This window comes from Corynebacterium sp. Marseille-P3884 (assembly GCF_017942225.1).
Taxonomy (GTDB): Bacteria; Actinomycetota; Actinomycetes; order Mycobacteriales; family Mycobacteriaceae; genus Corynebacterium.
In genome coordinates, this window is sequence record NZ_JAGKSD010000006.1 from 1 (window position 1) to 56,350 (window position 56,350).

Here is a 56,350-nt window from a genome sequence, read left to right on the forward strand (position 1 = left end):
GGCCCGGCATGGTCATGACGTCGCCGGTGAGCACGACGACGAACCCCGCGCCGGTGCGCGGCAGCAGCCGCTGGACGTGCAGGGTGTGGCCCTCCGGAGCGCCGAGCGCGGTGGGGTCGTCGGAGAAGGAGTACTGCGTCTTCGAGATGCACACCGGCAGGGTGTCCCAGCCGTTGTCCTTGAGCATCTGCAGGTCGCGCAGGGCTGCGGCGGAGTACTGGACGTCGTCGGCGCGGTAGATTTCGCGGGCGATCGTCTCGATGGAGGATTCCATGCCCGCAGCCGGGTCGTACAGCGGCTTCGAGGTCCCGGAGCCGAGGGTGCCCACGAGAGTCTCGGCGAGAGCGGTGGCGCCGTCGCCGCCCTTCGCCCAGACCTCAGCCTCTTCGAGAGCGACGCCGAAATCGGCGGCCCAGTCGCGCATGAATTGGCGTTCGGCCTCAGTGTCGGAGACGAACAGGTTCAAGGCCACGACCGGCTCGACGCCGAATTTGCGGATATTCTCCACGTGGCGCTCGAGGTTGACGATGCCGGACTTCAGGGCAGCGAGGTTTTCGTCGGTAAGCTCCTGCTTCGGCACGCCGCCGTTGTACTTGAGCGAGCGGATCGTCGCGACGACGACAGCGCCCGCCACGTCGAGGTCGCCGTAGCGCGCCTTGATGTCGAAGAATTTCTCCGCACCCAGGTCCGAGCCGAAGCCAGCCTCAGTCAACACGATGTCGGCGCACTTGCGGGCAGTTTGCGTGGCGACGAGTGTGTTGCAGCCGTGCGCGATATTCGCGAACGGACCGCCGTGGATGAAGGCGGGAGTGCCGCCGAGCGTCTGCACGAGGTTCGGGTTGACCGCATCCTTGAGCAGCGCGGCCATCGCGCCTTCGGCCTTCAGGTCGCCCGCGGTGACGGGCTTCTTGTCGAAGGTGAGGCCCACGGTGATGCGCGCGAGGCGCGTCTTCAGGTCGTCCAGGTCGGTGGCGAGACCGAGAATCGCCATGATCTCGCTGGCGGCGGTGATGGTGAAGCCGGTCTCGGCCGGCGATCCGCTGCCGGGGCCGCCCAGGCCGGTCACTACGTTACGGAGCGAGCGGTCGTTGACGTCGAGGCAGCGCTGCCAGGTGACGCGGCGGGCGTCGATACGCAATTCGTTGCCGTGCTGAATGTGGTTGTCGACGATCGCCGCGAGCGTATTGTTCGCGCTCGTGATCGCGTGGAAGTCGCCGGTGAAGTGGAGGTTGATGCTCTCCATGGGCACGACCTGCGAGTATCCGCCGCCCGCGGCGCCGCCCTTGATGCCCATGACCGGGCCGAGCGACGGCTCGCGCAGCGCGACAGCCGCGTTGTGTCCCAGCTTCGCCAGCGCGTCCGTAAGGCCGATGAGGACCGTCGACTTGCCCTCCCCCGCCGGCGTCGGCGACACGCCGGTGACGAGGACGAGCTTGCCCTCCGGCGCGCCGTCGAGCTTGCTCACGTCGACCTTGGCCATGGAGCGGCCGTACGGGATCAGAGCGTCGTCGGGAACCCCCGCCTTCGCGGCGATGTCGGCGATCGGTTCGAGAGTGTGGGCCTGGGCGATTTCGACGTCGGATTTCACGTCAGTGTTCGGTTGCGTCATACCCTCAAGCCTAGGCCAGACGGCGAGGGGAATTCCGCTAGATCAGCACCGCACCGAAGCCGTAGCTGAGGAGCACCGACAAGGCGATGCAGATCACGCCCGGGACGATGAACGGGTGGTCGAAAACGTACTTGCCGATGCGCGTCGAGCCCGTGTCGTCCATCTCGACCGCGGCGAGAAGCGTCGGGTACGTCGGCAGGACGAACAGCGCGGACACCGCCGGGAACGCGGCGACAGCGGTGAGCGGGCTGACGCCGATCGCGAGAGCCGCCGGCATGAGAGCTTTCGCCGTCGCGGCCTGCGAGTACAGCAGCGATGCGGCGAAGAACAGCACGACGGCGAGCAGCCACGGCTGCGACTGCAGCACATTGCCCGAAATATTCTGGATGTCTTCGATGTAGTGGTTGATGAACGTCGTGCCCAGCCACGCGACACCCAGCACGCACACGCACGCGGACATACCTGAACGGAAGACCTGCGTGCCCAGGATCTCCGCGGACGGAATCTTGGTCACGATGACGATGATGGTGGCGGCCGCCAGCATGATCGCCATGATCGCCTCGTTGCGCGGAATCGTCGGGTCAGCGATCAGGCCGACCTGCTCGGAGATCAGGGTGGCGTAGACCATCACGATGACGATCGCGAGCAAAAAGACGCTTACCGACGTCTTCGCCGCCCTCGTCGGCTCATACCCCTGCTCGGATGCCGGCGGCCGCACGAGGCCGTCCGCCATGCGCTTCTGGTACACGGGATCGTCGGCGAGGTCCTTGCCCATGCGGTTGGCGATCCAGGCGGTCGGGAAGATCGCGAGGAATGTCGCCGGGATCATGACCCCGAGCAGCTGGAGGTAGCCGACTCCGAGGGGCTCGAGAATGCCGGCCAAGAACACCACCGCCGCGGAGATCGGCGACGCCACGATCGCCATCTGGGAGGAGATCACCGCCACCGACAACGGGCGCGACGGGCGCACCTTGCCTTCCTTAGCCACCTCGACGATGACCGGCAGCGTCGAGAACGCGGTGTGGCCGGTACCCGCCAGAACGGTCATCAGCCACGTGACGATCGGCGCGTACAGCGTGATCCGCTTCGGGTCCCTGCGCAAGAATTTTTCCGCCAAGTAGACGAGGTAATCCATGCCGCCGGCGAGCTGCATCGCCGAGATCGCGGCGATCACGCACATGATGATGCCGATGACGTCGAACGGAATGTCCTCCGCCGTCACCGTCATGCCGGTCATGCCGAGCAACAGGACGCCCAGGCCGCCGGCGAAGCCGATCGCGATGGAGCCGTACCGGGCGCCGAGAACGATCGCCCCGAAAAGAATGATGAGTTGGAGGACCAACAACATGATGTGAGCCTTTCAGTCACGCCCCCGGCTGCCGGATGAAGCGAGATGAGCGTGACGAACTCGTCGAGGCAGCCGCATCTGCGTTCCAGTATGAAACGCAAAGAACCGCCCAGCCAACATGGCGGGGCGGTTTTGTGCCCGATTGTGTCCGGTTTAACAGATTGAGAACCGAACCCTATGCGGGAAAGACCCTTATCCGATCAATCCACTCCCGACTAATCGAGGTAAAGCTTTCCGCGGAACTCCGGGTGCATGAGGTTTTCCTTGGAGAGGATCTGGTCGAGGGTTTCTTCGTCGAGAAGCTCTTTTTCGAGCACGAGCTCGCGGACGCCCTTGCCCGTCGCTGCTGCTTCCTTGCCGATCAAATCGCCGTTGTGGTGGCCGATGAACGGGTTGAGGTAGGTGATGATGCCGATGGAATTGTCCACGTAGCCCTGGCACACGTCTTCGTTGGCGGTGATGCCCACGACGCACTTCTCGCGGAGCGTCTTCGCCGCGTTGTGCAGCAGCTCGATCGAACCGAACAGGCTGCGTGCGATGACCGGCTCCATGACGTTGAGCTGCAGCTGGCCGGACTCGGCAGCCATGGAGACCGTGACGTCGTTGCCGAAGACCTTGAAGCACACCTGGTTGACGACCTCTGGGATCACCGGGTTCACCTTTGCCGGCATGATCGACGAGCCAGCCTGGCGTTCCGGAAGGTTGATCTCGTTCAGGCCGGCGCGCGGGCCGGACGACAGCAGACGCAGGTCGTTACACGTCTTGGACAGCTTCATGGCCGCGCGCTTGAGTGCCGAGTGTGCCATGACGTAACTGCCGGTGTCCGAGGTGGCCTCGATGAGGTCGGGCGAGGTGGAGATCGGCAGGCCCGTGACCTCGCGCAGTGCCGCGATCACCTGGTCGCGGTAGCCACCCGGGGTGTTCACGCCAGTGCCGATCGCGGTAGCGCCGAGGTTCACCTCGAGCAGATCCGCCGCAGCCTGCTGGAGCTTGTCCTGCTCCTCAGCGAGGTTGGCGCCGAACGCCGTGAACTCCTGGCCCAGCGTCATCGGGACAGCATCCTGCAGCTGGGTGCGCCCCATCTTGAGGATGTCGCCGAATTCGTCGCCCTTCGCGCGGAACGCCTTTTGCAGCTCGTCGAGTTCAGCGATGAGCGTCTGCATCGAGTGGTACAGCCCCAGGCGGAATCCGGTCGGGTACGCGTCGTTGGTGGACTGCGACATATTGACGTCGTCGTTCGGGTTGATGACGTCGTAGCTGCCCTTCTCCTTGCCGATGATCTCCAGCGCAAGGTTGGCAACGACCTCATTGGTGTTCATGTTCACCGACGTGCCCGCGCCGCCCTGGTAAGCGTCGGTCGGGAACTGGTCCATGCAGGCGCCCTCGTCGAGGATCTTGTCGCACGCGGCGATGATCGCGTCAGCCTTGTCCTTCGGCAGGGTGTGCAAACGGCGGTTCGCCATAGCAGCAGCCTTCTTCACCATGACCATGCCGCGCACGAAATCCGGGTAGTCCTGGATCTTTGCGGACGAGATCTGGAAGTTATCGATCGCGCGCATCGTGTGCACGCCGTAGTACTTATCCTCCGGAACCTCTACGGTACCGAGCAGGTCTTCTTCTGTTCTGTAACCCATAGGCTCCAGTGTAGAGAAGAATTAGATTCGCGCGATTTGCAACTCCGTAGCAAGGATCGCCTCAGCGCCAGCGGCGGCGAGACTGTCCATTAGTTGGTTCGCTTCCTTCCGCGGCACCATCGCACGGACGGCGACCCAGTTGTCGCGCTGCAGTGGAGAGACCGTCGCGCCGGTCAGCCCCGGGGTGATCGCCACAGTTTCGTCCAGGTTGTCGCGCGACACGTTGTAATCGAGCATCACGAAATTGTGCGCCGTGAGAATTCCGCGGATGCGCGAGAGCACCACCTCATCGTCGGCAGTCAACTCACGGGCTTTTTGCTTGACGACGACCGCCTCACTCTCCACAATCGCCTCCCCGAACGGCTTCAAACCTTGCTGGCGAAGTGTCGCGCCCGTTGAAACCACATCTGCAATCGCGTCTGCCACACCGAGCTTGATGGAAATCTCCACCGCGCCGTCCAGGCGGATCACCTCCGTATTGATGCCGCGCGCGGAAAGGTAATCGGCGGCGAGGTGGGGGTAGCTCGTCGCTAAGCGTTTGCCCTCGAGGTCCTCGATTGTCCACGTCTCCCCTGCTGGCGCCGCGAAACGAAACGTCGAGCCACCGAAACCGAGCTCGAGCACCTCCTCGACATCCGCCCGCGAATCGAGCGCGAGATCCCGCCCCGTGATGCCGAGATCCAAGTGTCCCGCTGCAACATAAATCGCGATGTCCTTCGGACGCAGGAAGAAGAACTCGACGTTATTCGCCTCGTCGACGATATTCAGCGCCTTGCTCTGCCCGCGCCCCTTATACCCGGCCTCCTTGAGAATCCCGGTGGCCGCTTCCGACAACGAACCCTTGTTTGGAACAGCGATCTTGATCATGGTGCGTGGATCTCCTAAAAATCGTGGGCGTTCTAGAGGTATTTGTAAATGTCGTCGGGAGTCAGACCCCGCTGAACCATCATGACCTGCGTCCAGTACATGAGCTGGCTCATCTCTTCTGCCAGCTCCTCATCCGACTGGTACTCTGCAGCGATCCACACCTCGCCAGCTTCCTCGATGATCTTCTTGCCGATGAAATGCGGCCCCTTATCCAGCGCCTCCACCGTGCCCGAACCTTCCGGCCGCTCATCTGCCTTGGTGGACAGTTCCGCAAAAAGATCATCGAAATTCTTCACGCAGATCACTCTAACCCATCTGCCGGGTGCGCCGACCGTGTTTCATGCGTCCTTTCGCAGGTCGCTTCGGTTGGGCGCTGCGGAACTCGTCGGTGGGTCAGCTCCGCGCGCGCCGGCTAGGTGGTTCGCCGGCGCGCCGTTTGCTTGGCCTACACCGATTCGCGGGCAAGGCGGGCGTGTTCGAACCATTCCGCGACGTCTCCGGCCTTGGCGCCGACGAAACGCGCAGGATCGAAGGGCTGCACCCCGTGCGGGACAGCGTCGGGCGCAGCGAGTCCCAGGACAACGCACCCAGCGGCGGCTGCGGCGGACATTCCGGCCCACGAGTCCTCGAAGACAAGGCAGTCGGCGGGGTCGGCACCGACGGTCTCTGCGGCTTTGAGGTACATGTCGGGCGCTGGCTTCGGATTGGGTACCTCGTCGCCGGTGATCGAACCGTTGAACAGGGCACGCCCGACAGCGTCGATGCACCGGTCGGCGAGTTCGCGTTCAGTGTTGGTGGTCACGAGCATCGGCATGCCGGAAGCATGAAGCGACGACAACAGCTCGCGGACACCGGGGTTAGGAACCAGCTGGCCGGTGAATAATTCAGACATGCGCCCGAACATCCAGGAGCGGTGGTGGTCGTAATCCAACTGGGCGACGGACAAACCAGCCCATTCCGCGCACACGCGAAGTGTGTTCGGGAAGCTTCCGCCGACGGTTTCCTCGCGCTTTTCGGTGCTCAAGCGGCGACCGAGGCGTTCGGAAAGCTCGTACGTCGCAATGCCCCACAGTGGCTCGGTGTCCACCATCGTGCCGTCCATGTCCCAGAAGACGGCGCGTGGGCCGCGGCTAGTCAAGCTCAGGAAGGGAGTTGAGTGCTTCGTCGTCCGCACCCGTCGCGGCAGCGGCGCGGTACGAAAGCTCCTGCAGCTCAGTCTTTTCCTCGGGCTCGAGCACAGCATCAGCGTGCTTGGCGTTGAAGTCGTGCAGGCTGTTGAAGAACGGGTCGACCACGGACAGGAGCTTGTCGGAGTCCGGGTCGTCTCCGATCAGCTCAAGGGCGTCGAGGTAGCCCTCGATCAGCTTCTTCAGATCGGGCAGGACTGCCGGGTCGAACGGCTCCTCCCACAGCTCTTTGTCTTCTTCTTTCAAGTAGGAGCCGGTGGCGAAGGTGGTCAGGTCATCGATGAACTCATCGACGTCGGATTGGAACTGATCGCGAATGGTCATGTCCGCCATCATTCCCCAAGTTCAGCGGAGCTGCACGCCAAGCAACCCATCGAGCGCGTCGGCGATGATTCCGTTGTGGTCGCCGGGGGCGTCGTCGACGGTTTTCAGGGCGGTGACGGTGTCGAGGTCGTCGGCAAGCGCTGCGCGCAGCTTATCGACGACTCCCCTCGCCTCTTCCTCCCCCACTTCCCTGCCGAGCATCTCACGCCACCTGGCCAAACGCGCCTCCGCCTCGTCGAGAATGCCGTAGGAGAAATCCCGGTCCTCACGGTAGTGGCCAGCGAATACCGCGAGGCGGATCGCCGCCGGGTCGTGTCCGGCTTCGGAGAGCTTGTGAACGAAGACGAGGTTGCCGAGTGATTTCGACATTTTCACGCCGTCGAGGGCGATCATGCCGGTGTGGACGTAGTGGCCGGCCATGCGGTCGACGCCGTACGTGGCTTCGGCGTGAGCCGCGGAGAATTCGTGGTGCGGAAACGCGAGGTCACTGCCGCCGCCCTGAATCGAGAACGTCGTGCCGAGACGGTTCGTCGCGATCGCCGAGCACTCGATGTGCCAGCCCGGCCGACCTGCACCGAACGGCGCGTCCCACGCTGGTTCCCCGTCTCGGTGGCCGCGCCACAGTAGCGCGTCGAGGGGGTCGCGCTTGCCTTCGCGATCCGGGTCGCCGCCGCGCTCGGCGAAGAATTTCTCCATCGTCGCCCGGTCAAGGTTCGATTCGTACCCAAACTGCGGGGTAGCTGTGATGGGGGCGTAGATGTCGGTGGCGCCGGAGGTGTCGTCGATAAGCGAATATGCGATGCCCTTGTCCAGCAGTACCTGGACCATCTCGACGACCTCGTCGACGGCTTCCATCGCGCCGATGTAGTCGCGCGGCGGGATGACCGAGAGGATCTCCATGTCGCTGCGGAACAGGTCGATCTGGCTCGTGCCGAGCTCACGCCAATCGACGCCATCCCGTTCCGCGCGCTCGAACAGCGGGTCGTCGACGTCCGTGATGTTCTGCACGTAGTGGACCTTGTGCCCGTTGGCCAGCAGCTGGCGATACACGAGGTCGAACGTCAGGTACGTCGCCGCGTGCCCGAGGTGCGTCGAATCGTAAGGCGTAATACCGCACACATACATGCCGACTTCGCCATCGCCCGTCTCGACGCGCTTTACTTCCCCATCCGCTGTGTCGTACAGCGCGAGCGGCACAGGTGTGCCAGCCACCGATGGGACCGCAGGATTAGGCCAAGAATGCATGCAGCCCACCCTACAACCCCAAAGCCTGGCCATGACGCGCGTCCTGCCGACACCTGCTGAACTCTACTTATATTTGGGCGTGCGGAAGTGGCCGTGGGGTGTGGTGGCCCCTCGGCTATGTTCCGAACAGTAGGTGCATCGCACCGTATTGGTGTGTCCTGTTCGGTACCGGTGTTCCGCGCGGTGAGATCCATGTCGGTGTCCCATCGCGCACCTGTATTCGACCCCTGTTGTGCCTGTCGGGGTCATCGTCGTTGGTGCGGTTGTGGTACCTGCACAACACCGACAGGTTGTTCATGTTCGTCTGTCCACCCCGGGCCCAGGGTTCGATGTGGTGGACCTCGCAGTTATCGGCAGCGTGCCGACAGTCCGGTACAGGACACGTCGTCAGTGTTGCCCGGGCGAGGTCGCGTTGTTTCTTATTAGCGAACCGCTTCGTGCTGTACAGGTTCACCGGACCTGCCTGCGGGTGGAACAGTGCCACCTCAAGGTCCTTGGAATGATGGCGGGTCAGATACTCCGCACCAGTCATCGTCGTGCCATCCGACAACCCTAGGATGGTGTCATCGCCTTGGCCGCCGAGGATCGAGATGTAATCCGCCAGCGGGATCTGCACCAGCGGGCGTGGAACAGCATCAGCAACAGCACCATCCTTGTGCAACAAGTCATGAAACGCCTCGTACATCTGCGGGCCCTCAGGACGGTTGGCATCGAGTTTTTGGCGCAGGGCGTACTCAAGAGCGGCGATATCCCGCGCATCACCAGTAGCACTAAAAGTGCGCTTGCCTTTCCGCTCCTTACCAAACCGCACCGCCGATTCAGGGGCAGGCGTATCCACCTCAGGGACGATGTCTTTAGCGCGGCGTTTCAACGTCTCGTAGTTACCCCGCACGGACAACAACGCCAGGCGGATCTTCCACTTCTCTTTCTCCGTACCCAACGAACGCACTTGCTGTTCGATGAACAAGATCTGGTCCAGCGACTTCCCCGTCTCACGGGCGATGCGCACCGCGTGGGCCTGCTTGCGGGAGAACTTCGTGGGCCCGAAATACACCTCGCGGGCTTTCTCGCCGTCGGCGGCGAGAGTCGATTTCATGCCGGCATCGACAACGGCCTGGCGGTTAAAACCAGCCAGGATATCCATTGGTCGCGCAGCAGCGGCGATAAACGCCTCGAAATCGTTCATGCCCCACACGCTAAACCGACCAACGCAAACGCGAAACAGGCAACCCAAAAACCTGTGGATAACTCAAAACTATCCACAAGAACACACGAACGAACACCCTCAAAAACACTCACCGCGCACCCTAAAACACCTGTCTACAAGGGAAAACGGGGTGGTGTGGGAGGCAGTGTGGCGTCGTCAAGCGAAATGCTTTTAAGCGTTCATGACACCTGTCGCGAGGAGAATGAGGACAATGATGCCCAACGGAATGCGGTAGGCGGCGAACCACGCGAACGAATGGTTGGAGACGAACTTCAGCAGCCACGCGATGGAGATATAGCCGAGCACGAAACCGATGACGGCACCGACGAGCAGTTGGATGCCGGTGGCGGATTGGCCGGCTTGGGGGGCGAAGGCGTCGGGAAGCGAGAAAAGCCCGGAGGCTAGCACCGCCGGAATGGCGAGCAGGAAGCTGAAACGCGTGGCCACCTCGCGGTCGAGGCCGCGGAAGAGACCGCCCGAGATCGTGCCGCCGGAACGGGACACGCCGGGAATGAGCGCGAGGCACTGCCACAACCCCATGACGATGGCGTCTTTCATCGTCAGCTCGTCGTAGCCGCGAGTCTTGGAGCCGACGCGTTCTGCGAAAATGAACACGAAGGAGAACAAAATCAGCACGGTCGCGGTGATCCAGAGGTTGCGGAAGTTCTCGCGGATCAAGTCCTTGAGCAGGACGCCGGCAAGCCCGACGGGAATGGTGCCGACGATGACCATCCATCCCATGCGGTAGTCGAAACCGCGTTTCGACGGGTTGAACAGCCCGGCGAACCAGCCGGAAAGGATCTGCCAGATCTCTTTGGCGAAGAAGACGAGCACCGCCAGCTCCGTGCCGAGCTGAATGACGGCGGTGAAGCTCGCGCCGGCGTCCTGGCCCCAGAACAGTTCGGAGACGATTCGCAGGTGGCCGGAGGAGGACACCGGCAGAAATTCGGTCAGGCCCTGCACGATGGACAGGACGATGACCTGCATCCAGGACATGGTTTCGGTGGTTGCGTCAATCACGGACGACACCCTACCGCCGGAGGGGCTGGAGAAAGAAGCACGACGCGGTGGTGCGGGGTGCGGTTGATAAGCTTGGGTTCGTGAAAAATCGCCGTTCGCTGACAGTATTCGTCGCTTCATCCGCTGCTTCTGTGCTTCTGCTCGCGGGGTGCTCGCAGCCGCCGGGAGTGCCGCAGGAGGCCCCAGAGATGGGTAACGCGGAGCCAGCGAAGTCACCGCCGGCAGGCGACGTGGAGGGCGAGAAGGTCGATTTTCCGGCGGTGGAGGACCTGGAGATCACGAACGGCACGATCGGTGTCCGCGCGGATGGGCAGTTGCGTCTCGGCACGCTCGACGAGATCAAGGCTGGCGGCGGCGCCACGCACCAGGTCGACGACACGTGCGGGGATGTCACGGCGAACGAGGGTGCGTTCGTGACGGTGTGCGGCGGAACGGTCCGCGTTTTCGAGGGCGCGGAGGAGCGAACAGTCACGCCGGATGAGCCGGTCACCGTCGCCGCACCGCTTCCCGACGGCCGCGTCATCGCCGGTTCGGCCGAAGAAGCCAAGGTGTGGGTTTTCGACACCGACGGAAACCAGACCGGGCGCATCACAGTGGCGCGGCCGTCGGATTTCGTGCTCGCCGGCCAGGACAGGGTCGTGCGTCTGAACCGCTTCGACACGACGATCCAGGATATTCAGCTGGACAAGGCCCGCCAGGGCGGCACGTTGCGTGTGGGTCTCGGCGTCGGCCAAGCGAAATTCGGCGAGGACGGGCTCGTGCTCGCCTCAGATTCCACGGGTAGCCAGCTGCTGGTCTACACCACGGACGAGGTCGTCCGTCTGCACCAGACGGTCCCGACGGACCCCCACCCGTGGGCGGTGGCGTGGGATCCGGCCAACAAACTCGCGTGGATCACGTCGACGGAGAAGAACACGGCTACTGCCTTCGACATCTCGAAGGGCGTGCCGCGCGAGCAGCGGAAGGTGGACACAGTCGCGGATGCGCAACACATGATTTCGCTTGACGACGGCACCCTCCTCCTCGCCTCTGCCTCCGGCGACGGCCTGCAGATCGTCACTCCAGAATCCGACAAGGACTGAGACAAGTAGGAGTTCTTTTCATGGGCGCGTACGACGCACTTCTCAAGGTCATGTTTCTTCTCCCGCCGGAGCGGATCCACGGGATCATCAGTGGTGCGCTGAGCACGCTGAATGCGGTGGCACCGGCGAACCGCACGATGGAGAAGGTAGTGCGGGTCCGCGATAAGCGCCTGGAGCAGGAGCTGTTCGGGGTGAGGTTCCCGGCGCCGCTGGGGTTGGCGGCAGGCTTCGATAAGAATGCCACGGCGGTCGATGCGTGGGGTGCTGTTGGTTTCGGCTACGCGGAGCTCGGCACTGTCACTCCCCGCCCCCAGCCGGGTAATCCGGCACCGCGCCTGTTCCGCCTGCCAGAGGACAAGGCGATTTTGAATCGCATGGGCTTCAACAACGACGGCGCGCTGAAGGTGGCAAAGAACCTGGAGCGGAAGAAGTCGGGCGATGTGGTGGGCATCAACATCGGCAAGAACAAAACCTCCGACGATGCCGTCCGCGATTACCGCACCGGCGCGAGCCTGCTCGGCCCGCTGGCGGACTACGTGGTCGTCAATGTCTCCTCCCCTAACACTCCCGGCTTGCGAGATCTGCAGGCGATCGAAGAACTCCGCCCGATTCTCACTGCCGTCCAGGAGGCGACGGACACACCAGTTCTGGTGAAGATCGCGCCGGACTTGAGTGACGAAGACATCGACGCTGTCGCGGATCTCGCCCTCGAGCTCGGCTTGGCTGGCATCGTCGCCACGAACACGACGATCAGCCGCGAACGGCTCATCACCGACGCCACACGTGTCGAGGAGATGGGTGCCGGCGGTATCTCGGGTGCACCGCTCAATGACCGCTCCTTAGAGGTGCTCAAGCGTCTCCGCTCGCGCGTCGGCGACCGACTGGCACTCATCAGTGTGGGCGGCATTTCAACCCCGGAGCAGGCCTGGGAGCGCATCGCCGCCGGCGCGAGCCTGCTGCAGGGCTACACCCCGTTCATCTATGGCGGGCTGGGGTGGATCCGCCGAATTCACCGCGGTCTAGCGAAACAGGTAAAAGCGCACGGATTGGAGAATATCGGCGCGGCCGTCGGGTCGGGCCTCACCTGGAAACATTAGATCTTGTAAGCGTACTCGTTCACTCCTTCGGGCAATGTCGCGCATGGACTCCACACGTCAATGGTGATGATCGGCAGGTCATCCGATCTATCGAGCACGGAAATAATGGCCTGATAGCCCTCAGGACTCGTCTGCATCGTGCGTTCGGGCCGGTCGTTGGTGGGGATATCTTTCTCGTCCCACCCGAGGCCGCGCAGATGCGCAGTGAGTTTATCCACCAGCGCCTGGCCGTCGACACCTTCGTTGATGCGAACCGCCGAGCCTCCCGGATAGTTGAACAAACCTTCCTCGTCCCCGCACCGCATCGGCTTGCCGATAACCTCCCCGGGCAGTGGTAGCTTGTCTGGCGATTTATCCTCCTCGGGAATCAGTGCAGCCAGCTCGTTTTGGATGCGCACCGACTCTTCCTTGGCTTCCTCGATGGTGATGGGGTCCTGCACTTCGTCGTCACCGGATGGTCCGAAAAGCTGAGCACACCCGGTGAGCGTCATGGCAGACGCACACGCCAGCGAAAATAGCGTCCCGCGCATCCCCTTAGTTCTCATCCCAGCCCCAGACGATAGCGCGGCCAAGCGAGTGGAAATTCAGGTTGAAGCCGAGCTGAGTCGGGTTGGCGACACCTGCAGCCGGCAGCTCCGTGTCCACGGCGTGCACGGCGAACAAATAACGGTGCGGGCCGTGGCCCTGCGGCGGATTAGAACCGTAGTAGCCCTGCACCCCGGAATCACCGGTGAGGACAACGGCACCGACGCCGAGGCCCTCCTTGGAGCCAGCGTCAGTGGGCAGCTCGGTGACGTCGACGGGAATGTTGAACGCGGCCCAGTGCCAGAAGCCTGATGCGGTCGGCGCATCGGGGTCGAAGCACGTCACTGCGATGGACTTGGTTCCCTCCGGCAGGTCGGACCAGGACAGCTGCGGGGAGACTCCGTCGTCGCCGGTCTGGGCGTCGGGAAGCTGTTCTCCGTCAACCAGGTCGGTGGAGGTGACGGGAAACGACGGGACGTCGACAAGCGGTGCGTACGGGTCTGGGCCTGGGAAACGATCGGAAACATACGAAACAGTCATGTCTCCTTTGTACCGGGGTATTGCCGTTGACGTGGCGATTTGCTGGACGCGTGGGCCACGACCTATAGTTCTACGAGTGCCCAGCCGCAAGGCTGAAACACCCAAAGCCCGGGTGGCGGAATGGCAGACGCGCTAGCTTGAGGTGCTAGTGTCCTATTAACGGACGTGGGGGTTCAAGTCCCCCCTCGGGCACCACCAGAACACCCCTTTCGGAAACGGAAGCGGGTGTTTTCGCTGTTAGAAGGTGCCCCAGTCAGGAGAGATACTTCCGCCTGACACTCCACCTCCGCCACCGCCGGGAACGAGCTCGTAATTCTTCGCGACGTAGGCGAACAGGCTGAAGATCGCCGCAGTCACAGCGACACTCACGGCCGGCGCGAACCAGGCACTTGCGACGAGGGCCAACCATTCAGAGCCAGCGAGGAGACTGAGACCTCCGAAAAGCAGAATCGCGAAGCGCGGCAGAACCATAACAGTGATGGCGGCGCACAGCGCCAGGAAGACCTTTCGCATTTCCATACCGGCGGCAAGCACGCACGCGCAGCACGCGGTGAACATGGGCGCAGCCGTCGCGAACGCGGGAAACATCGTGGCAAAGAAGAACATGTCAGCGTCGACAGGCCGCCACGAACTGAACGCCGCAGCTGCGGCGATGCCGAGCAGGAGGATCAACGATGCAGCGATTCCGCGGGCAGCGCGGGTGCGGGCGGTCAGCAGGCATGCCAACACTCCCGCTACAGCGGCGAAGGCGCACAATGCGGCTACTGCGGTGACGGAATCACCGCCGGTGGTAGCTACCTCAGAGGCAGCGAGACTCACGATGAACAGAAATATCGGTAAGGCGGTCGGGTCGTTGTGGATCATCTACGTACCTCTTCCGGTTTGGCCCCAGGGTACTCGCGGGTGAAGATTGTGAGGTGAAACTTCGCCAGGTTGTCGTGCTCGTTGCGGCCGTGCTTTTCATCGCGGCATGGATGCTTATCGACGTCCCCTCCCTCGCCCAACTCCGCTCCTGGTCCGAGCAGACCGGCGCGTGGTTCCCCGTGGTGTTCTGGCTGGCGTATGTGGTGATCACTCAGTTCCCGATTCCCCGCACGCTGCTCACCGTGTCGGCGGGAGTGCTGTTCGGCGCGGTGAAAGGCATCACGCTGGCGCTGACGGCCACGACGGTCTCTGCGGTGATCTCGCTGCTGCTGGTGCGCTTCTTGCTGCGTGACTGGGTGGAGCCGCGGTTGACGCATCCGGCGGTGCAGCGGATCAATCAGAGGCTCGAAGAACGCGGCTGGCTGGCCGTCACGAGTCTGCGGATGATCGCGGGCATTCCCTTCTCGATCATGAACTACGCGGCGGCGCTCACACGTGTCCCGGTGCTGCCGTTCGCTGTGGCCACACTCGTGGGGTCGGCGCCGGGCACAATCCTGGTCACCATGTTCGGGCAGACGCTCACCGACGATCCTGACCCGATTTTCGTGGCCATCATGGCAGTGCTCGCGGTGATCGGCATTGCAGGATTGCTTTTCGACGCCACCACGCCCACCCGTCAAGCCTCCACCGTAGACCGCGGGTCAGGGGTCTAGACTGTCCCCCATGATTGCTGTCCATGCCCGATACCGTGGCCGCGGTGCGCGGCGCGCCGAACTCGTCAAACGCTCCGCCGAAGCTCTGTCGACCCTCGACGGAGTGAACCGTTTCGATGTCGTCGGTGTCGAGGACATCCGCGCCCACGTCGACGATGCTGAAGCCGCCTGCATGCTCGTCATGGCGCTCTTGTCCGACGGGAATTGGGCCATCGGTATCGGCATCACAGAAAAAGGCCCCGCCGTCTACGCCGCAACAGATGGGGCGGGAAATAAGGCGGGGTCGGTGGGAGTGGTCGTCGATAAGCCTGAGCCCGGAACGGACGCTGCGGACATTGCGTCTGCGTTCGCGTTGCTCGGTCATGTTCTGGCAAAACGCACCGTCGAGGGCCGTGAGGCGACCTCGCTGGTGCGTTCCGGGTTGAATCAGAATGAGGCAGCGGCCGAGCTCGGCATCTCTAAACAGGCGATGAGCCAGCGCCTGCAGGCTGCCGGGTGGCAGGCCGAGCAGGCGGGCTGGCAGCTCGCCGTCAATTTGATGTCTAGGGCTGCTGGGGATACTGGTTAGGCATTTGCGGGGGCTGCGCCTGCTGCATCGGGAACTGCTGCGGCTCATACTGCGGCGGCTCGTATTGCGCAGGCTGCTGCGTCGGCTGCGGCATGTCGAGTTCAGGGCGCGACGGGGACTCGTCGGGCTCGGCGCCGGCCTTCACGCTCGTTGAAATCGACGTAGATGTGGAGCCCTTGGATGCGCTGGCTCCCGTCGCATCGTCGAGGCTGGACCCGACCGGCTTGTTCGCCACGGCGCGCGCCTCGGCGACAGCCTTCGCGATCTCCGGGTCGGTGGCCGTCTCGAACCACGCGTCCGTGTCTTCCTGGGTGGCGATCTCCTTCGCCTCCGGGTCGATCTGACCGGGCTCGTAGCGGAAGACGCCGTCGTCGTCCTTCTTGGCGAAGGCCTTGGCGAATTCCTCCAGCGAATCGCCGAACTGCGACGGGATCATCCACATGGTGGAACCGTTACCCTCGGCGATCTTCGGCAGCTTCTCCATGTACTGGAATGCGAGAAGTTCCGGCGTGACGCCGGAGGACTTGATGGCGGCGTTGACCTTCTGGATCGCGCGTGCTTCACCCTGTGCTTCGAGGAATTTCGCGGCGCGCTCACCTTCAGCGCGAAGAATGGTCGCCTGACGCTCAGCTTCCGCGGCGAGGATGGCTGCGTGCTTCTCACCCTCAGCGGACAGGATGCGCGACTGCTTCTCACCCTCGGCGGTCTTGATGTCGGACTCTCGGCGGCCCTCAGCGGTGAGAATCATGGCGCGCTTCTCGCGGTCCGCCTTCATCTGCATCTCCATGGACTGCTGGATGGACGGCGGCGGATCAATCGCCTTGAGCTCCACTCGGCTAATGCGCAGGCCCCACTTGGCGGTGGCAGCGTCGAGCTCGCCGCGCAGGCGGCGGTTAATGGTCTCTCGGGAGGTCAGAGTTTCCTCGAGGGTCATGCCGCCGACCACATCGCGCAGCGTCGCGGTGGAGATCTGCTCCACACCGACGATGTAGTTGTCCACACCGTAGATGGCGCGGGCGGGGTCGTTGATCTGGAAGGTCACCACCGTGTCAATAGCCACGGTCAGGTTGTCCTGGGTGATCACAGCCTGCGGCGGGAAGGACACGACGCGCTCACGGGTGTCCACGCGCTCGCGCACCCGGTCGATGAACGGCACCAGCAAAGTGATGCCGCCCGAAACGGTGCGGGTGTAGCGGCCAAGACGTTCGATGACCGCGGCCTCACCCTGCGGGATCAGCGCGATGGCGCGGAAAACGACGATGACAATGAAAATGAATAAGACAAGTAGCAGAACAAGCGTTGGTGTCATGATCACTCCTTCCAGACGACGGCGGTCGGGCCGTCAATATCAGCGACGGTGACGTGCTCACCGGCGGGGATGGTGAAAGCGGGGTCGATGGCGCGGGCCGACCAAATTGACCCGTCGAGGCGGACCTGGCCGCCATACCGGTTGACCTCCTCGAGCACCTCTGCCTTGGCGCCGACGAGAGCCTTCGGGGACGTGTCCAGGGCTGCCGGTTTTTTGAAGCGGCGGTGCAGCCATGGGCGAAGGAACAGGATGAGGGCACCGGACGCGAGTCCGAAGATGACGATCTCCGCCCACAGCGGAATGCCGAACAGGCTTGCGCCGGCTGTCGCCAGCGCACCCCCGGCGAGCATGAGAAATGTGAACTCGCCAGCCGCTAATTCGAGGCCGGCGAGCACGAGCGTGCCAATGAGCCAAATAACTGTTCCCACACGGTCAGGTTAACGCATTTTCGGGCGTCGATAAGTCACTCAAAAGCTTTCTTTTGGCAACTCCGGCGTTGTCACGAAATCGACGAGCCGCTCGACCGCGCCAATGAGCGTGTGGTCGAGGTCGCGGAACGTCTCGACCGCACCGTACACGCGATTCCACCCCTCGCGCGGATCCGACCAGCCGACGCGGCGACAGATGCCCGTCTTCCAGTCCTCGCCCTTCGGCACGTCCGGCCAGGCGCGCAACCCCAAGCGCTCGGGCTTGACCGCCGCCCAGATATCCACGTACGGGTGCCCGGTGACCAGCACGTGCGGGCCGACATCCGCCACGAGCCGCGACTCTTTCGACCCGGCAATGAGGTGGTCGGCGAGTACCCCGATGCGGCGTCCGGGCCCCGGCTGGAACTCCGCGAGCCGCTCCGGCAGATTGTCCAAGCCTTCCAGGAACTCGACGACGACGCCCTCGACGCGCAGATCGTGCCCCCACACCTTCTCCACAATCGCGGCGTCGTGCACGCCTTCGACCCAAATCCGCGACGGCATCGCCACTTTCGCCTGAACATTCTCCACGCGCCGGGACCCCGAATTCGAACGACGCGCTTCACGCTTGACGACGGGCCGCGTCAAGGTCACCCTCTCCCCCTCCACCAGGAACGCGCCAGGCAGCATCTTGAACAGTCTTTGCGTGCCGTAGCGATCCTCGAGCCGGACGAACTCGCCGTCATAGGTGCGCTCCACGCCGACAACGAGCCCCACGAAGTCGTCGCCGAACACCTCCGCCACCACATCGCCGGTTGCTTCCACCTGCGGGTACACCTTCGGTCGCTTGCGGGCGTGACCGGCGAAAATATCGCCGCCGTACGGGTCTGCGTGGCTGTTGAATCCGCTCATAGTGGGCCAGAGTGTATCCCGTATACTTCGCCACCGTGAGTACGCGCGCCGAAGTCTATTCTCCCCTGCAGAACACCGCCGTCTGGCTCGCGGCATGGCTCTACGGGCACGAGCCCTCCGACGCACTCGTCGGCGCCATGACGGAATTGCACGGCCGGAACAGCTACCAGGGCGAACCGCTCGCGCATTTGCTTCACGACGTCCGCGCCTCCACCGACCTCACCTCCCCCGGCCCCGCCGTCCGCCTCATTTTGTCTGGCCCCGGCCAACCTCCGGAACTGCCCGCGGGTTCAGCGGCCGCATTGGCCGCCACCGAACTCAGCGGCGGCAGCGCGATCGTGCTCCGCGGCAACGGAGGCGTGTCCCATGTTCTGGTGCCTGACAGCTCTTCCGAGCTGGGGGTTAGCGATGAAAGCGCCGGGGTCTTTTGGCGGTGGTTCGAAGAGGACGGCCCCCTTCCGGAGCCAGCGTGGCTCTCCCCCGGCGAGGCCGATGCTCTGCTATCGCGCGCAACGAACGAGGCCTCGCTACTGATTGAGGCCGCGGGCGGCACGCGCGAGGAGTTGCCCGACCCGCGCCTGGCGGTGGGGACGCTCTCAGATTTCTACGACACGCCCGGTTTGCCCATGCGTACGCCACCGCGTGCCGCGAAACTCTTCGCGCGGGCGGACGCGGTGGCGGCGGTCATTGAGACTGTGGTCGACAGGTTGAACGACCACAGCTTCGATCCCCAGCTCTTCAGCCTCTGGCGGCACATCCGTACCGCACGCATGGCTGGGGTGGCCGATGCGGTACTGGAGTACCAGCGCTGAAGCTTAAGACGCGACCGGCTTCGGGCGCCGGGGCGCGCAGCAGCCTTCCTTGCACGGGGTGCCGTTGAGGGTGCAGCCCTGGACGGTGATCGTCGATAAGCTTTCTGGCTTTGTGCCTGCGGCCGTGTGGTCGACAAGATCGAGGACGAGCTTCGCGAAGGTCCGCTCCAAGCCCACCGTCGGCGTGCGAGTCAGGGTGATGCCGCGCTCTTCGCACGCTTCCTTGAGCTCAGTGTCGAGGTCCCAGATGACCTCCATGTGGTCCGTGATGAAACCGACCGGGACGCAGATGATGTGCTTGACGCCCTCATTCGCGTCGTCGATCTCCTCGGTACGGTCCACGACATCCGGCTCAAGCCACGGGGTGCGCGGATCGCCGGAGCGGGACTGCCAGACGACTTCATAATCGGGGACGCCGGCCTCGAGCGCGATCAGGCGCGCGGCCTCCGCGACCTGACGGGAGTACAGATTCTGGTCGGTCGGGCCGCCAGATGCGTCGTCGGCCGCATTAGGTACCGAGTGGGCGGCGAACAAAACGCGGGTGGTTTTCTGGTCCGCTGCCTCCCACGCCGTGCGGACATGATCCGCCATGAGCTTCACAAAAGTCGGGTGGCCGTAGAACTGCCAGAGCTTCGTGAACTCGAGCTCCGGGTGCGCCTCGCGCAGCTTCACAATGTCCTCGTCGTACTGGCGGCACGCCGAGTACCCGCCCCACGCGGAGGTGGCGAAAACAGCGACATTTTTGTGGCCGTCGGCCGCAATCTGGTCAGCGGCGTCAGCCGCGTACGGGTGCCAGTTGCGGTTGCCGAAGTAGACCGGCAGGTTCTCGCCGCGCTCGGCGATCTCCGCCTCGACATTGGCGATGATCTCGCGGTTCTGGCCGTTGATCGGGCTCACACCACCGAAATTGAAGTAGTGCTCGCCGACCTCAGCGAGGCGTTCGCGCGGAATACCGCGACCGCGGGTGACATTCTCCAGAAAAGGAATGACCTCGTCTTCTCCCTCGGGGCCACCGAAGGACAAGACGAGGAGTGCATCGAAGTTGCTTTCAGACATAGGGCCATTCTAGTTCAGCGGCCCCACGCCCGGTATTAGATCAGGCGGACAGCCATCGGTGCCATTCCGCTGCGGCGGACTGCCGTTTTTTGCACGTTCATTCCGGTCTGCGGCGCTTCGAGCATCATGCCGTCTCCGAGGTAGATCGCGACGTGCTGGTTGCCGCCGTTGCCCCAGAACAGCAGGTCGCCGCGTTCAGCTTCATCGACCGGGATCTGGGTGCCGCGCTGGTACTGGTAGCCCGTGTAGTGCGGCAGCGAGATACCTGCACCGGAGAAGGCGTAGAGGACAAGACCCGAGCAGTCGTAGCCGGCCTGGCCGTTGTAGCCCTGGCCGTCAAGGCCCATCGTCGCGCCGTTCGCGTCGCCGCCGCCCCACACGTATGGGGTGCCGATCTGCGATTCAGCACGCGCGATGACCGCTTCGATCTGCTGCTCGCGGCTGCCATCGGAAGCCGCTTCGTCGCCGCGCAGCTTGTTGGAGACTTCCTCCGCGTCGTCGACATCCGGGAGGACGTCTGCGACATTCGTGCCTTCTTCCTCGTCGGTTTCGGCCACGGACGCATCCGCGCTTTCGCTTGACGACGGCGCCGCGATCCCCGACGCACCCGACTCCCCGTCCTCACTGTCGTACGGGTCTTCAAAGCTGGCGTGATCCGCCTGGGTCTCACCGACCGCCTTCGCAAAAGCGTCGAGCGCAGCCTGGACCGTATCCGGGTTGGCGAACTCTTCCAGGGACGGCGCTGACGATCCCGAGGAGCTCAAGGCAGCGGACGATCCAGCATCCTCAGTTCCGGCGTCTGCCGGCTCAGCTTCAGTGTTTGCCGACTCTGCCGACTCGACAGCTTCCTCCTCAGCCGGTGCCTCCGCGTCAGCGGATTCGGCATCAGACTCAGTCTCGGTCGCTACCTCTGCTTCTGCCTCAGCCTCGGTTTCGGCCTCGGTCTCAGACTCAGCTTCCGTGGCGGTTTCCGTTTCGGTGGCGGATTCCGACTCGGTCTGAGCATCGGCAGACTCTTCGGCTGCGGTCTCCGGAGCGTCGGTCTCCGACTCGGTGGTCGGCTGCTCGGTCGCGTCCGGGGTTTCAGTCTCCGGTGTGGGGGCAGTCTCCGGAGTAGCACCCTCAGCACCGGCGGCCGCACCTTCTGCGCCGTCGACGCCAATGCCCATGGCTGCTGCAGCCTCCGGGCGCTGCTCGGCGAGGTCGGACTTAGCTTCCTCAAGTTCGGTGGAGACGGTGTCGCGCTCTGCGAGGAATGTATCCAGAGAACTCAGGGAGTCGTCGAGGGTCGTTCGTGCCTTCTCCTCGGCATCCTCGGCATCGGCAGCGCGGTCGTCGGCAAGCCTGCTGGCTTGACGTAGCGTCGACTCGTCGTTGGCGGCCTCGGTGCGCGCACGCTGCAGATCCTCGAGTGCGCGTTGCTTATCCTCGGACTCCTTGCGGAGGTAGGTCTTGCGGTCGAGGGAATCCTTTCGGGCGTCGGCGTCTGCATGGACGCTCGCCCCACCCGCGCCGCTGGAGCGGTACGAGGAGCGGGAGATCTGGTCGAGCTCATCCTGGGCGCGCTCGACCTCGGCCTGGGTGTCGTCGAGACGCTTGCGCGCTTCGGTGGCGCCCTGACGGGCCTGCTCGGCGTGCGACTGGGCATCGTGCAGGTCGACGAGCGCCTGGTTGACGGCTTCGCGGAGTTTACCGATCTCACGGTTAATGCGGTCGATATCTACCTCGTGGCGAGAAATCTCCGAGACAATCGCCGTCAGGGGCGATTCTTGCGCGACAGCTTCCACGTGCGTCGTCGCCATAGACAACGTAGCCACGCAGGCGGCAGCCGGCACGAGGGTGCGGACACGGAATTTACTGGACAGGCGGGGCCGCGCAGTGCCGCGCGCGGAACGGACGGTGAAATCCACGGAGGTATTCCTCTCACCGCACACTTCATCAGCAGACCGCGCCAAGGCATAGGTATGCCCGGGAAACGGACCGTGAATGGGCCAGGGTGTCAAGGCTGGCGTGCGGACGATTGAACGATCACGGATGAAAACCCGTGGGCTGATTCACCGCTACCTCCGCACTGACGTGACCCGTGATCCTTGGCGTGCTTCCCCACATGCCCGAATCTCTCGAGAGTTACGTCTGCGCTCTGATGTTGCAGCTATCAGCCCACGAGCTGACATGAAAACCATAGGCCACATAACAAGTCTGTTGCACACCCTTTACCAAATTTCACACACGTCAAGGCGAATAACATGACTGTGAGATTTGCCCACGCTGGGGTTTTAGAGATGAGGCGCATTACTGTGACATGCGACACATTGGCCCCGGGAATTATCACATTGCGGCCACAATGCCCGGCAGACACGCCGAAGCGGCCATTTTCTAGACCTCTAGGTCAACCGTCGATCCTTGACGGATTAGTCGTTGCTTTTGGAGAAAAAGAAGGAGACTCCGGCCGCGACGGCGACTAGCACGAGAAGGGTTGCAGTGACCAACGCCCACGGAATAGTGAAGGCATCCGCCTCCGCGGCAAAATCGCGGACACCGGCGGCATAATTCGGTTCAGAAATCAGCGCGTATTGACCCTTCTCTACTTGCGCACGGGTGAGGCTGTCGCTCACCGCGGCGGTCGCCGCCGGAGAGCGGACAATCACTGTGTCGAATCCCGCTTCCGTCGCGGTCGCATCTTTGAGGTCCTGGGCGAGGTCCCGCAGAGCGCCTGCCGACTGGCCCGCTTGCCCGAGTACTACGATGCCTACTGACCCCGCCGGACCCGCCTCCCCCGCGTTCACATCTGCGACAGCTCCCAGCAGGTCTGCCTCGAGCGCGAGGTTGGCGGGATTGTCGGTGTCGAAGGCAACGGCGTCGTCGATAAGCTGTGCTCTCAAACTGTCGAAATTGGGCGCGCTGGGGTCCATGTCACAAGAGCGTATCCGGCCGCCGGATTCGTGCGAGGTGGGCGCGCCGAGACCGGCCGGGGTAGCTGAAAGTCTGACAATAATAATTGTGTGCGACCAAATACCCCCGAACCAACGTGTGTGTCCTAACATTGACCTGTAGGGACCCTGATGGGTCACACACCTAGATTTTCAGTTGTTACAACGAGAAACGGAGCTCACGTGTCTGAAAGCAAGAACTCCTTCAACGCGAAGAAGACGCTCGAGGTCGGCGGTAAGTCCTACGACTATTACGCCCTCGATGCCGTCGAAGGCATGGAGAAACTGCCCTACTCCCTGAAGGTGCTCGGCGAGAACCTCTTGCGCACCGAAGACGGCAAGAACGTCACCGAGGAGCACATTAAGGCTATCGCTAACTGGGATCCTTCGGCTGAGCCGTCTGTGGAAATCCAGTTCACCCCGGCCCGCGTCCTCATGCAGGACTTCACCGGCGTGCCCTGTGTTGTCGACCTTGCCACCATGCGTGAGGCCGTTTCTTCTCTCGGCGGCAACCCGGACCAGGTGAACCCACTGAACCCGGCTGAGATGGTCATCGATCACTCCGTCATCATCGAGGCCTTCGGTTCCGAGAACGCCCTCGACAAGAACGTCGAGATCGAGTACGAGCGCAACGAGGAGCGCTACCAGTTCCTGCGCTGGGGTGCGGAGAACTTCTCTAACTTCCGCGTCGTCCCGCCGGGAACCGGCATTGTCCACCAGGTCAACATCGAGTACCTGTCCCGCGTCGTCTTCGACAACGAGGGCGTGGCGTACCCCGATACCTGCATCGGCACCGACTCCCACACCACCATGGAAAACGGCCTGGGCATCCTGGGCTGGGGCGTCGGCGGCATCGAGGCTGAGGCTGCAATGCTCGGCCAGCCGGTGTCCATGCTGATCCCGCGCGTCGTCGGCTTCAAGCTCACCGGTGAGATCCCGGTTGGCGTGACCGCCACCGACGTCGTTCTGACCGTCACCGAGATGCTCCGCGAGCACGGCGTGGTCCAGAAGTTCGTCGAGTTCTACGGCGATGGCGTCAAGGAGATCCCGCTGGCTAACCGCGCCACCATCGGCAACATGTCGCCGGAGTTCGGCTCCACCTGTGCGATCTTCCCGATCGACGAGGAGACCATCAACTACCTGCACCTCACCGGCCGCGACCAGGAGACCATCGACCGCGTCGAGGCATACGCCAAGGCTCAGGGCATGTGGCTCGAGCAGGGTGCGGAGGAAGCCGAGTACTCCGAGTACCTCGAGCTCGACCTGTCCACCGTCAAGCCGTCCATCGCCGGCCCGAAGCGCCCGCAGGACCGCATCCTGCTGGAGGAGTCCAAGAACACCTTCCGCAAGCAGCTGCCGGACTACAACACCGCCGGCGAGGGCGCCGCAGAGCCGGTCCGCGCCGAGAAGGTCGAGGCTGTCGACTACAACGTCTCTTGGCCGGCAAACGGCGAGTCCGCTGCCGAGGGCGCTGAAGGCCGCGCTTCCAAGCCGGTCATCGTCGAGTCCCCGCAGGGCGGCGAGTACACCCTCGACCACGGCATGGTCGCCATCGCCGCAATCACCTCCTGCACCAACACCTCCAACCCGTCCGTCATGGTCGGCGCTGCCCTGCTGGCACGCAAGGCTGCGGAGAAGGGCCTGAAGGCGAAGCCGTGGGTCAAGACGATTATGGCTCCGGGCTCCCAGGTCGTCGACGGTTACTACAACCGCGCGGACCTGTGGAAGGACCTCGAGGCTGTCGGCTTCTACCTCTCCGGCTTCGGCTGCGCATCCTGCATCGGTAACTCCGGCCCGCTGCCGAACGAGATCTCCGACGCCATCAACGAGTACGACCTGACTGCCACCGCTGTGCTGTCCGGTAACCGTAACTTCGAGGGCCGCATCTCCCCGGACGTGAAGATGAACTACCTCGCGTCCCCGCTGCTCGTCATCGCCTACGCGATCGCCGGCACCATGGACTTCGACTTCGAGTCCCAGCCGCTCGGCCAGGACGCTGAGGGCAACGACGTCTTCCTGAAGGACGTCTGGCCGTCCCCGGAGGAGATCGAGGGCGTCATCGCCGACACGATCTCCCGCGAGATGTACGAGAAGGACTACGCGGACGTCTTCAAGGGCGACCAGCAGTGGCAGGCTCTCGACGTTCCGGAGGGCAAGACCTTCTCCTGGAACGAGGACTCCACCTACATCCGCAAGGCTCCGTACTTCGACGGCATGCCGGATGAGCCGGAGGCAGTCGAGGACATCTCCGGTGCTCGCGTTCTGGCGAAGCTGGGCGACTCGGTCACCACCGACCACATCTCCCCCGCTTCCTCCATCAAGCCGGGCACCCCGGCGGCGAACTACTTGGACGACAACGGCGTCGCCCGCCACGACTACAACTCCTTCGGTTCCCGTCGCGGTAACCACGAGGTCATGGTCCGCGGTACCTTCGCCAACATCCGTCTCCGCAACCAGCTCGTCACCGATGCTGGCGGCTACACCCTGGACTTCACCCAGGAAGGCAACCCGCAGGCGTACATCTACGACGCTGCGCAGAACTACGCCGAGAAGAACATCCCGCTGGTCGTCCTGGCCGGCAAGGAGTACGGCACCGGTTCCTCCCGCGACTGGGCTGCAAAGGGCACCAACCTGCTCGGCGTCCGCGCCGTCATCACCGAGTCCTTCGAGCGCATCCACCGCTCGAACCTGATCGGTATGGGTGTTCTGCCGCTGCAGTTCCCGGAGGGCGAGTCCCACGAGTCCCTGGGCTTGGACGGCACCGAGACCTTCGACATCTCCGGCATCACCGCCTTCAACGAGGGCGACACCATCCCGGAGACCGTTCACGTCACGGCTACCAAGGAAGGCGGCGAGACCGTCGAGTTCGACGCCAAGGTCCGCGTGGACACCCCTGGTGAGGCTGAGTACTACCGCCACGGCGGCATTCTCCAGTACGTGCTGCGCCAGATGGTCAAGAACTAAGTTCTAGCCACTCAAGGCCGGATCCCGCGCGGGGTCCGGCCTTTTGCTTTGCGCATTTTCGCTTATCGACGACACCGCCGCTCGCCCCCAATTTCACTCCTACTAGACCAAGCGGTATAGAATTGCCGTCATGTCTCGTCTGCTCTTCCTTTCCCTGCGCGACGGCGCGATCGGCCCTGATGTGTCGATGGCCGAATACAACGACGTACTCAACGCGACAGGTCTCATGCCTGAGCAGCTTGAGCGCCGCATGATCCCGGACGTGGACACCCCGCTCGGCAGCCTCGAAGGCTTCAGCGGCATCATCGTCGGCGGCAGCTCACTGAATATCACCAACGCGGAGTGGTCCCCGTGGCAGCGCCACATCGACGAGTTACTCGGAGAGGTCGTCGCCGGACCGCTCCCCGTTTTCTTCGTCTGTTTCGGTCTGAGCTGGCTCACCCACCACCTGGGTGGCTCCGTGGCGCACACGCATCCGGAGGCGGCGGGGCCGACCGTCGTCAAGCTTCTGCCCGCTGCTGCGCAGGATCCGCTGACTGCCGGGTTGCCTGCGGAATTCACCGCGCTGACTGGGCACACAGAAAACGCCGAATCGCTTCCGGCTGAGCTCGAATTGCTCGCCAGCGGCCCGACGTGTCCTGTGCAGATTGTCCGCTACGGTGACCATGTGTGGGCCACCCAATTCCACGCGGAAATGGACCATGCGGCGATGAAAGCCCGCATGGATTTCTTCTACGACTACGGGTACTTCCCCGCTGAGGAATACGACACAATTGTCGCCTCACTTCCCGGCGTGGACACCACGTACTCGAATGAGCTGCTGCGGCGGTTCACCGCGTACTGCGGCCTGAACTAGACCTCGCTGGCGGGTGTGTCGCCGTCCTCGAAATCGAACGGGTTCGGTTCGAGGCCACCGCGATCGACAGCCTCCACGATCACCTGGGCGACGAGCTCACGCGACGTCGTCGACTCCGCGTTGCGCAGCTCGGTGAGCACATTGAGCCCCTTCGCCGGTTCATCTGTCAGGCGCGTCGGGCCCAGGATCGTGTACGGCAGTTCCGAAGCGAGCAGACGCTTATCGACGGCCTTCTTCGACTCCACATACGCGTACCACGATCCACCGTCGTCCTCCGTGGTCGCCTCGGATGCACCCGCGTAGGAGACCATGATGAAGTGCGGCGCGAACTCGCCGAGTTCCTCAAGGGCGTCCACGGCCTTCAGAGCTGCGTCGCGGTCCACTGCGTAAGTGCGTTCCGCGCTGCCGCCGCCGGCACCGGCGGACCACACAACAGTGTCGAACGGAGTGATCAGGCGCGCCCAGCCCTCTTCGTCGAGGGTCGTCAGGTCTTGGACGATGACGGTTGCACCGGCGTCGACAAGCGCCTGCGCGTGGTCCGGATTGCGCACGAGCGCGGCGACCTTGTGCCCCGACTCGGTAAGCAGCGGAACCGTGTGCTTGGACACGTTGCCGCCCGCGCCGAGGACGAGGACGAACTTGCTTGCTTCTTGCGTGTTTTCTTCAGTGCTCATATCGCCCACCGTAGCCCTGAATCCCGAACGCTGTCGTCGCCCAAGCGCGCCGTAGGATAGGACGCATGTACGCCATCATCACCACCACCGGGCCGGACCGCGTCGGCATTATCGCCGGCGTCTCCCAGGCCGTTGCCGATCATCAGCTCAACATCGTCGACGTCTCCCAGACCATCATGGACGACTTCTTCACCATGATTCTGCGTGCGGAGTTGCCGACCGACGACTTCGATCTCGCGGGCCTCCAGGACACGATGGCCGAGCTCGGTAAGACGCTCGGCGTGGATATCCGCGTCCAGTCCGAAGCGTTGTTCACCGCCATGAACGAGGTCTAAGCGGCGATGGCGAACCAACTCAATTTCAAAGCCGCCAGCATCGTCGACGTCATCTCGATGATCGAGGACTACCGCCTCGACATCCGCACCGTCACCATGGGTATCTCGCTCATCGGATGCACGCGCGCCACGATGGAAGCAACCGCCGAGGCCGTCTACGACCGCGTGACCACGCGAGCCGCCCGCCTCGTGGAAGTCTGCGAGGGAATCGAGCACGAACTCGGCATCCCGATCGTGAATAAGCGCGTCTCCGTCTCCCCGATCTCACTCGTCGCTGCTGGTGTGGACGGAAATCCCGCAGACATCGCCCGCGCCCTCGACCGCGCGGCGACCGAGCTGGGTGTGAACTTCATCGGCGGCTACTCCGCACTCGTGGAAAAGGGCGCGACCGAGGCTGATTCGCGCCTCATCCACTCTATTCCCGAAGCACTGTCCGAGACGAGCTTCGTCTGCGGTTCCGTCAACGTCGCATCGTCGCGCGCCGGCATCAACATGGACGCGGTGAAGACGATGGGCGACGTGATCAAGGACGCTGCCGCCCGGACCGCCGACGAATCCTCCATCGCCTGCGCCAAGCTCGTCGTCTTCGCCAACGCCGTCGGCGATAACCCGTTCATGGCAGGAGCATTCCACGGCATCGAGGAACCGGACACTGTCGTCTCGGTGGGTGTCTCGGGTCCGGGCGTGGTGGACCGCGCCATCACGCCCCTTGCCGGGAAGAGCCTCAACGAGGTCGCGGAAGAAATCAAGAAGGCCGCATTCAAGATCACGCGCGCCGGTCAGCTCGTTGGCAACCTCGCTGCGGAACGGCTCGGCGTGCCCTTCGGTATCGTCGACCTCTCCCTCGCCCCCACCGCGGAGGTCGGCGATTCCGTTGCTCACATCCTCGAGCACATGGGGCTGGGCCAAGTGGGCACGCACGGCACGACAGCCGCGCTCGCATTGCTTAACGACGCCGTCAAGAAAGGCGGCATGATGGCATGTTCCCGCGTCGGCGGTCTCTCCGGTTCCTTCATCCCTGTCTCCGAAGACCAGGGCATGATCGACGCGGTCCGTTCGGGCGCCATTTCACTGGACAAGCTCGAAGCGATGACATCGATCTGCTCCGTCGGCTTCGACATGATCGCCATTCCCGGCGACACCTCTGCCGCGTCCATCGCGGGCATGATCGCCGACGAAGCCGCCATCGGTGTCATGAACCACAAGACCACCGCCGCCCGCCTCATCCCTGTGCCGGGCACAAAGCCCGGCGATGAGGTGAACTTCGGTGGTCTGCTTGGATACGCCCCGGTCATTCCGGTTAGCGAAGTGTTCAACGCGCCATTCATCGAGCGCGGCGGGTTCATTCCCGCGCCGGTCCACGGCTTCCGCAATTAGCGCGGCGCGGGGAGAACCTGACTAGTTCTTCTTGCCGTCACGCTTCTTGCCGACGGTGAAGTAGCTCGCCCAGCCGAGCGTGTTCACCGCGCCGATGAAGGTGGTCCAGAACCACTTCGGGCCGCGCAGGTTCTTTGAGTCGGTGCGGGCGAGATCCCACAAAGCGATGCCCTTCGCGACAGTGTCGATCGCGCCGAACACACCGGCGATGGTCTTCTCTTCCTTGCTGAGGGACTTCCAGGCTTCAAGTACTGAATCAATCGGGTTCATGCCCCTCATCTTATTCCTATTTAGGCGAGCTCGACGATCTCCATGTACTCGTCGTTCCAGATATCCTCGTCGCCTTCCGGCATGATGATCACGCGCTCCGGCTCAAGGGCGCGGACCGCCCCCGGGTCGTGGGTGACGAGGACGACGGCGCCGGTATAGGTCTTCAAAGCATCGAGGACCTGCTCGCGGGATTGGGGGTCGAGGTTGTTGGTGGGCTCGTCGAGAAGCAGCACGTTGGCGCGGGAGGAGACGAGCGTGGCCAGAGCTAGTCGCGTCTTCTCACCGCCGGAGAGCGTTCCGGCGGGTTGTTCCAGCTTGTCGCCGGAGAACATGAACGCGCCGAGCAGGCCTCGCAAGTCCTGCTGGCCGGCGTCGGGGCATGCCTCAATCGTGTTTTCCCACACGGTTTTGTCGCCGTCAATCGTGTCGTGCTCCTGCGCGAAATAACCGATCTTGAGGCCGTGGCCGCTGACGAGACCACCCTCACCGTCGGTGCGCTCCACACCGGCGAGGAGCTTGAGCAGGGTCGTCTTGCCCGCGCCGTTGGTGCCCAGCACGACCACGCGCGAGCCCTTGTCGATCGCTAGATCGACGCCGGCGAAGACCTCGAGCGAGCCGTACATCTTGGTCAGACCTTTGCCGAAAAGCGGGGTCTTTCCGCACGGCGCGGGCTCCGGGAAGCTAATCGACGCCACCTTGTCCGCCACCCGGACCTCATCGAGCTCGTTCATCATGCGATCGGCCCGGGCGAGCATCTGCTTGGCAGCCGCTGCCTTGGTGGCTTTCGCGCCGAGCTTGGCGGCCTGTTTCTGCAACGCAGACGCCTTCTTCTCTGCGTTAGCTCGCTCGCGGCGGCGGCGCGCCTCGTCTTCGGCGCGGGCATCCTTGTACTTGGAAAAACCCATGTTGTACACGTCGGCTTCGCCACGGACAGCGTCGAGGAACCAGACCTTATTGCACACCTGGTCCAGCAGCTCGACGTCGTGGGAGATCATGATGAGCCCGCCCTCGTGCTTGGACAAGAAATCACGCAGCCACGTGATGGAATCGGCGTCGAGGTGGTTGGTGGGCTCGTCGAGAAGCAAGGTCGTCGTGGACTTGCCCGCACCATCGTTGGCGGCGAAGAGAATTTGCGCGAGCTCAACGCGACGACGCTGGCCGCCGGAGAGCGTTTTGAGCTGCTGGTCGAGGATCCGGTCCGGCAAGCCCAGGTTGTCGCAAATCTGGGCTGCTTCGGCATCTGCCTCATAGCCACCGAGAGCTTGGAAGCGCTCCTCGAGACGAGAGTATTTCGAGATCGCGGCGTCGCGCTTGGCCCCGTCCTCGACCTCCATAATCTCCTGCTGACGTTCCATAGAGGAACGGAGCTGGTCGAGCCCGCGGGCCGAGAGCACACGGTCGCGCGCAGTCTGCTCAATATTTCCCTCGCGGGAATCCTGCGGCAGGTAGCCGATCTCACCGGAGCGTGTCACCGCCCCGCCGTACGGCTCGGTCTCCCCCGACAGGATGCGCATCGTGGTCGTCTTGCCGGCACCGTTGCGGCCGACAAGCCCGATGCGGTCGCCGGGCTGCACGCGTAGGTGCTGGCCGGGCGCGTTGAGCAGGGTACGCGCGCCGACGCGGACTTCAAGGTCGTTGGTGACAATCACAAGCGGTCAGTGTACCGCTGCCGTCAAAACGGGATACTTAGACCGCGAAGCCGAGGGCGCGCAGCTGCTCGCGGCCTTCCTCGGTGATCATGTGCGGGCCCCACGGCGGCATCCAGACCCAGTTCAGGGTGATCGCGTCGACAGCGCCGGAGCCGACTGCGGCCTGCTCGGCCTGCTCCTCAATGACGTCGGTCAGAGGGCATGCCGGAGAGGTCAGCGTCATGTTGATCACGGCGCGTTTCTTGTCGGCTTCTTCTTCGATCCAGATGTCGTAGACGAGGCCGAGATCGACGACGTTGATGCCGAGCTCCGGGTCAATCACGTCGTGGAGGTATTCAGCGACGTCAGCGGCGAGCTGGATCTGCTCTTCGGTCTGCTCGGGGCGCTCGCCCGGGCCGTCGAAACTCGAGCTGGAGGTGTCTGCTTCGTTCGGGGTGGTCATTATCCGGTCACTCCTTGTTCTGTTTGTTTTCAAGCTCGGTAATCGCGTCGCTGGTGGCGGCCTGGAAGGCCTTCCAACCGAGCAGCGCGCATTTGACGCGGGCGGGGAATTTGGCCACGCCGGAGAAGGCGATTCCGTCGCCGATCAGGCCAGCGTCGCCCTCCTTCTCCCCCTTCGAGGTGATCATCTCTTCAAAAGCGTCGAGCTTCTTCATCGCCTCAGCAACCGGCAGGCCGATCACTTCCTCAGTGAGCACGCTTGTCGACGCCTGCGAGATCGAGCACCCCTCCGCCTCATACGAGATGTCCTCGACAGTGTTGCCGTCCTCGGACAAGTGCACCCGGAGGGTGAGCTCATCACCGCAGGACGGGTTGACGTGGTGCACCTCGGCCTCGTACGGGTCACGCAGGCCCGCGTTCTGCGGGTTCTTGTAGTGGTCGAGGATGACCTCTTGGTACATCGACTCTAGGTTCATGCTCTTATTTCTACCTTGGCTTTCTGCGGTCTAACAGTTCTGGTGTCTTACACGTGCAACGGGATTAGGCGCCGAAGAATTCCTGGGCGGCGCGGATGCCGTCGATAAGCGCGTCGATTTCTTCTGTGGTGTTGTACAGGTAGAAGCTCGCGCGGGCGGTGGACTGCGCGTCGAGGCCGCGGTGTGCGGGCCATGCGCAGTGGTGACCGACGCGGATGCACACGCCCTTGGAATCCAGGACTTGGCCGAGGTCGTGCGGGTGAATGCCGTCGACAACGAACGAGATCGCGCCGCCGCGGGACTCAGCAGTCTCGGGGCCGATGATGCGCAGGCCATCGATCTCCTGCATACGCTCGAGCGCGTAGGCGGTGAGTGTGTGCTCGTGCGCGGCGATCTTGTCCATGCCGATCTCTTTGAGGAATTCGACAGCCGCACCGAGTCCGACGACCTGGCTGGTCATCTGGGTGCCTGCCTCGAAACGCTGCGGTGCGGGGGCGAAGGTAGAGCCTTCCATCTTCACCACTTCGATCATGGAACCACCGGTGAGGAAAGGTGGGAGCGCGTCGAGAAGCGAGCCCTTGCCGTACACGACGCCGACGCCGGACGGCCCGCACATCTTGTGGCCGGAGAACGCCGCGAAATCGACGTCGAGCGCGTGGAAGTCGACCGGCTGGTGCGGCACGGACTGGCACGCGTCGAGGACGGTGAGCGCGCCGACGGCCTTCGCGCGACGGACCATCTCTGGGACGTCTGCGATCGCACCCGTGACGTTCGACTGCTGCGTGAAGGCGACGACCTTGACTGTCTCGTCGAGCTCGAGCGAGTCGAGGTCGATGCGACCATCGTCGGTCATGGCGTACCACTTCAGCGTCGCACCGGTGCGGCGGGCGAGCTCCTGCCACGGAACGAGGTTCGCGTGGTGCTCCAGCTCCGTGATCACGATGGTGTCGCCTTCGCGGACCTGGAGGTCGCCGGCACGGTCGTCGCCAAGCGTGTAAGCGACGAGATTGAGCGCCTCGGTGGCGTTTTTAGTGAACGCGATCTCATGACCCTCGGCGCCCACGAAACGGGCGATCGACTCGCGCGCGGATTCGTAGGCGTCGGTCGCTTCCTCCGCGAGCTGGTATGCGCCACGGTGGACGGGCGCGAAGGTGTTCAGCACGAATTCTTCCTCCGCGCGCCACACACGCTCCGGTCGTTGCGATGTCGCACCGGAGTCGAGGTACACCAAAGGCGTGTCCTCGCGCACGGTGCGGGAAAGGATCGGAAACTCCGCGCGGATCGCATCAAGGTTCAATGTTCCGTCGGTGTTCACGTACTGGGTCATGAGCTCGGTTCTGTCTCGTTGGTGGATTGGGGAAAGAAAAACGGCCGGCGTATTGGTGAGGCCGGCCGTTTCGGAAGGTTTAGACGAATGCGTCGTAGCCCTCAGCCTCGAGCTTCTCAGCCAGCTCGAAGCCACCGGAGTGCTTGATCACGCCGTCAGCGAAGATGTGCACGTGATCCGGCTTCACGTAGTTCAGGATGCGCTGGTAGTGGGTGATCATGAGGATGCCGCCGTCGGTCTCGTCCTGGTAGCGGTTGATGCCCTCGGAGACGATGCGCAGCGCGTCGACGTCGAGGCCGGAGTCGGTCTCGTCCATGACAGCGAACTTCGGCTTCATCAGGGACAGCTGCATGACCTCGTGACGCTTCTTCTCGCCGCCGGAGAAGCCCTCGTTGACAGCGCGCTCGCTGAACGACGGGTCGATCTTCAGGTCGTCGCGGGCCTGGTTCAGCTCCTGGACCCACTCTCGCAGCTTCGGTGCCTCGCCGCGGACGGCGGTGACAGCGGAGCGCATGAAGTTGGACGAGGACACGCCCGGGACCTCGACCGGGTACTGCATGGCCAAAAAGAGGCCGGCACGTGCGCGCTCGTCGACTTCCATCTCGAGGATGTTCTCGCCGTCGAGCAGCACCTCGCCCTCGGTCACCTCGTAAGACGGGTGACCGGACAGGGTGTAGGCCAGCGTGGACTTGCCGGAGCCGTTCGGGCCCATGATGGCGTGGGTCTCGCCGGAGTTGATGGTCAGGTTGACGCCCTTGAGGATCGGGGTGGGATCCTGGCCTTCCTCGAGCGGGAGGACCGAGGCGTGGAGGTTCTTGATTTCCAGGGTAGACATAGAACTCTTTTCTCTTTCGTTTTAAAAGGGTGTTGCCTTGGCCGTGGCCTTACAGGTTGACCTGCTCGAGCTCGCCGGAGACACGATTGATCAGCTCGTCGCGCACGGACTCGACCGGGATGCGGTTGAGCACCTCGTTGAAGAAGCCGCGGACGATGAGGCGGCGTGCCTCGCCGTCGGGAATGCCGCGGGACTTGAGGTAGAACAGCTGCTCCTCATCGAAGCGGCCGACGGTGGCGGCGTGGCCGGCACCCGGGATGTCGCCGGTCTCGATCTCGAGGTTCGGGATCGCGTCTGCGCGGGCACCGTCGGTGAGCACGATATTGCGGTTGGCTTCGTAGGTCTCCGTGCCGGAGGCGTTGGAGCGGATCAGCACGTCGCCGACCCAGCATGTGCGCGCATCGGGAAGCTTGGAGTCCTTGTCGCCCTGGAGCGCACCCTTGTAGAGCACGTTGGAGCGGCAGTACGGGTGGTTGTGGTCCACTAGCAGGCGGTTCTCGATGTACTGGCCGTCGTCGGCGTAGTACACACCGGTCAGCTCGACATCGCCGCCGGAACCGGCGTACTTGACGCGCGGGGTGTTGCGGACGACTTCGCCGCCGAAGGTGGCGACGGTGTGACGCAGCACAGCGTCGCGACCCACCACGATGCTCTGGGCACCGACGTGGACGGCGTCATTCTCCCACTCCTCGTCGACGATGACGTTGACGTGAGCGTTATCGCCGATCACGAAATTGACGTTGTCGGCGTGGGTGCCGGAGCCTTCGTACTGGACGATGACGGTGGCGCGGGCGTTCTCCCCTGCCTCGACGTGGACGCCGGCGAAGGTGGTGTTGTCCAGGCCTGCACCGGTGGTGGTGATGACCACGGGCTCAGCCAGATCGGCATTCGCCGGGATCGACACCACGGTCACGTGCGGCATGGAGGACCATGCCTGCGCGGCGATGCGGTCGGTGGGGGCGGTGACGGCCTTCAGGCGTTCGTCGTCACGCGAAACCTCTTCAACCGTGATCTCGGAAGACGACTTGACTTCCACTTTCGCCTCCGTTTGCGGAGCGAATTTGCCGTTGTGCAGGCCGCGCAGGCGGCGCAGGGACACGAAGCGCCAGACCTCGTCGCGGCCCTGCGGGACCTCGAAGTCGTTGACGTCGTAGGAAGCGAACAGGTCGCCCTTATTGTCGTGGAAGGTCGCGTTACCCACGCGCTCCTTCTTAGCTACGGTCTCGGTCAATTAACCCACCGATCCTTCCATCTGCAGTTCAATGAGGCGGTTGAGCTCGAGTGCGTACTCCATCGGGAGCTCCTTCGCGATCGGCTCGATGAAGCCGCGGACGATCATCGCCATCGCGTCTTCTTCGGAGATGCCGCGGGACATGAGGTAGAACAGCTGCTCCTCGCTCACCTTCGACACCTTCGCCTCGTGGCCCAGGGTCACGTGGTCGTTGCGGATGTCGTTGTACGGGTAGGTGTCCGTGCGGGAAATATTGTCCACCAGGAGTGCGTCACACTCGATATTGGAGGTGGAGTTCTTCGCGTTGGCGTTGATCTGCACCAGGCCGCGGTAAGCGGCGCGGCCGCCGTTGCGGGAGACCGACTTGGACACGATGTTGGAGGAGGTGTTCGGCGCCATGTGGACGACCTTCGCACCGGTGTCCTGGGTCTGGCCTTCGCCACAGAACTGGGCGGAGAGAACCTCGCCGCGGGCGTTCGGGCCCGTCATCCAGACAGCCGGGTACTTCATGTTCACCTTGGAGCCGATATTGCCGTCGACCCACTCCATCGTGGCGCCTTCCTCGGCGCGGGCACGCTGGGTGACCAGGTTGTACACGTTGTTGGACCAGTTCTGGATCGTGGTGTAGCGGCAGCGCGCGTTCTTCTTCACGATGATCTCCACGACTGCTGCGTGCAGCGAGTCGGACTGGTAGATCGGCGCGGTGCAACCCTCGACGTAGTGGACGTAAGCGTCCTCGTCGACGACGATGAGGGTGCGCTCGAACTGGCCCATGTTCTCGGTGTTGATGCGGAAGTAGGCCTGCAGCGGGATCTCCACGTGGACGCCCTTGGGGACGTAGATGAAGGAACCGCCGGACCACACGGCCGCGTTCAGAGCGGAGAACTTGTTGTCGCCAGCCGGAACGACGGAACCGAAGTACTCCTTGAACAGCTCCGGGTATTCGCGCAGACCGGTATCGGTGTCGACGAAGATGACGCCCTGCTCCTCAAGGTCCTCGCGGATCTTGTGGTAGACGACCTCGGACTCGTACTGTGCGGCGACACCAGCGACGAGGCGCTGCTTCTCAGCTTCCGGGATGCCCAGCTTGTCGTAGGTGTTCTTGATGTCTTCCGGCAGGTCTTCCCAGCTCGTCGCCTGCTTCTCAGTGGAGCGGACGAAGTACTTGATCTGGTCGAAGTCGATGCCGGAAAGGTCCGGACCCCAGTTCGGCAGGGGCTTCTTGTCGTAGATGTCCAGTGCCTTCAGGCGCTGCTCGAGCATCCACTCCGGCTCATTCTTGGCCGCAGAGATCTCGCGCACGACATCTTCGTCGAGACCACGGCGAGCAGCGGAACCCGCTTCGTCGGAGTCGTGCCAGCCGTAGTTGTACGGCCCCATGGACTCAATGATCTCGTCGTCATTCATCGGCTTTTCCAGGCCGGGTGCGGGAGTCGTACTAGTCATCGTCTCCGCTCCTTTCGCATTGTTTGTCCTCCAGCTTGGTGCTCCTTGCGAGACTGATGTGCGCGGTGCACACCCCGTCACCGTTTGCGATCAGGGCCAACGGTGCGACGGTGGAACCTACCAGTTCCGCAATTAACTCGTGCTCAGCCTCACAGATTTCCGGGTATTCGGCCGCGACGGCGTGTACCGGACAGTGGTGCTGACACAGTTGCAGACCCGAGCCTACGTGGTTCGTTTCAGCGGCGTAGCCGTGGGCTGCGAATGCGTCCGCGACCTCGGTTGCGGCGTGCGCCACACCTTCCGCATCGTGGGCTTTTCGCTTATCGACGCTCCCTGCCACCCCCAACATCTGTTCCGCCCGCTTACGCGCGAGCTTCTTCACGGCTTCGCGGCCGCCGAGTTCCTCCACTTCGGCGAAGGCGGCGAGTGCGAGCTCGTCATAGCCGTTGCCGAAGCGGTCTCGACCGCTGTCCGTGAGACGGTAATGCTGGGCGGGGCGGCCGCGCGTTGGTTTGCCCGCCGGCGATTGCGCCGGGGCTTCACACGCTTCCACCAGCTCGGAATCGAGCAACTTGTCTATGTGCCGGCGTACACCGGCAGGCGAGAGACCCACTTGCTCCGCGAGGTGCGCAGCCGTGGAAGGACCGGACCGCAGCATGCAGTTCATGATGCGCATGCGGGTCTGACCTTCAGTCGACCGTTGCGCGCGTGTTCCTGCACCCGTCATGGTTTCGCGGTCCGCTCCTTTCTTCCTCTCGACCTTTAGACAACACTAGTGTGCTCTAAATTCCGGCCTACTTCAAGGTGTGTTGTGTGACCGGTATTGCACGGTCATACGCCCTGTGACGGGCGCTGCACTGTTAGTGTCGAATGGGCCGTTTAGTACACTGCGTGTGTGAATTCGGTGCCCCGCTCCAACGAAGCGACGAAAGCAAGCCCAGGTGGTCCCACCCGCCGAGCTTTCGGGCGCCGCGAGCATTCCCCCGTCTGGTTCATCACACGTGAGCTACCGCGTTTCGGTCGCCCTGGTTCACGCTCCGCAGAGCTTCACGACGGGCACCCAGACACCCCCTCCCCCTCACCCACCCCCTCCATTTGGGAGCGCAACCGCTTCGAGTTGCTCCGTGTGATCGGGCTGGTGGGCACCATCCTCATCGGTCTCGGCGGACTCGGCGGCGGCGCTTTGCCGGTGGTGGACGGGTCAGCCACCTCTTTCACTTCGCTCCCATTGGGGGCGTTGATGGGGAGGATGATGTTGGCGTCGTCAAGCGTGGTGCTTGTGGGCGTTGCCTTTCTCGTTCTCGCGTGGCTGCTGATGGGCCCGTTTGTCGGCGCGGGCGGCGGCGCGCCGCGCGTGAGCGTCGCTGTCCTCCTCCGCACATTCGGCGCGTGGGTGCTGCCGCTGATCTTCACGGCGCCTTTGTTCACGCAGGACATTTACTCGTACCTGGCGCAGGGTGCGATCGTCGCGGACGGCATGGACCCGTATTCCGCGGGACCCGTGGAACTACTGGGGCAGGAACACCCGCTCGCGCGCAGTGTGCCGTTCATCTGGGCTGAATCGCCGTCGCCGTACGGACCGGTGGCGCTCGGCATTTCGTCGGTGATCGCGCAGATCACTGGGGCGTCGATCTTCTGGGGCGTCATCTGCCACCGCCTGTTGTCACTGCTCGGCGTGGCTGCGGCCGCGTGGGCGATCGTCGCTCTCGCGCGGCGCTGCGACGTCAACCCTGCCGCCGCGGTGTGGCTCGGCGTGCTGAACCCGCTGGTGATCCTGCATCTGATCGGTGGCATCCATAACGAGGCGATCATGATGGGAATCCTCCTGGTCGGTCTTGAACTCGGACTCCGCGGTGTCGACAAGATCGGCGGCCCGGGCTGGTCTGGATGGGCGTTGTTGATCGGCTCCGGCGTGCTGATCAGCTGCGCCGGCATGGTGAAAGTGACCGGCTTTTTGGCGCTCGGTTTCGTCGGCATGGCGCTCGCCCGGCGCTGGGGCGGCGCGCGTGGCATTGCCGGGGCGGTGCTTGTCCAGTCTGCAATCATGGTTGCTTCTATTGCTCTCGCGACCGTGGTCACCCGCATCGGCCTCGGCTGGGTCACCGGGCAAGGTGGCGCCGCCACGATCCGCAGCTGGCTGTCCATGACCACTGATATCGGCGTGATCTCCGCGTTCATCGGCCAACTGCTCGGGCTTGGCGACCACTCTGAAGCCACACTCGTCATCACCCGCACCGCCGGCCTTCTCATCGCCGTCGGATTCATCGTCCGCATGCTGTGGGCCACCTACAGGGGCACGGTTCACCCCGTTGGGGGGCTCGGCGTGGCCACTCTCGTTTTGGTGCTCCTCTTCCCCGTCGTGCATCCGTGGTACCCGCTGTGGGGCATCATGCCGCTCGCCGGCTGGGCCAACCGCACCTTCTTCCGCGCAGGTACCGCCGCCTACTCCGCGCTTTTCAGCTTCGTCGTGCTTCCCCGTGGCCTCGCGTTGCCGCCCGATGCCGTGGCGACGATCTACGTCAACGCCCTGATCGCCGCCGCCGTCATTGGTGCCGGCGCGTGGGCGTGGTTAAGGGTCCGTGGACAAAAAGTTCTACACTAAGCCCGATGAAACCTGCACGAGCTTCAAGCGGAACCGGCTCCGCGCCGACCCGCCATACCGCGGGCGAGGCGCGCGATGCTGCGCTCGAGGTCCGCAACGTGGTCAAGACCTTCGGGTCCGTCACAGCCGTCGACAACATCAGCTTCACCGCCCGCCGCGGCGAAGTGCTGGCTTTGCTCGGCCCGAACGGCGCCGGCAAGACCACCACGATTGAAATGTGCGAGGGCTTCACGTCCCCCACCAGCGGCTCGATTTCGGTGCTAGGCCTCGATCCGCAGCGCAACGGCGAGAAAGTGCGCGAACGCATCGGCATCATGCTCCAGGGCGGCGGGTCGTATTCGGGCATCCGCGTGAAGGAAATGCTCGAGCTCACCGCGTCGTACAACGCGGATCCGCTCGATCCGGGTTGGCTCATGGACACGCTCGGCTTGAACGAAGTCGCCACGACGACCTACCGGCGGCTTTCCGGCGGCCAACAGCAGCGCTTATCGCTCGCGTTGGCGCTCATCGGGCGCCCGGAGCTTGTCTTCCTCGACGAGCCCACCGCCGGCATGGATGCGCAATCGCGCCGCGCTGTGTGGGAACTGATCGGTTCGCTGCGCCGCGACGGAGTCACGGTCATCTTGACCACGCACCTGATGGACGAAGCGGAACGACTAGCGGACTATGTGGTCATCATCGACCGCGGCCGACTCGTCGCCACCGGCACTCCGCAGGAACTCATCGACGCCGGCGACCACCCCGCCCTGCGCATCCGCACCGACGGTCCGCTCGACCTTAAGGCGATCTCCACAGAAGCATCGCTTATCGACGACTCCCCCCACACCTACCGCCTCCACTCCGCCGGCGATCCGCAGATCATCTCTGCAGTAGCCTCCGAAGCTGCCCGGCAAAATGTCCTGATCAAGGAACTCGGCGTGCACCACCGCACCCTCGAAGACGTCTTCCTTGATCTGACCGGACGTGAACTACGAGCGTGATTCCATGACTGACACTTCTGAAACTCTCGCCCCCGGACGGTTCGCCCCCGGGACCTTCACTCCCGCCCCGCAGCGCGCGAGTGCCGCCCGCATGATTGCTGCGCAGGGCCGCATCGAAGCAATCCTGCTGCTGCGCCACGGCGAACAGATCCTCGTGAACCTGCTCATCCCGGCGGCCATTCTCATCGGCGCGACCGTCGTTCCGGTGCTCGGTGACCAGACGAGCGTGGACCAGATCGTCACCATGGTCTTCTCCATCGCCGCCGCGTCGGCCGGGTTCACGGGGCAGGCGATCTCGCTGGCATTCGATCGTCGATACGGCGCGTTGAAGCGCACCGGTGCCTCCGGCGTCCCGGCCTGGACGATCATCGCGGGCAAGGTGCTCGGCGTGCTCGCCACCGTCCTCGTGCAGATCGTCGTCCTCGGCGGCATCGCTCTTGCGCTTGGCTGGCGCATCTCCCCCGGCGGCGCTTTGCTCGGTTTCTTTACCTTGCTCGCCGGTGTCACCGCCTTCACTGCGCTGGGCTTGCTCCTCGGCGGCACCCAATCGTCCGAAGTCGTGCTCGCCAGCGCGAACTTCATCTGGCTGGTCTTGCTGGCGGTGCTTGGCTGGGTCGTCTACGCCGAGAAACTCAGCACACCCGGAATATGGGACCTCGTCCCCTCCGTCGCGCTTGCCGACGCCATGGACGGCGCCCTAGCCGCCACCATCCACCCCTGGGCTTGGCTAGCCCTGATCGGGTGGGCCGTCTTCGCCGTCGCGGGAACCATTCGCTGGTTCAGATTCGACGGATAATCAGACACCATTAACCCAACAACGTGAAAGGCACACTCCGACCGTGAGTACCACCGCCACGACCTCCAGCATCTGGGAGCGTCTCAAAAGCGTCCCCACGGTGAAGACGCAGCGCATCTTCGCCCTCATCGTGCTCCTCGCACAAGCCGGCATCACTTTCACCGGCTCACTCGTGCGTGTCACCGGTTCCGGCCTCGGCTGCGACACCTGGCCGTTGTGCCACGAGGGCTCCCTCTTCCCAGTCCCGGGAGCGAACCCATGGGTGCACCAGCTCATTGAGTTCGGCAACAGAACCCTGACCTTCGTCGTGGCAGCCGCAACGATCGTGCTGTTCGTGGCGGTGCTAAGGGCGAATCGTCGCAGAGAAATCATTGCTTTGTCCGTCGTCTCCGGCGTCGGCGTTCTGGTGCAGGCTGTCATCGGCGGCATTTCCGTGCACCTCGACCTGCTCTGGTGGTCCGTGGCTATCCACTTCCTGCCGTCGATGATCCTCGTCTTCGTCGCTGCCGTGCTGTACATGCGCATCGCCGAACCCGACGACATCGCGCCCGAGCGCCGCTATTCCCCGGCCGCGCGTTGGTTGGTTGTCGCCGCGGCCGTCGCCCTGTGCCTCGTGCTGGTCACCGGCACGATGGTCACCGGCTCCGGCCCGCACTCGGGCGATGCCGCCGCAGGCATGGAAGGTCGCCTCGAGCTGCCTACCCGCACGCTCGCCTACGTTCACGCCGCCGCCATGTACGTCTACCTCGCGTTCACCCTCATCGCGGTGTACATCCTGCGGCGCGACAACGCTCCGAAAGACGCCTTCAAGTCGTCCCTCGTTCTCATTGCGATGATCGCCGTGCAGTGGGCCATCGGCGTCGGCCAGTTCTACCTCGGCGTGCCGCGCTGGACCGTTCCGCTTCATATCCTCATGTCCGGCGTCGTCGTCGCCTTCACCGCGTTCCTCTTCGCCCACGGCAACCGACGCATGCCGCTGCTGGAGCCGCAGCAGTACAACACCAGCTCGTCATAGAAAAGGCCTACGCAGCTCACCTGACCACGCGTAACCTGGATACGTATGAAAGCTATCCAGATCACCGAACACGGCGGACCTGTCGTCCTCAAACTTGCCGATGTCCCCGCCCCCTCCCCCAACCCCGACCAAATTCTGGTCAAGGTCGCCTACGCGGGTGTCAACTACATCGACACCTATTACCGCGAAGGCATCTATCACTCTGAGCTGCCGTTCACACCGGGGCTGGAGGGCTGCGGCGAGGTCGTCGAGGACCCCTCTGGCACCATCGCGCCCGGCACCGTCGTGGCGTGGGATTCCGCCCCCGGCTCCTACGCTGAGTATGTCTGCGTGGACCGCGGCCGCCTAGTTGCCGTGCCCGACACTATCGACCCGCACGTCGCCGCGACGATGCTTCTCCAGGGCATCACCGCCCACTACTTGCTCTACGGTGTGCGCGACACCCAGCAGGGCGATTCGTTGCTCATCACCGCGGGCGCGGGCGGCGTGGGCCTCCTGTTGACGCAGCTCGCCGCGGCACAGGGCGCCACGGTCTATTCCGTCGTCTCCTCCGACGAGAAAGAAAAGCTCGCCTACGATGCCGGCGCCACCGAAGTCTTCCGCTACAGCGACGATCTCGCTGAGATGGTGCGTCGCCGCAACGGCGGCCGCGGCGTGGACGTGGTGTACGACGGCGTCGGCAAAGACACCTTCACCGAATCCCTCGAAGCCGTCCGCCCCCGCGGTCTCGTATGCCTTTTCGGCGCAGCCTCAGGCCCGGTGGACCCGATTGACCCGCAGGTGCTCAACACGCACGGGTCGATCTTCCTGACGCGGCCGTCGATCGGCGCATACACCGCCACCGACGACGAATTCCGCATGCGTGCCCAAGCCGTCGTGCGCGCCGTCGACGACGGTGCACTTACCCTCCGCGTTCAGGAGCCTTATGCTCTCGCGGATGCTGCCCAGGCCCACAAGGATCTGCAGGGGCGCAGGACGACGGGTTCAATCGTCCTGAAGGTCGCCGACTGACCTGCTTAACCGATCGAGCCGAGTCCGCCGCCGACCAGCTCGCCCAGCGTCTGCAGCCCGAAGACCGCGTCAACGGACAAGCCGAGGAACAACGCCGCAAGGTAGTTATTCGACAGAATGAACAGCTTCAGCGGCTTGACGTCGCCGCCGGCCTTCACTCCGTTGTGCAAGCGCGTCGCCATGACCAAGAACACACCACCCGACAGCAGCGCAATAGCGAAGTACACCCAGGACGCAGCCGGCACGAGCAGCAGCGACGTGATCACGGTGAGCCACGAGTAGATGACGATCTGGCGGGTCGTCTCCACCGGGGTCGCCACGACGGGCAGCATGGGGACTTCGGCGCGCTCGTAGTCGTCCCTGTATTTCATGGCCAGCGCCCAGGTGTGCGGCGGAGTCCAGAAGAAGATGATCATGAACAGCACGATCGCCTGCCACCAATGGTCGGGGCTTCCGTCGGTGACGTGGTCACGGATGACAGCCCAGCCGACGAGCACCGGCATACACCCGGCGGCACCGCCCCAGATGACGTTCTGCCAGGTGCGGCGCTTGAGCCACTTGGTGTAGACGTAAATATAGAACCAGTTCGTCAACTGGATGAAGAACGCGGCGAGCCACGAGCCGCACACCAGCCCGAGCCACGCGACCGACGCCACGAGCAGCACGACCGCGAAGATGCGGGCGCGTTCTTTAGTCACCGTGTGGCGCACGAGCGGGCGGGCGCGGGTGCGGCCCATTTTCTGGTCGATGTCGTAGTCGACGACCATGTTGAACGTATTCGCGGCAGCGGCACCCATCCAGCCGCCGAACAGCGTGGCCAGGATGAGCCAGACGTGCACTTTGCCGCGGTCGGCCTGCAGCATCGCGGGGATAGCGGCGACCAGCAAAAGCTCGATGACTCGCGGCTTAGTCAGCGCGAAGTACGCTTTGATGGTCTCCAACACAACTCCTCATTCGACGCGGTTTTTGGGCTGGGGACTAGTCGTAACAAGGCGCGCACAAGTTCCCGCGCTTATCGACGTCCCCCGCTTTCCTACGCCCTTGGCATCCTAGTCCCCGCCCGCACCGGCATGAAATTACCGCGCTTTTCACCCACATATGTTGTTAGATAACTACTTATGAAACCCCGTATCACAACGACCCTCGCCGCCGTGCTTTGCTCCGGTGCTCTGCTCACTGGCTGCACCATCGGCGATGGCGTTGATGCCCCCAATGCGAGCTCCGCGACCGAGGCTTCCCCGGCGCAGTCTTCCGGCGCTACCGACGCACCCGACGCGTCGTCAGAAGACAAAGCCGAACCGGAGCTGGAAGAAGCATCGGTGACGTTCCGCTCCGTCGGTGACATCCTCATTCATAATGAGGTCTATTTCGACGCGGCGGCAAAAGCTGAAGGCAGCGGCCAGGACTACGATTTCGCGCCGATGTTTGAACCGGTGAAAAAGTACATGGAGAACGCGGACATCACCACCGCGAATATGGAGGTCCCTGTCGCCGGCCCCGAATTCGAGCTGTCGGGCTACCCAGCCTTCAACTCCCCGCCGGAAGTCGTGGACGCGCTCAAAGGGGCGGGCGTTGACATCGTCAACAACGCGACCAATCACTCGATGGATCGGGGAACGGAGGGAGTCAAGGCGTCGACAAGCAATCTGCGCGAACGCGAAATGCTGTACATGGGCAGCTTCGACTCCCCGCAGGACCGTGCGACGCCGCGCGTGATCGAGCGCAACGGGCTGAAAGTCGGCTTCCTCGGCTACACGTACGGCACGAACGGAATCCCCGTGCCCGCCGGGGAGGAACACGCGGTGAACCTCATCGATCCGGAGCTGATGAAGCGCGATATCGATGAGCTGCGTGACGACGTCGACATCCTCATCGTCAACCTCCACGCCGGCGAAGAATACGAATCGCTGCCCGTCCAATCGCAGATCGACGCGGCTGATACTGCCCGCAACGCTGGCGCCGATTTCGTCCTCGCAGGCCACCCGCACGTGCTTGAGCCGTTCCAGCGCTACCCGGAGAACGAGCCGGGGCTGGGTGTCTGGTTCTCGCACGGCAATTTCCTCCACGGGCAATACGACGAGCAAACGAAATACGGCGGCATCGGCGAATACACCATCACCCGCCGCACCGACGGCACGCTCACGCTGGACAAGATCCGCTTCATGCCCACGTACACCGTCGGCAAGCCGCAAACCACCGAGTACAAGGTCATTCCGCTTGCCGACGCCGCCTCCCTCGGCTGGGTCGACCCCGTCAACGCCCACGCCGACATTACCGCGCTGATGAACACGTACACCGACGTCGAGGTCGTCGACTACCTCGACTGACCCGCCTCGGTCCCCACCCGCTGAATACCACTAGTGTGTAAAGAGTTAGTTAGCTCCAACACACTGGTAAGCGAGGACACACACTGTGACTTTCGAGAACAACCCCGCCGCGTCGCTCCCCGTCGAACTGCAGGCCATGACTGTGGCCCGCTACCCGGAGGACTGGACTGCAGAAGACACCCGCGCAGTGGACACCGTGCGTGTGCTCGCCGCAGATGCTGTTGAGAACTGCGGTTCCGGCCACCCGGGCACCGCGATGTCGCTTGCCCCGCTGGCGTACACGCTCTACCAGCGTGTCATGCGCCACGACCCGGCTGATCCGCACTGGATCGGCCGCGACCGCTTCGTGCTGTCCAACGGCCACTCGTCGCTGACGCAGTACATTCAGCTCTACCTCGGTGGCTTCGGCCTCGAGATCGAGGACTTGAAGGCGCTGCGCACCTGGGGCGCCAAGACCCCGGGCCACCCGGAGTACAACCACACCGCCGGCGTGGAGATCACCACGGGCCCGCTCGGCCAGGGCCTCGCGTCGGCGGTCGGCATGGCCATGGCGTCACGACGCGAGCGCGGCCTCTTCGACCCGGACGCCGCCCCCGGTGAGTCGCCCTTCGACCACTTCATCTACGTCATCGCCGGCGACGGCGACCTGCAGGAAGGCGTGACCAGCGAGGCCAGCTCTCTGGCCGGCACTCAACAGCTGGGCAACCTCATCGCCTTCTGGGACGACAACCGCATCTCCATTGAGGACGACACCCAGATCGCCTTCAACGAAGACGTTCTCGCCCGCTACGAGGCGTACGGCTGGCAGACGCTCACCGTCGAATCCGGCGAAGACGTCACCGCGATCCTCGATGCCGTGGAGAAGGCGAAGGCCGAGACGGCGAAGCCGACGATGATCCGCGTCAAGACGGTCATCGGCTACCCCGCCCCGAACATGATGAACACCGGCGCTGTCCACGGCGCAGCTCTCGGCGCCGACGAGGTCGCAGCGGTCAAGGAAGTCCTCGGTTTCGACGCAGATGCTTCCTTCCCCGTCGAGGACAACGTCATCGCGCACACCCGCCAGCTCACCGAGCGCGGAGCCGAGGCCCACAAGCAATGGCAAGAGCTTTTCGACGCCTGGGCTGCCGCCAACCCCGACAACAAGGCCCTCCTCGATCGCCTTACCGCCCGCGAACTGCCGGAAGGCTGGGCTGACGAGCTGCCGACGTGGGAGCCGGACGAGAAGGGCATCGCCACGCGCAAGGCCTCCGAGGCATCCATCCAAGCGCTGGCAAAGACCCTGCCTGAGCTGTGGGGCGGTTCCGCCGACCTGGCCGGCTCGAATAACACCCTGATCAAGGGCGAGCCGTCGTTCGGCCCGGAGTCGATCTCCACCGAGAAGTTCACCGCGCACCCCTACGGCCGCAACCTGCACTTCGGTATCCGCGAGCACGGCATGGGCGCGATCATGAACGGCATCGCGCTGCACGGCAACACCCGCGTCTACGGCGGTACCTTCCTGATCTTCTCCGAGTACCTCTACCCCTCCATTCGCGTCGCGGCTCTCTCGGGTATCGACGGCTACTACGTCTTCACCCACGACTCCATCGGCCTCGGCGAAGACGGCCCGACCCACCAGCCGGTAGAGACCCTGACTGCTCTGCGCGCCATCCCGGACCTCGCGGTGATCCGTCCGGCTGATGCCAACGAGACCGCCGCCGCCTGGAAGGCAGCCCTCGAGGCCGACCCGCAGCCGAAGGCACTCGCCCTGTCTCGCCAGAACCTCCCCGTTCTCGAGGGCACCAAGGAGAAGGCCATCGACGGTGTCGCACGTGGCGCCTACATCCTCGTCGAAGCATCCACCGGCACGCCCGATGTCATCCTCATGGGCTCCGGCTCCGAGGTCCAACTCGCTGTCGCAGCAGCGAAGGAGCTCGAGGCGGACGGCATTGCCACCCGCGTCGTGTCCATGCCGTCGATGGACTGGTTCCTCCAGCAGGACCGCTCCTACATCGACGAGATCATCCCGCGCGACGTGCTTGCCCGCGTCTCCGTCGAAGCAGGCGTGGCCATGCCGTGGTTCCGCTTCACCGGCGACCAGGGCCGCAACGTCTCCCTCGAGCACTTCGGCGCATCCGCACCGGGTGCAGAACTCTTCGAGCGCTTCGGTTTCACCACCGACGCCGTCGTCGCCGCCGCCCGCGAGTCCCTCGACTCCGTGCGCACCCGCACCGCCGACTCGGCAGCTGACCCGCAGCGCGGTCCCGTGCGAGGGGACGGGGTGTAAGGGAAAACAGGGAAACGTCGATAAGCGAAAAGGAGCTACCCATGACCGCAATTGACCGCCTCGCCGAAATTGGCACTTCCACCTGGCTCGACGACCTGTCGCGCGAACGCATCGTCTCCGGCAACCTCGCCGAGATCAAATCCGCCAAGTCGCTGGCCGGAGTGACCACGAACCCGGCGATCTTCGCCAAGGCCATGTCCTCGGGCACCGCCTACGACGCGCAGATTGCCGAGCTCAAGGACGGAAAGGTCGGCGTCGACGAAGCTGTCTACGCCATGAGCGTCAAAGACGTCCAGGACGCCTGCGACCTGTTCCGCGACGTCTTCGACGCCACCGGCGGGCAGGACGGGCGCGTGTCCATCGAGGTCGACCCGCGCCACGCCGACGACGAAGCAGCAACCGTCGCCCACGCGAAGGAACTGTGGGAGTTCGTCGACCGACCGAACGTGATGATCAAGATCCCCGCCACCGACGCCTCCCTGCCCGCGATCACGCAGGCGCTCGCCGAGGGCATCTCCGTCAACGTCACGCTCATCTTCTCCGTCGAGCGCTACAAGCAGGTCATCGACGCCTACATTGCGGGCATTGAGCAGGCCGCTGCCAACGGGCACGACGTCTCCGGGATTCACTCCGTCGCTTCCTTCTTCGTCTCCCGCATGGACACCGAGGTGGACAACCGCCTCGACGCGATCGGCACCGACGAAGCACGCGCGCTCAAAGGCAAGGCCGGCATCGCGAACGCGCGCCTGGCGTACCAGCTGTTCCTCGATACGCTCAGCGACCTGCCGGACGGCGCCAACAAGCAGCGTCCGCTGTGGGCATCCACCGGCGTGAAGAACCCCGACTACCCCGCCGACATGTACGTCGTCGAGCTCGCGGGTCCCGACACCGTCAACACCATGCCCGAGCCGACCATCGACGCCACGCTCAACGGCGACAACGTCCGCGGCGACACGCTCAACGGCACCGCCGACGAGGCACGCGCCGTCTTCGAGCAGCTCGCCGCCGTAGGCATTGAGCTTGACGACGTCGTCTCCGTCCTCGAACGCGAAGGCGTTGATAAGTTCGTCGATGCGTGGCAGGAATTGCTCGACTCCATGCTCGAGAATTTGAAATAGCCAATTCCTTCGTCGCGGCCGCCCATTTAAGGTTTAATCTTCTTAATTGGAATCGCGGCCGCGACGCATCACGTGCGGCACACCTCACCCCAGCCCACCAGACGAAAGGCCAACGCCTGTGTCGAACCCGGCACCCGAAGAATGGAAGAACCCCCTCCGCTCGCATGCTGACCGGCGCCTCCCGCGGATTGCCGGCCCCTCCGGCATGGTCATCTTCGGTGTGACCGGCGACTTGGCCAAGCGGAAACTGCTGCCCGCCATCTACGACCTCGCCTACCGCGGACTCCTGCCCGCCGGCTTCACCCTCGTCGGCTTCGGCCGCCGCCCCTGGTCGAAGGAAGAATTCGAACACTACGTCCGCGAACAAGTCGAAGTAGGCGCCCGCACCGACTTCGACGAGCACGTCTGGGACCGCCTCGCCGAAGGCATGCACTTCGTCCAAGGCGCCTTTGACGACGACGCTGCCTTCGACTCCATGGCCGAGCTCCTCGACCACATGGACGCGACTCGCGGCACCGCCGGCAACTGGGCCTTCTACTTGTCCGTGCCGCCGGAGTACTTCTCCAATGTGATCGACCAGCTCGACCGCACCGGCATGGCGAAAGCACGCGATGGACAGTGGCGCCGCGTGATCATCGAGAAGCCCTTCGGCCACAACCTCGCCACCGCGCGCGAACTCAACGAGACCATCAACTCCGTGTTCCCCGAGCGCGCCGTCTTCCGCATCGACCACTACCTCGGCAAAGAGACCGTCCAGAACATCCTGGCCATGCGTTTTGCCAACCAGATGTTTGAGCCGCTCTGGAACGCCCAATTCGTCGACCACGTCCAGATCACCATGGCCGAGGACATCGGACTCGGCGGACGCGCCGGCTACTACGACGGCATCGGCGCCGCCCGCGACGTCATTCAGAACCATCTCCTCCAGCTCCTCGCACTGGTGGCCATGGATGAGCCAGTGTCTTTCTCCCCGCGGCAGCTGCGCTACGAAAAACTCAAGATTCTCCGCGCCACCAAGCCCATCGGCCCCTTCGAAGAGACCACCGCACGCGGCCAGTACACCGCCGGGTGGCAGGGCTCCGAGCAAGTCCTCGGCCTGCGCGAAGAGGACGGCTTCGACCCCGAGTCCACCACCGAGACCTACGCCGCGTGCACCCTCGGCGTGAACTCGCGCCGCTGGGCTGGCGTGCCGTTCTACCTGCGCACCGGCAAGCGTCTCGGACGTCGCGTCACCGAGATCGCGCTGGTATTCAAAAAGGCCCCGCACGAAGCATTCGGCCCAGGCCTGACCAGCCAGCTCGGCGCGAACACACTCGTCATCCGCGTCCAGCCCGATGAAGGCATCTTGCTCCGCTTCGGCTCCAAAGTCCCCGGCTCCACGATGGAAGTCCGCGACGTCAACATGGACTTCTCCTACACCGAAGCATTCACCGAGGAGTCGCCGGAAGCGTACGAGCGCCTCATTCTCGACGCGCTTCTCGACGAAACCGGTCTCTTCCCCACCGCCGCCGAAGTCGAACGCAGCTGGGAAATCCTCGACCCCATCCTCGACTACTGGGCCGCAAACGGCCGCCCCGACGAATACGCCGCCGGCACTTGGGGCCCCACCTCCGCAGACGAAATGATGGCCGCCCACGGACGGACCTGGCGCCGCCCGTAGACCTAAGGACGGAAAAGAGTCACAGATGATCATCACCATGTCCGACACCTCCACCCGGGAGATCACGAAGCTTCTGCTGGACACCCAGGAGAACTACTCGCTGGCTACCGGCCGTGTGCTCACTCTCATCGTCGTCGCAGACATCCACGACGACGTCGAATCCATCCTCGACCACGTCCGCACCGCCTCCCATGAGCACCCCTCGCGTGTGCTCATGCTCATCACCGGCAACCCCGACGGCGACAACGTTCTCGACGCCCAAGCGATACTCGCGGATGACGCAGGAGCCTCCGAAATCATCGTCATGGATTTGCACGGGGAGTTGGCGAACAACCTCGCGTCCGTCGTCACGCCTCTTTTGCTCCCAGACACCCCGATCGTCGCATGGTGGCCGTCGACCGCTCCCGCGCGTCCCGCCGAGCATCCGCTCGGGCAACTCGCGCACCGCCGCATCACCAACGCCCGCGAGAACGTCGACGGTAACTCGCTGCTGCGTCTCGCCAACGGCTACTGCCCTGGCGATTCTGACATGCTGTGGTCCCGCATCACGCACTGGCGCGGCGTCGTCGCCTCCGCGCTCGACCGCTACCCGCATGAACCTGTCACCGCCGTCGAGATCGACGGGCCTGCCGACGACCCGAGCGTCGACATCGCCGCCGCCTGGCTCTCCTCCGCCCTCGACGCGCCTGTTAACCGCATCTGCAGCGAACAAACCGAGAGCGAACCGACGCGGCTCTTTCCCATCCGCCGCCTCACCCTTGAACGCGCATCCGGGCCCGTGTCCGTCAGCGTCAAGGACGATAAGAGCATCCGCGTGCGCGTTCCGGGGATGCCCGATTCTTTCGTCGCGATGAGTACCCGCAGTGACGCCGACTGCCTCTCCGAGGAACTTCGCCACCTCGACCCCGACTGGGCGTACTCGCAGGCGCTGCGGTCACTGTCGAACGTGAATTTTGTCTAGAGTCATAAGGCAAGCAGTTTTTGAAGGAGCGATAGCAATGATTACCGTCGAGAACGTCCCCAATCTCGATGTGCTTATCGACGAAGCCTCTGCCCGCTTCGTCGACACCGTCACCGAGATCATTACCTCCGATACCGGCGGTGTGCACGGGGACGGAATCGCACGCGTAGTTTTCACCGGCGGCGGCGCCGGTATCAAGCTCCTGTCGCGCCTCGTGCGCGCCAAGAACCTCGACTGGTCCCGCATCCACGTCTTCTTCGGCGACGAACGCAATGTCCCCGTCTACGACCCGGACTCCAACGAAGGGCAGGCACGGTACGCCCTGCTCAACCACGTCAATATCCCGGAGTCCAATATTCACGGCTACCGCCCCGGCAACCTTCCGCTTGACGACGCAGCCGCGAACTACTCCAACGCCATCCACCAGCACGCTCCCCGGGGCTTCGACCTCCACCTCCTTGGCATGGGCCCCGACGGACACATTAACTCGCTGTTCCCCTCCTCCCCGCAGCTGAGCGAAGCAGACAAGCTCGTCGTCGGTGTCACCGACTCCCCGAAGCCGCCCGCTGAACGCATCACCCTGACGCTCCCCGCCGTCGCCCGCGCGAAGCAGGTCTGGCTCCTTGTGTCCGGCTCCGAAAAGGCCGAAGCCATCAGCCACCTCGTGGACGGCGAGCCCTCCGACGAATGGCCCGTCACGCGCGTTCCCGCCCTCGCGGATACCACCCTTTTCGTCACGGAGGACGCTTTCACCCCGGCGCAGTAGCTTTTCTCCCGGCACTGTGGCGCAGGCCCTGACTTTCGCGCTCACATACGGCAGCGACCTCATGCGCTAGTTTTTCGGGCGCGCCGAACTGGCCGTGGACATGCCTGATTCACGCTTTGTGCGTGGTCAGACTGTGTCTGCGGCCTTTTCGCTATTTCCCGAACAACAAGTGCATGGCACCAAACTGGTGTGTGCTGTTCGCCACTGGTGTTCCGCGCGGTGAAACCCATGTCGGTGTCCCATCGCGCACCTGTATTCGACCCCTGTTGTGCCTGTCGGGGTCATCGTCGTTGGTGCGGTTGTGGTACCTGCACAACACCGACAGGTTATTCATGTTTGTCGGCCCACCGCGGGCCCAGGGTTCGATGTGGTGGACCTCGCAGTTATCAGCAGCATGCCGGCAATCCGGCACAGGACACGTGGTCAGTGTTGCCCGGGCGAGGTCTCGTTGTTTCTTATTGGCGAACCGTTTCGTGTTGTACAGGTTCACCGGCCCTGCCTGCGGGTGGAACAGTGCGACTTCCAAGTCGGACCCGTGGAACCGAGTGAGGTACTCCGCACCAGTCATCGTCGTGCCATCAGACAGGCCCAAGATGGTGTCATCGCCTTGGCCGCCGAGGATCGAGATGTAATCCGGAAGCGGGATCTGGACCAGCGGCCGTGGAACAGCCTCAGGAACAGCACCGTCCTTGTGGAGCAGGTCGTGGAACGCCTCGTACATCTGCGGGCCCTCAGGACGATTAGCATCGAGTTTTTGGCGCAGCGCGTACTCAAGGGCAGCGATATCCCGCGCATCACCGGTGGCGCTAAAGGTGCGTTTACCTTTCCGCTCCTTGCCGAACCGCACCGTCGACTCAGGTGCAGGTGTATCCACCTCAGGGACGATGTCTTTGGCGCGGCGTTTCAACGTCTCGTAGTTCCCGCGCACAGACAGCAACGCGAGGCGGATCTTCCACTTTTCTTTTTCGGTGCCCAACTTGCGGACTCGTTGCTCGATGAGCACCAATTGATCCAGTGACTTCGCAGTCTGGCGGGCGACACGAACGGCATTAGCCTGCTGGCGGGAAAACCGGGTCTTTCCGTAATAGACCTCGTAGACGCCTTTCCAGTCGGCAACGCGGGTGGGGTTGGCGCCGGCGTCGACAAGCTGCTGGGCGTTGAAACTACCCAGCAAGTCGATGGCATTGCCCGCGCCGACATGCGCCGCGAATTGGTTCATGACACAAACGTTAAACGCCCCGCAACCCATCGTCTACGAAACGATGTCTACTTCAGTAGACATCGCCTAAACGAGCAGGTCACAGGGCGCAGAAATAGCCGAAACCCCGCCGCACACCGCGGTGTGAAAAAGCGTGGGGCGGGGTGTTGTGGGAGACAGTGTGGCGTCGTCAAGCGAAAGCGGGAGAAGGCCGTCGTCGACATCGAGATCAGTGAACGCCCAGCGAATTCAAAACTGGACAACTACATATTCGTCTACATTCGGGCGCAAGGCCGGATAACCAAGTCCGCGCACAACGACCCGTAGGAGCACCAATGGATGAAGCAGCCTGGAAGAACTTCAAACGCACATTCAAACAAGAGCTGGATCCTCGCATCGACGCAGCGGTAGAGCAGGGCGACGCTTCGACGCTGGTCGCTTTGTACAACCAGATGTGGGCCATGTTCCCCGGTGATGAGGAAGACACCGAGAAGCTCAAACTCATTCTGAACACCGCATTGGCGCAGATGATGCGACTGGGCGCCTACAACGACATGGCTCGGTGGTTCCACCGCTTCGCCCGGTGGTACCCGGAAGACGACCAGGAACGCCGGTTCTACGAGGGTGTGATCGAATGGCACGTTGGCTCCAAAGAGCGGGCACGGGCGATCTTTTCCGATCTGTACGAAGAGTTCGGTACGGCCGGGTTCGGCAAGGACAAGACTTATGTGGCTGTCGCTACGGGTGAGATCACCAGTCCCGAAGAAAATCCCGCACAGGAATCCGAAGTCGACTCACCGGAGGTGCAAGAACTCGCCGAGCGCATCAATGAACTGATGGATGCCGAGGATTACCGTTCTGCCATCGAATTGTGCCACCAAGGTTTGGCACTTCTGGGTAATCCCCGGTTGGCGGACGGGGCCATGTGGTTCTTAGGCACAATGGGCGATGCCCTAATAGAACTTGGAGACTGGCAGGCCGCCCGCGATGCGTTCTTCGAGGCAACGCAATCGCCCGGCGGAATCGAGAACCCGTATATCCAACTGCGGCTGGGTCAATGCGAGTACGAGCTCGGCTACGAGCGACCAGCCGCAAACGGGCTCATCGCGGCATACATGATGGTCCCGGAGATTTTTGAAGAAGAACCCCCGCGTTACCTCCAGTTCTTGAAGGATCAGGGGCTGATTTAGGCGGTCTGATTCTTACAGGCCGTATGCCTGGATCAGGTTGAGGCCGATGATGCAGACGATCCAGATGATCGCCACGGCCACGGTGTAGCGGTCGAGGTTCTTCTCCACGACGGTGGAACCGGACAGGTTCGCCTGGACGCCGCCGCCGAAGAGGGAGGACAGGCCGCCACCTTTGCCCTTGTGCAGCAGAACGAAGACAGTCATCAGCAGGGATGCGATGACGAGGATGATCTGCAGTGCGAGGGTCATGTGATGATGCCTCCATATCGGGTACGGGCGGTTAACCGTTCACATATTACATGAACGGGCAAGCTTCCCCAGCATCGGCGTGCCGGGGAAGCTTTGGGGTGAGGGCCTCTAGGCGCGGACTGCGTCGCCTGCGGCGGCGACGAGTTTGGCGAAGTCGTTGCCGTCGAGGGAAGCGCCGCCGACGAGGCCGCCGTCGACATCGGGTTGGCCGATGATGTCGGCAATGGTGTCGGCCTTCACGGACCCGCCGTAAAGGATGCGGATGGAGGAGGCGACGGTGTCGTCGGCAAGCTCGGCGATGAGGCCGCGGATGGCGGCGCAGATCTCCTGGGCGTCTTCAGCGGACGCGCTCTTGCCGGAGCCGATGGCCCACACGGGCTCGTAGGCGATCACGGTCTTGGCGAGTTCCTCGGTGGACAGGCCAGCGAGCGATTCGCGCGTTTGCTTGACGACGAAGCCCACGTGCTCCCCTGCCTCCCGCACATCCAAGGGCTCACCGACACAGACGATCGGGCTGATGCCGTTGTCGAGTGCGGCCTTGGCTTTAGAGGCGACGAGTTCGTTGGACTCGTTGTGGTAATCGCGGCGCTCGGAGTGGCCGACGACAACCCACGTGCAGTCCAGCTTGGCCAGCATCGCCGCGGAGATCTCGCCGGTGTAGGCACCGGACTCGTGGGCGGAGACGTCTTGGGCGCCGTAGGTGATCTTCAGCTTGTCGCCCTGGACGAGGGTCTGCAGGGACCGCAGGTCGGTGAAGGGGACGGTGAGGGCGACGTCGACGTCCTCGTAGTAGTCGCCCGGCAGCGCGAATGCGAGACGCTGCGCCTGGGAGATGGCCTCGAGGTGGTCGTGGTTCATCTTCCAGTTGCCGGCGATCAGTGGTGTGCGTGCCATTAGTAGTGGCTCCTTTCGCTCTAGTTCTGTTCCAGGACGGCGACGCCCGGAAGTTCCTTGCCTTCGACGAGCTCGAGGGAAGCGCCGCCGCCGGTGGAAATGTGGGAGAAGCCGTTCTCGTCGAGGCCGAGCGTGCGCACAGATGCGGCAGAGTCGCCGCCGCCGACGACGGTGAAG

The 56,350-nt window shown here is 63.6% G+C and carries 55 protein-coding genes and 1 tRNA gene (1 of these 56 cut by a window edge); 22 read left to right on the forward strand and 34 right to left on the reverse strand.

Going from position 1 to position 56,350, the window contains the following annotated elements; all coding sequences use genetic code 11:
- The 10 genes from J5Y21_RS04775 to J5Y21_RS04820 all read right to left on the reverse strand — a co-directional run.
- Positions 1–1,609: formate--tetrahydrofolate ligase (locus J5Y21_RS04775; protein ID WP_210573314.1), on the reverse strand; the 1,609-nt coding region annotated here is incomplete at its 3' end.
- A 37-nt stretch (positions 1,610–1,646) separates the two neighbouring features.
- On the reverse strand, positions 1,647–2,957 hold the full coding sequence (locus tag J5Y21_RS04780; protein WP_282597866.1) for an anaerobic C4-dicarboxylate transporter: 1,311 nt from the start codon (positions 2,955–2,957) through the stop codon (positions 1,647–1,649).
- Positions 2,958–3,172: 215 nt separating this feature from the next.
- Positions 3,173–4,591: an aspartate ammonia-lyase gene (aspA, locus tag J5Y21_RS04785; protein WP_210573316.1), complete on the reverse strand. Its 1,419-nt coding sequence runs from the start codon at positions 4,589–4,591 to the stop codon at positions 3,173–3,175.
- 21 nt (positions 4,592–4,612) lie between these two features.
- Positions 4,613–5,458, reverse strand: a complete 846-nt coding sequence (gene hisG / locus J5Y21_RS04790) for an ATP phosphoribosyltransferase (RefSeq protein WP_210573317.1) — start codon at positions 5,456–5,458, stop codon at positions 4,613–4,615.
- A 32-nt stretch (positions 5,459–5,490) separates the two neighbouring features.
- Positions 5,491–5,754: a phosphoribosyl-ATP diphosphatase gene (locus J5Y21_RS04795; protein WP_210573318.1), complete on the reverse strand. Its 264-nt coding sequence runs from the start codon at positions 5,752–5,754 to the stop codon at positions 5,491–5,493.
- Positions 5,755–5,903: 149 nt separating this feature from the next.
- Entirely contained in the window at positions 5,904–6,602 is a 699-nt protein-coding gene (locus tag J5Y21_RS04800; protein WP_282597868.1) for an HAD family phosphatase, read from the reverse strand.
- A complete protein-coding gene (locus J5Y21_RS04805) occupies positions 6,589–6,969 on the reverse strand; it encodes a hypothetical protein (RefSeq protein WP_210573321.1) in 381 nt (126 codons plus the stop codon). Before J5Y21_RS04805 ends, J5Y21_RS04800 begins: the two co-directional genes overlap by 14 nt.
- 21 nt (positions 6,970–6,990) lie before the next feature.
- Entirely contained in the window at positions 6,991–8,214 is a 1,224-nt protein-coding gene (gene mshC, locus J5Y21_RS04810; protein WP_210573323.1) for a cysteine--1-D-myo-inosityl 2-amino-2-deoxy-alpha-D-glucopyranoside ligase, read from the reverse strand.
- 115 nt (positions 8,215–8,329) lie between these two features.
- A complete protein-coding gene (locus J5Y21_RS04815; protein ID WP_210573324.1) occupies positions 8,330–9,400 on the reverse strand; it encodes an HNH endonuclease signature motif containing protein in 1,071 nt (356 codons plus the stop codon).
- A gap of 192 nt (positions 9,401–9,592) precedes the next feature.
- Complete coding sequence (locus tag J5Y21_RS04820; protein ID WP_210573533.1) at positions 9,593–10,417, reverse strand: undecaprenyl-diphosphate phosphatase; 825 nt, start codon at positions 10,415–10,417, stop codon at positions 9,593–9,595.
- A gap of 104 nt (positions 10,418–10,521) precedes the next feature.
- On the opposite strand from J5Y21_RS04820, the gene J5Y21_RS04825 reads away from it, so the two are divergent.
- Together J5Y21_RS04825 and J5Y21_RS04830 are read left to right on the forward strand one after the other, a co-directional pair.
- A complete protein-coding gene (locus tag J5Y21_RS04825; protein ID WP_210573325.1) occupies positions 10,522–11,523 on the forward strand; it encodes a hypothetical protein in 1,002 nt (333 codons plus the stop codon).
- A 20-nt stretch (positions 11,524–11,543) separates the two neighbouring features.
- Positions 11,544–12,620, forward strand: a complete 1,077-nt coding sequence (locus tag J5Y21_RS04830) for a quinone-dependent dihydroorotate dehydrogenase (RefSeq protein ID WP_210573326.1) — start codon at positions 11,544–11,546, stop codon at positions 12,618–12,620.
- Here J5Y21_RS04830 and J5Y21_RS04835 read toward each other — a convergent pair.
- Positions 12,617–13,111 (reverse strand): hypothetical protein, encoded by a 495-nt coding sequence (locus tag J5Y21_RS04835; RefSeq protein WP_210573327.1) that lies wholly within the window; start codon positions 13,109–13,111, stop codon positions 12,617–12,619. The genes J5Y21_RS04830 and J5Y21_RS04835 overlap by 4 nt on opposite strands.
- Positions 13,112–13,154: 43 nt before the next feature.
- On the reverse strand, positions 13,155–13,685 hold the full coding sequence (locus J5Y21_RS04840) for a YbhB/YbcL family Raf kinase inhibitor-like protein (protein WP_210573329.1): 531 nt from the start codon (positions 13,683–13,685) through the stop codon (positions 13,155–13,157).
- 106 nt (positions 13,686–13,791) lie between these two features.
- Here J5Y21_RS04840 and J5Y21_RS04845 point away from each other — a divergent pair.
- Positions 13,792–13,880 (forward strand) — tRNA-Leu (locus tag J5Y21_RS04845).
- A gap of 42 nt (positions 13,881–13,922) precedes the next feature.
- Here the strand turns inward: J5Y21_RS04845 and J5Y21_RS04850 are convergent.
- Positions 13,923–14,549: a hypothetical protein gene (locus tag J5Y21_RS04850; RefSeq protein ID WP_210573330.1), complete on the reverse strand. Its 627-nt coding sequence runs from the start codon at positions 14,547–14,549 to the stop codon at positions 13,923–13,925.
- Between the two features lie 110 nt (positions 14,550–14,659).
- Here J5Y21_RS04850 and J5Y21_RS04855 point away from each other — a divergent pair, with 110 nt between their 5' ends.
- Together J5Y21_RS04855 and J5Y21_RS04860 are read left to right on the forward strand one after the other, a co-directional pair.
- Positions 14,660–15,262, forward strand: coding sequence for a TVP38/TMEM64 family protein (locus tag J5Y21_RS04855; protein WP_210573534.1), 603 nt, complete (start codon positions 14,660–14,662; stop codon positions 15,260–15,262).
- A 10-nt stretch (positions 15,263–15,272) separates the two neighbouring features.
- Complete coding sequence (locus tag J5Y21_RS04860; RefSeq protein WP_210573332.1) at positions 15,273–15,830, forward strand: MarR family transcriptional regulator; 558 nt, start codon at positions 15,273–15,275, stop codon at positions 15,828–15,830.
- Here J5Y21_RS04860 and J5Y21_RS04865 read toward each other — a convergent pair.
- Genes J5Y21_RS04865 through J5Y21_RS04875 form a run of 3 tightly spaced genes read right to left on the reverse strand, consistent with a single transcriptional unit; the run spans position 15,805 to position 18,458 of the window.
- Positions 15,805–17,139, reverse strand: a complete 1,335-nt coding sequence (locus tag J5Y21_RS04865; protein WP_246874958.1) for an SPFH domain-containing protein — start codon at positions 17,137–17,139, stop codon at positions 15,805–15,807. The genes J5Y21_RS04860 and J5Y21_RS04865 overlap by 26 nt on opposite strands.
- Before the next feature lie 2 nt (positions 17,140–17,141).
- Positions 17,142–17,567: an NfeD family protein gene (locus J5Y21_RS04870; RefSeq protein ID WP_210573335.1), complete on the reverse strand. Its 426-nt coding sequence runs from the start codon at positions 17,565–17,567 to the stop codon at positions 17,142–17,144.
- 39 nt (positions 17,568–17,606) lie between these two features.
- Complete coding sequence (locus J5Y21_RS04875) at positions 17,607–18,458, reverse strand: DUF3097 domain-containing protein (protein ID WP_210573337.1); 852 nt, start codon at positions 18,456–18,458, stop codon at positions 17,607–17,609.
- 35 nt (positions 18,459–18,493) lie between these two features.
- On the opposite strand from J5Y21_RS04875, the gene J5Y21_RS04880 reads away from it, so the two are divergent.
- A complete protein-coding gene (locus tag J5Y21_RS04880; protein ID WP_210573339.1) occupies positions 18,494–19,270 on the forward strand; it encodes a hypothetical protein in 777 nt (258 codons plus the stop codon).
- Positions 19,271–19,273: 3 nt separating this feature from the next.
- Here J5Y21_RS04880 and J5Y21_RS04885 read toward each other — a convergent pair whose 3' ends face one another.
- The 3 genes from J5Y21_RS04885 to J5Y21_RS04895 form a co-directional block, all read right to left on the reverse strand.
- Entirely contained in the window at positions 19,274–20,326 is a 1,053-nt protein-coding gene (locus J5Y21_RS04885) for a ferrochelatase (protein ID WP_210573342.1), read from the reverse strand.
- A gap of 35 nt (positions 20,327–20,361) precedes the next feature.
- The gene (locus J5Y21_RS11835) at positions 20,362–22,236 is read right to left on the reverse strand and encodes an NlpC/P60 family protein (protein WP_210573344.1); all 1,875 of its coding nucleotides are present in this window, start codon (positions 22,234–22,236) and stop codon (positions 20,362–20,364) included.
- A 501-nt stretch (positions 22,237–22,737) separates the two neighbouring features.
- Positions 22,738–23,238, reverse strand: a complete 501-nt coding sequence (locus J5Y21_RS04895; RefSeq protein WP_210573346.1) for a DUF6676 family protein — start codon at positions 23,236–23,238, stop codon at positions 22,738–22,740.
- A 201-nt stretch (positions 23,239–23,439) separates the two neighbouring features.
- Between J5Y21_RS04895 and acnA the strand changes: the two genes are divergently transcribed.
- The gene (gene acnA / locus J5Y21_RS04900; protein ID WP_210573348.1) at positions 23,440–26,220 is read left to right on the forward strand and encodes an aconitate hydratase AcnA; all 2,781 of its coding nucleotides are present in this window, start codon (positions 23,440–23,442) and stop codon (positions 26,218–26,220) included.
- A 130-nt stretch (positions 26,221–26,350) separates the two neighbouring features.
- Positions 26,351–27,076, forward strand: coding sequence for a glutamine amidotransferase (locus J5Y21_RS04905; protein WP_210573350.1), 726 nt, complete (start codon positions 26,351–26,353; stop codon positions 27,074–27,076).
- Here J5Y21_RS04905 and J5Y21_RS04910 read toward each other — a convergent pair.
- Positions 27,073–27,750: an NAD(P)H-binding protein gene (locus tag J5Y21_RS04910; RefSeq protein ID WP_210573351.1), complete on the reverse strand. Its 678-nt coding sequence runs from the start codon at positions 27,748–27,750 to the stop codon at positions 27,073–27,075. The genes J5Y21_RS04905 and J5Y21_RS04910 overlap by 4 nt on opposite strands.
- A gap of 65 nt (positions 27,751–27,815) precedes the next feature.
- Between J5Y21_RS04910 and J5Y21_RS04915 the strand changes: the two genes are divergently transcribed.
- Together J5Y21_RS04915 and J5Y21_RS04920 are read left to right on the forward strand one after the other, a co-directional pair.
- On the forward strand, positions 27,816–28,085 hold the full coding sequence (locus J5Y21_RS04915) for an ACT domain-containing protein (protein ID WP_210573352.1): 270 nt from the start codon (positions 27,816–27,818) through the stop codon (positions 28,083–28,085).
- A gap of 6 nt (positions 28,086–28,091) precedes the next feature.
- On the forward strand, positions 28,092–29,462 hold the full coding sequence (locus J5Y21_RS04920; protein ID WP_210573353.1) for a PFL family protein: 1,371 nt from the start codon (positions 28,092–28,094) through the stop codon (positions 29,460–29,462).
- A 21-nt stretch (positions 29,463–29,483) separates the two neighbouring features.
- Here J5Y21_RS04920 and J5Y21_RS04925 read toward each other — a convergent pair whose 3' ends face one another.
- The 9 genes from J5Y21_RS04925 to J5Y21_RS04965 all read right to left on the reverse strand — a co-directional run bounded on the left by J5Y21_RS04925 (position 29,484) and on the right by J5Y21_RS04965 (position 37,813).
- On the reverse strand, positions 29,484–29,732 hold the full coding sequence (locus J5Y21_RS04925; RefSeq protein ID WP_210573354.1) for a hypothetical protein: 249 nt from the start codon (positions 29,730–29,732) through the stop codon (positions 29,484–29,486).
- Between the two features lie 20 nt (positions 29,733–29,752).
- Positions 29,753–31,381, reverse strand: coding sequence for an ABC-F family ATP-binding cassette domain-containing protein (locus J5Y21_RS04930; RefSeq protein WP_210573355.1), 1,629 nt, complete (start codon positions 31,379–31,381; stop codon positions 29,753–29,755).
- A gap of 37 nt (positions 31,382–31,418) precedes the next feature.
- The gene (locus J5Y21_RS04935) at positions 31,419–31,823 is read right to left on the reverse strand and encodes a metal-sulfur cluster assembly factor (protein WP_210573357.1); all 405 of its coding nucleotides are present in this window, start codon (positions 31,821–31,823) and stop codon (positions 31,419–31,421) included.
- Between the two features lie 7 nt (positions 31,824–31,830).
- Complete coding sequence (sufU, locus tag J5Y21_RS04940; protein ID WP_210573358.1) at positions 31,831–32,298, reverse strand: Fe-S cluster assembly sulfur transfer protein SufU; 468 nt, start codon at positions 32,296–32,298, stop codon at positions 31,831–31,833.
- A 64-nt stretch (positions 32,299–32,362) separates the two neighbouring features.
- Positions 32,363–33,625 carry a cysteine desulfurase gene (locus J5Y21_RS04945; RefSeq protein WP_210573359.1) on the reverse strand — a complete coding sequence of 421 codons (1,263 nt, stop codon included), beginning with the start codon at positions 33,623–33,625 and terminating at the stop codon, positions 32,363–32,365.
- 79 nt (positions 33,626–33,704) lie between these two features.
- Positions 33,705–34,460, reverse strand: a complete 756-nt coding sequence (sufC, locus tag J5Y21_RS04950) for a Fe-S cluster assembly ATPase SufC (protein ID WP_210573360.1) — start codon at positions 34,458–34,460, stop codon at positions 33,705–33,707.
- A gap of 49 nt (positions 34,461–34,509) precedes the next feature.
- Complete coding sequence (sufD, locus tag J5Y21_RS04955; RefSeq protein ID WP_210573361.1) at positions 34,510–35,691, reverse strand: Fe-S cluster assembly protein SufD; 1,182 nt, start codon at positions 35,689–35,691, stop codon at positions 34,510–34,512.
- Positions 35,692–37,137, reverse strand: coding sequence for a Fe-S cluster assembly protein SufB (sufB, locus tag J5Y21_RS04960; protein WP_210573362.1), 1,446 nt, complete (start codon positions 37,135–37,137; stop codon positions 35,692–35,694).
- Positions 37,130–37,813 (reverse strand): winged helix-turn-helix transcriptional regulator, encoded by a 684-nt coding sequence (locus J5Y21_RS04965; protein WP_246874960.1) that lies wholly within the window; start codon positions 37,811–37,813, stop codon positions 37,130–37,132. The genes sufB and J5Y21_RS04965 overlap by 8 nt, the downstream gene beginning before the upstream one ends.
- Positions 37,814–38,131: 318 nt before the next feature.
- On the opposite strand from J5Y21_RS04965, the gene mptB reads away from it, so the two are divergent.
- From mptB to J5Y21_RS04990, 5 genes are read left to right on the forward strand one after another with little or no spacing between them, the layout of a single operon-like run.
- Entirely contained in the window at positions 38,132–39,739 is a 1,608-nt protein-coding gene (gene mptB / locus J5Y21_RS04970) for a polyprenol phosphomannose-dependent alpha 1,6 mannosyltransferase MptB (protein WP_210573536.1), read from the forward strand.
- 5 nt (positions 39,740–39,744) lie between these two features.
- Complete coding sequence (locus tag J5Y21_RS04975) at positions 39,745–40,719, forward strand: ABC transporter ATP-binding protein (RefSeq protein ID WP_210573364.1); 975 nt, start codon at positions 39,745–39,747, stop codon at positions 40,717–40,719.
- A gap of 4 nt (positions 40,720–40,723) precedes the next feature.
- The gene (locus J5Y21_RS04980) at positions 40,724–41,515 is read left to right on the forward strand and encodes an ABC transporter permease (protein ID WP_210573366.1); all 792 of its coding nucleotides are present in this window, start codon (positions 40,724–40,726) and stop codon (positions 41,513–41,515) included.
- Between the two features lie 43 nt (positions 41,516–41,558).
- Positions 41,559–42,530 (forward strand): COX15/CtaA family protein, encoded by a 972-nt coding sequence (locus J5Y21_RS04985; protein WP_349236941.1) that lies wholly within the window; start codon positions 41,559–41,561, stop codon positions 42,528–42,530.
- Positions 42,531–42,575: 45 nt separating this feature from the next.
- On the forward strand, positions 42,576–43,541 hold the full coding sequence (locus tag J5Y21_RS04990) for a quinone oxidoreductase (RefSeq protein WP_210573368.1): 966 nt from the start codon (positions 42,576–42,578) through the stop codon (positions 43,539–43,541).
- A gap of 5 nt (positions 43,542–43,546) precedes the next feature.
- Here J5Y21_RS04990 and J5Y21_RS04995 read toward each other — a convergent pair whose 3' ends face one another.
- Positions 43,547–44,482 carry a heme o synthase gene (locus J5Y21_RS04995; RefSeq protein WP_210573540.1) on the reverse strand — a complete coding sequence of 312 codons (936 nt, stop codon included), beginning with the start codon at positions 44,480–44,482 and terminating at the stop codon, positions 43,547–43,549.
- Positions 44,483–44,659: 177 nt separating this feature from the next.
- Between J5Y21_RS04995 and J5Y21_RS05000 the strand changes: the two genes are divergently transcribed.
- The 6 genes from J5Y21_RS05000 (at position 44,660) to pgl (ending at position 52,642) form a co-directional block, all read left to right on the forward strand.
- Positions 44,660–45,868: a CapA family protein gene (locus tag J5Y21_RS05000; protein ID WP_210573370.1), complete on the forward strand. Its 1,209-nt coding sequence runs from the start codon at positions 44,660–44,662 to the stop codon at positions 45,866–45,868.
- A 136-nt stretch (positions 45,869–46,004) separates the two neighbouring features.
- Complete coding sequence (tkt, locus tag J5Y21_RS05005) at positions 46,005–48,137, forward strand: transketolase (RefSeq protein ID WP_210573542.1); 2,133 nt, start codon at positions 46,005–46,007, stop codon at positions 48,135–48,137.
- Between the two features lie 41 nt (positions 48,138–48,178).
- Complete coding sequence (tal, locus tag J5Y21_RS05010) at positions 48,179–49,255, forward strand: transaldolase (RefSeq protein WP_210573372.1); 1,077 nt, start codon at positions 48,179–48,181, stop codon at positions 49,253–49,255.
- A 118-nt stretch (positions 49,256–49,373) separates the two neighbouring features.
- Positions 49,374–50,915 (forward strand): glucose-6-phosphate dehydrogenase, encoded by a 1,542-nt coding sequence (gene zwf, locus J5Y21_RS05015; RefSeq protein ID WP_210573373.1) that lies wholly within the window; start codon positions 49,374–49,376, stop codon positions 50,913–50,915.
- Between the two features lie 25 nt (positions 50,916–50,940).
- Positions 50,941–51,876, forward strand: a complete 936-nt coding sequence (locus J5Y21_RS05020) for a glucose-6-phosphate dehydrogenase assembly protein OpcA (protein ID WP_210573374.1) — start codon at positions 50,941–50,943, stop codon at positions 51,874–51,876.
- 37 nt (positions 51,877–51,913) lie between these two features.
- A complete protein-coding gene (gene pgl, locus J5Y21_RS05025; RefSeq protein ID WP_210573375.1) occupies positions 51,914–52,642 on the forward strand; it encodes a 6-phosphogluconolactonase in 729 nt (242 codons plus the stop codon).
- Positions 52,643–52,793: 151 nt separating this feature from the next.
- Here the strand turns inward: pgl and J5Y21_RS05030 are convergent, their stop codons facing one another.
- Positions 52,794–53,861: an HNH endonuclease signature motif containing protein gene (locus J5Y21_RS05030; RefSeq protein ID WP_210573376.1), complete on the reverse strand. Its 1,068-nt coding sequence runs from the start codon at positions 53,859–53,861 to the stop codon at positions 52,794–52,796.
- Between the two features lie 314 nt (positions 53,862–54,175).
- Between J5Y21_RS05030 and J5Y21_RS05035 the strand changes: the two genes are divergently transcribed.
- Complete coding sequence (locus J5Y21_RS05035; protein WP_210573377.1) at positions 54,176–55,030, forward strand: hypothetical protein; 855 nt, start codon at positions 54,176–54,178, stop codon at positions 55,028–55,030.
- A 12-nt stretch (positions 55,031–55,042) separates the two neighbouring features.
- On the opposite strand, the gene secG is transcribed toward J5Y21_RS05035, so the two are convergent.
- From secG to J5Y21_RS05050, 3 genes are all read right to left on the reverse strand, one after another.
- Positions 55,043–55,279, reverse strand: a complete 237-nt coding sequence (gene secG / locus J5Y21_RS05040; RefSeq protein WP_076599434.1) for a preprotein translocase subunit SecG — start codon at positions 55,277–55,279, stop codon at positions 55,043–55,045.
- Positions 55,280–55,387: 108 nt separating this feature from the next.
- Positions 55,388–56,173 (reverse strand): triose-phosphate isomerase, encoded by a 786-nt coding sequence (gene tpiA / locus J5Y21_RS05045; RefSeq protein WP_210573379.1) that lies wholly within the window; start codon positions 56,171–56,173, stop codon positions 55,388–55,390.
- 20 nt (positions 56,174–56,193) lie between these two features.
- On the reverse strand, positions 56,194–56,350 hold the 3' end of the coding sequence (locus J5Y21_RS05050; RefSeq protein ID WP_210573382.1) for a phosphoglycerate kinase. Its footprint extends 1,064 nt past the window's final position; the window shows 157 of its 1,221 coding nt (coding positions 1,065–1,221); its start codon lies beyond the right edge, outside the window; the stop codon is at positions 56,194–56,196.

What these genes read in the sequence shown, in the direction of transcription:
- J5Y21_RS05000 (WP_210573370.1), top strand. Translation starts at nt 44,660, where the DNA reads ATGAAACCCCGTATCACAACGACCCTCGCCGCCGTGCTTTGCTCCGGT.
- J5Y21_RS04860 (WP_210573332.1), top strand. Translation starts at nt 15,273, where the DNA reads ATGATTGCTGTCCATGCCCGATACCGTGGCCGCGGTGCGCGGCGCGCC.
- sufC (WP_210573360.1), bottom strand. Translation starts at nt 34,460, where the DNA reads ATGTCTACCCTGGAAATCAAGAACCTCCACGCCTCGGTCCTCCCGCTC.
- tkt (WP_210573542.1), top strand. Translation starts at nt 46,005, where the DNA reads ATGACTGTGGCCCGCTACCCGGAGGACTGGACTGCAGAAGACACCCGC.
- J5Y21_RS04965 (WP_246874960.1), bottom strand. Translation starts at nt 37,813, where the DNA reads ATGCGCATCATGAACTGCATGCTGCGGTCCGGTCCTTCCACGGCTGCG.
- J5Y21_RS04820 (WP_210573533.1), bottom strand. Translation starts at nt 10,417, where the DNA reads ATGTCCTGGATGCAGGTCATCGTCCTGTCCATCGTGCAGGGCCTGACC.
- J5Y21_RS04935 (WP_210573357.1), bottom strand. Translation starts at nt 31,823, where the DNA reads ATGACCACCCCGAACGAAGCAGACACCTCCAGCTCGAGTTTCGACGGC.
- tal (WP_210573372.1), top strand. Translation starts at nt 48,179, where the DNA reads ATGACCGCAATTGACCGCCTCGCCGAAATTGGCACTTCCACCTGGCTC.
- J5Y21_RS04780 (WP_282597866.1), bottom strand. Translation starts at nt 2,957, where the DNA reads ATGTTGTTGGTCCTCCAACTCATCATTCTTTTCGGGGCGATCGTTCTC.
- aspA (WP_210573316.1), bottom strand. Translation starts at nt 4,591, where the DNA reads ATGGGTTACAGAACAGAAGAAGACCTGCTCGGTACCGTAGAGGTTCCG.
- J5Y21_RS04840 (WP_210573329.1), bottom strand. Translation starts at nt 13,685, where the DNA reads ATGACTGTTTCGTATGTTTCCGATCGTTTCCCAGGCCCAGACCCGTAC.
- J5Y21_RS04835 (WP_210573327.1), bottom strand. Translation starts at nt 13,111, where the DNA reads ATGACGCTCACCGGGTGTGCTCAGCTTTTCGGACCATCCGGTGACGAC.
- J5Y21_RS04920 (WP_210573353.1), top strand. Translation starts at nt 28,092, where the DNA reads ATGGCGAACCAACTCAATTTCAAAGCCGCCAGCATCGTCGACGTCATC.
- sufB (WP_210573362.1), bottom strand. Translation starts at nt 37,137, where the DNA reads ATGACTAGTACGACTCCCGCACCCGGCCTGGAAAAGCCGATGAATGAC.
- hisG (WP_210573317.1), bottom strand. Translation starts at nt 5,458, where the DNA reads ATGATCAAGATCGCTGTTCCAAACAAGGGTTCGTTGTCGGAAGCGGCC.
- sufU (WP_210573358.1), bottom strand. Translation starts at nt 32,298, where the DNA reads ATGAACCTAGAGTCGATGTACCAAGAGGTCATCCTCGACCACTACAAG.
- J5Y21_RS04815 (WP_210573324.1), bottom strand. Translation starts at nt 9,400, where the DNA reads ATGAACGATTTCGAGGCGTTTATCGCCGCTGCTGCGCGACCAATGGAT.
- J5Y21_RS04850 (WP_210573330.1), bottom strand. Translation starts at nt 14,549, where the DNA reads ATGATCCACAACGACCCGACCGCCTTACCGATATTTCTGTTCATCGTG.
- J5Y21_RS04895 (WP_210573346.1), bottom strand. Translation starts at nt 23,238, where the DNA reads ATGGACCCCAGCGCGCCCAATTTCGACAGTTTGAGAGCACAGCTTATC.
- J5Y21_RS04910 (WP_210573351.1), bottom strand. Translation starts at nt 27,750, where the DNA reads ATGAGCACTGAAGAAAACACGCAAGAAGCAAGCAAGTTCGTCCTCGTC.
- J5Y21_RS04830 (WP_210573326.1), top strand. Translation starts at nt 11,544, where the DNA reads ATGGGCGCGTACGACGCACTTCTCAAGGTCATGTTTCTTCTCCCGCCG.
- J5Y21_RS04905 (WP_210573350.1), top strand. Translation starts at nt 26,351, where the DNA reads ATGTCTCGTCTGCTCTTCCTTTCCCTGCGCGACGGCGCGATCGGCCCT.
- J5Y21_RS04875 (WP_210573337.1), bottom strand. Translation starts at nt 18,458, where the DNA reads ATGAGCGGATTCAACAGCCACGCAGACCCGTACGGCGGCGATATTTTC.
- secG (WP_076599434.1), bottom strand. Translation starts at nt 55,279, where the DNA reads ATGACCCTCGCACTGCAGATCATCCTCGTCATCGCATCCCTGCTGATG.
- J5Y21_RS04915 (WP_210573352.1), top strand. Translation starts at nt 27,816, where the DNA reads ATGTACGCCATCATCACCACCACCGGGCCGGACCGCGTCGGCATTATC.
- J5Y21_RS04885 (WP_210573342.1), bottom strand. Translation starts at nt 20,326, where the DNA reads ATGTCTGAAAGCAACTTCGATGCACTCCTCGTCTTGTCCTTCGGTGGC.
- J5Y21_RS05035 (WP_210573377.1), top strand. Translation starts at nt 54,176, where the DNA reads ATGGATGAAGCAGCCTGGAAGAACTTCAAACGCACATTCAAACAAGAG.
- mshC (WP_210573323.1), bottom strand. Translation starts at nt 8,214, where the DNA reads ATGCATTCTTGGCCTAATCCTGCGGTCCCATCGGTGGCTGGCACACCT.
- J5Y21_RS05030 (WP_210573376.1), bottom strand. Translation starts at nt 53,861, where the DNA reads ATGAACCAATTCGCGGCGCATGTCGGCGCGGGCAATGCCATCGACTTG.
- J5Y21_RS05020 (WP_210573374.1), top strand. Translation starts at nt 50,941, where the DNA reads ATGATCATCACCATGTCCGACACCTCCACCCGGGAGATCACGAAGCTT.
- J5Y21_RS04975 (WP_210573364.1), top strand. Translation starts at nt 39,745, where the DNA reads ATGAAACCTGCACGAGCTTCAAGCGGAACCGGCTCCGCGCCGACCCGC.
- pgl (WP_210573375.1), top strand. Translation starts at nt 51,914, where the DNA reads ATGATTACCGTCGAGAACGTCCCCAATCTCGATGTGCTTATCGACGAA.
- J5Y21_RS04945 (WP_210573359.1), bottom strand. Translation starts at nt 33,625, where the DNA reads ATGACCCAGTACGTGAACACCGACGGAACATTGAACCTTGATGCGATC.
- J5Y21_RS04805 (WP_210573321.1), bottom strand. Translation starts at nt 6,969, where the DNA reads ATGACCATTCGCGATCAGTTCCAATCCGACGTCGATGAGTTCATCGAT.
- J5Y21_RS04990 (WP_210573368.1), top strand. Translation starts at nt 42,576, where the DNA reads ATGAAAGCTATCCAGATCACCGAACACGGCGGACCTGTCGTCCTCAAA.
- tpiA (WP_210573379.1), bottom strand. Translation starts at nt 56,173, where the DNA reads ATGGCACGCACACCACTGATCGCCGGCAACTGGAAGATGAACCACGAC.
- J5Y21_RS04865 (WP_246874958.1), bottom strand. Translation starts at nt 17,139, where the DNA reads ATGACACCAACGCTTGTTCTGCTACTTGTCTTATTCATTTTCATTGTC.
- J5Y21_RS04925 (WP_210573354.1), bottom strand. Translation starts at nt 29,732, where the DNA reads ATGAACCCGATTGATTCAGTACTTGAAGCCTGGAAGTCCCTCAGCAAG.
- J5Y21_RS04855 (WP_210573534.1), top strand. Translation starts at nt 14,660, where the DNA reads ATGCTTATCGACGTCCCCTCCCTCGCCCAACTCCGCTCCTGGTCCGAG.
- J5Y21_RS04980 (WP_210573366.1), top strand. Translation starts at nt 40,724, where the DNA reads ATGACTGACACTTCTGAAACTCTCGCCCCCGGACGGTTCGCCCCCGGG.